Origin of the sequence: Aurantimonas sp. 22II-16-19i (genome assembly GCF_002088275.1) — a bacterium.
Taxonomy (GTDB): domain Bacteria; phylum Pseudomonadota; class Alphaproteobacteria; order Rhizobiales; family Rhizobiaceae; genus Jiella.
In genome coordinates, this window is the sequence record NZ_AQQS01000029.1 from 1 (window position 1) to 56334 (window position 56334).

General features: G+C 68.3%; 52 protein-coding genes, 1 pseudogene and 1 riboswitch (1 of these 54 only partly in view). Of the genes and pseudogenes, 21 read left to right on the forward strand and 32 right to left on the reverse strand.

Going from position 1 to position 56334, the window contains the following annotated elements:
- The first annotated feature begins 162 nt into the window (after positions 1-162).
- The 5 genes from ATO4_RS19515 to ATO4_RS19535 all read left to right on the forward strand — a co-directional run bounded on the left by ATO4_RS19515 (position 163) and on the right by ATO4_RS19535 (position 3829).
- Complete coding sequence (locus ATO4_RS19515; protein WP_083593225.1) at positions 163-564, forward strand: LysR family transcriptional regulator; 402 nt, start codon at positions 163-165, stop codon at positions 562-564.
- 62 nt (positions 565-626) lie between these two features.
- Positions 627-1373 (forward strand): molybdate ABC transporter substrate-binding protein, encoded by a 747-nt coding sequence (gene modA, locus ATO4_RS19520; protein WP_083593226.1) that lies wholly within the window; start codon positions 627-629, stop codon positions 1371-1373.
- Between the two features lie 27 nt (positions 1374-1400).
- The gene (gene modB, locus ATO4_RS19525; RefSeq protein WP_083593227.1) at positions 1401-2075 is read left to right on the forward strand and encodes a molybdate ABC transporter permease subunit; all 675 of its coding nucleotides are present in this window, start codon (positions 1401-1403) and stop codon (positions 2073-2075) included.
- The gene (gene modC, locus ATO4_RS19530; RefSeq protein WP_083593228.1) at positions 2072-3232 is read left to right on the forward strand and encodes a molybdenum ABC transporter ATP-binding protein; all 1161 of its coding nucleotides are present in this window, start codon (positions 2072-2074) and stop codon (positions 3230-3232) included. The genes modB and modC overlap by 4 nt, the downstream gene beginning before the upstream one ends.
- 54 nt (positions 3233-3286) lie before the next feature.
- Positions 3287-3829: a cytochrome b/b6 domain-containing protein gene (locus ATO4_RS19535; RefSeq protein WP_083593229.1), complete on the forward strand. Its 543-nt coding sequence runs from the start codon at positions 3287-3289 to the stop codon at positions 3827-3829.
- 225 nt (positions 3830-4054) lie between these two features.
- Here the strand turns inward: ATO4_RS19535 and ATO4_RS19540 are convergent, their stop codons facing one another.
- The 4 genes from ATO4_RS19540 to ATO4_RS19555 form a co-directional block, all read right to left on the reverse strand.
- On the reverse strand, positions 4055-4864 hold the full coding sequence (locus tag ATO4_RS19540; protein WP_083593230.1) for a class I SAM-dependent methyltransferase: 810 nt from the start codon (positions 4862-4864) through the stop codon (positions 4055-4057).
- Positions 4861-5961, reverse strand: coding sequence for a glycosyltransferase family 4 protein (locus ATO4_RS19545; RefSeq protein WP_245308843.1), 1101 nt, complete (start codon positions 5959-5961; stop codon positions 4861-4863). Before ATO4_RS19545 ends, ATO4_RS19540 begins: the two co-directional genes overlap by 4 nt.
- Positions 5958-6356, reverse strand: a complete 399-nt coding sequence (locus tag ATO4_RS19550) for a 6-carboxytetrahydropterin synthase (protein ID WP_083593231.1) — start codon at positions 6354-6356, stop codon at positions 5958-5960. Before ATO4_RS19550 ends, ATO4_RS19545 begins: the two co-directional genes overlap by 4 nt.
- A gap of 146 nt (positions 6357-6502) precedes the next feature.
- Complete coding sequence (locus ATO4_RS19555; protein WP_083593232.1) at positions 6503-7489, reverse strand: zinc-binding alcohol dehydrogenase; 987 nt, start codon at positions 7487-7489, stop codon at positions 6503-6505.
- A 356-nt stretch (positions 7490-7845) separates the two neighbouring features.
- Here ATO4_RS19555 and ATO4_RS19560 point away from each other — a divergent pair, with 356 nt between their 5' ends.
- Complete coding sequence (locus ATO4_RS19560) at positions 7846-9378, forward strand: YifB family Mg chelatase-like AAA ATPase (protein WP_083593233.1); 1533 nt, start codon at positions 7846-7848, stop codon at positions 9376-9378.
- Positions 9379-9460: 82 nt separating this feature from the next.
- Here ATO4_RS19560 and ATO4_RS19565 read toward each other — a convergent pair whose 3' ends face one another.
- The 3 genes from ATO4_RS19565 to ATO4_RS19575 form a co-directional block, all read right to left on the reverse strand.
- Positions 9461-9919: a GNAT family N-acetyltransferase gene (locus tag ATO4_RS19565; RefSeq protein WP_083593234.1), complete on the reverse strand. Its 459-nt coding sequence runs from the start codon at positions 9917-9919 to the stop codon at positions 9461-9463.
- Between the two features lie 693 nt (positions 9920-10612).
- A complete protein-coding gene (locus tag ATO4_RS19570) occupies positions 10613-10936 on the reverse strand; it encodes a hypothetical protein (protein WP_139802563.1) in 324 nt (107 codons plus the stop codon).
- A gap of 636 nt (positions 10937-11572) precedes the next feature.
- Positions 11573-12118: a hypothetical protein gene (locus tag ATO4_RS19575; RefSeq protein ID WP_083593236.1), complete on the reverse strand. Its 546-nt coding sequence runs from the start codon at positions 12116-12118 to the stop codon at positions 11573-11575.
- 280 nt (positions 12119-12398) lie between these two features.
- On the opposite strand from ATO4_RS19575, the gene ATO4_RS19580 reads away from it, so the two are divergent.
- Positions 12399-13742, forward strand: a complete 1344-nt coding sequence (locus ATO4_RS19580) for a DUF2252 family protein (RefSeq protein WP_083593237.1) — start codon at positions 12399-12401, stop codon at positions 13740-13742.
- A 61-nt stretch (positions 13743-13803) separates the two neighbouring features.
- On the opposite strand, the gene ATO4_RS19585 is transcribed toward ATO4_RS19580, so the two are convergent.
- Together ATO4_RS19585 and ATO4_RS19590 are read right to left on the reverse strand one after the other, a co-directional pair.
- Positions 13804-14838, reverse strand: a complete 1035-nt coding sequence (locus ATO4_RS19585; RefSeq protein ID WP_083593238.1) for a glycosyltransferase family 1 protein — start codon at positions 14836-14838, stop codon at positions 13804-13806.
- Positions 14839-14841: 3 nt separating this feature from the next.
- Positions 14842-15675: a UDP-2,3-diacylglucosamine diphosphatase gene (locus tag ATO4_RS19590; RefSeq protein ID WP_083593239.1), complete on the reverse strand. Its 834-nt coding sequence runs from the start codon at positions 15673-15675 to the stop codon at positions 14842-14844.
- Between the two features lie 203 nt (positions 15676-15878).
- On the opposite strand from ATO4_RS19590, the gene ATO4_RS19595 reads away from it, so the two are divergent.
- The 9 genes and pseudogenes from ATO4_RS19595 (at position 15879) to thiD (ending at position 24999) form a co-directional block, all read left to right on the forward strand.
- Complete coding sequence (locus tag ATO4_RS19595; RefSeq protein ID WP_083593296.1) at positions 15879-18185, forward strand: NADP-dependent malic enzyme; 2307 nt, start codon at positions 15879-15881, stop codon at positions 18183-18185.
- 97 nt (positions 18186-18282) lie between these two features.
- Positions 18283-18549, forward strand: a complete 267-nt coding sequence (locus tag ATO4_RS19600; RefSeq protein ID WP_083593240.1) for a type II toxin-antitoxin system ParD family antitoxin — start codon at positions 18283-18285, stop codon at positions 18547-18549.
- Positions 18546-18845, forward strand: coding sequence for a type II toxin-antitoxin system RelE/ParE family toxin (locus ATO4_RS19605; protein ID WP_083593241.1), 300 nt, complete (start codon positions 18546-18548; stop codon positions 18843-18845). The genes ATO4_RS19600 and ATO4_RS19605 overlap by 4 nt, the downstream gene beginning before the upstream one ends.
- Before the next feature lie 84 nt (positions 18846-18929).
- A riboswitch (TPP riboswitch) is annotated at positions 18930-19041 on the forward strand.
- A gap of 171 nt (positions 19042-19212) precedes the next feature.
- Entirely contained in the window at positions 19213-21048 is a 1836-nt protein-coding gene (gene thiC, locus ATO4_RS19610) for a phosphomethylpyrimidine synthase ThiC (RefSeq protein ID WP_083593299.1), read from the forward strand.
- 272 nt (positions 21049-21320) lie between these two features.
- Positions 21321-22319, forward strand: a complete 999-nt coding sequence (locus ATO4_RS19615) for an FAD-dependent oxidoreductase (RefSeq protein ID WP_083593242.1) — start codon at positions 21321-21323, stop codon at positions 22317-22319.
- Positions 22316-22513, forward strand: coding sequence for a sulfur carrier protein ThiS (gene thiS, locus ATO4_RS19620; RefSeq protein ID WP_083593243.1), 198 nt, complete (start codon positions 22316-22318; stop codon positions 22511-22513). Before ATO4_RS19615 ends, thiS begins: the two co-directional genes overlap by 4 nt.
- Position 22514: 1 nt before the next feature.
- A complete protein-coding gene (locus ATO4_RS19625; RefSeq protein ID WP_083593244.1) occupies positions 22515-23300 on the forward strand; it encodes a thiazole synthase in 786 nt (261 codons plus the stop codon).
- Positions 23297-23890 (forward strand): annotated as a pseudogene (locus tag ATO4_RS19630) (thiamine phosphate synthase); the annotation flags it as partial. The gene ATO4_RS19625 and the pseudogene ATO4_RS19630, both read left to right, overlap by 4 nt.
- Before the next feature lie 275 nt (positions 23891-24165).
- Positions 24166-24999, forward strand: a complete 834-nt coding sequence (gene thiD, locus ATO4_RS19635) for a bifunctional hydroxymethylpyrimidine kinase/phosphomethylpyrimidine kinase (protein ID WP_245308844.1) — start codon at positions 24166-24168, stop codon at positions 24997-24999.
- A gap of 28 nt (positions 25000-25027) precedes the next feature.
- Here the strand turns inward: thiD and xylB are convergent, their stop codons facing one another.
- From xylB to ATO4_RS19665, 6 genes are all read right to left on the reverse strand, one after another.
- The gene (gene xylB / locus ATO4_RS19640; protein ID WP_083593247.1) at positions 25028-26485 is read right to left on the reverse strand and encodes a xylulokinase; all 1458 of its coding nucleotides are present in this window, start codon (positions 26483-26485) and stop codon (positions 25028-25030) included.
- Positions 26486-26501: 16 nt separating this feature from the next.
- Entirely contained in the window at positions 26502-26900 is a 399-nt protein-coding gene (locus tag ATO4_RS19645) for a type II toxin-antitoxin system HicB family antitoxin (RefSeq protein WP_083593248.1), read from the reverse strand.
- Positions 26897-27094, reverse strand: coding sequence for a type II toxin-antitoxin system HicA family toxin (locus tag ATO4_RS19650; RefSeq protein WP_083593249.1), 198 nt, complete (start codon positions 27092-27094; stop codon positions 26897-26899). Before ATO4_RS19650 ends, ATO4_RS19645 begins: the two co-directional genes overlap by 4 nt.
- 40 nt (positions 27095-27134) lie before the next feature.
- Positions 27135-28448 carry a xylose isomerase gene (xylA, locus tag ATO4_RS19655; protein WP_083593250.1) on the reverse strand — a complete coding sequence of 438 codons (1314 nt, stop codon included), beginning with the start codon at positions 28446-28448 and terminating at the stop codon, positions 27135-27137.
- A gap of 183 nt (positions 28449-28631) precedes the next feature.
- Entirely contained in the window at positions 28632-29810 is a 1179-nt protein-coding gene (locus tag ATO4_RS19660; protein WP_083593251.1) for a Gfo/Idh/MocA family oxidoreductase, read from the reverse strand.
- 11 nt (positions 29811-29821) lie between these two features.
- The gene (locus ATO4_RS19665; RefSeq protein ID WP_083593252.1) at positions 29822-30880 is read right to left on the reverse strand and encodes a sugar phosphate isomerase/epimerase; all 1059 of its coding nucleotides are present in this window, start codon (positions 30878-30880) and stop codon (positions 29822-29824) included.
- Positions 30881-31138: 258 nt separating this feature from the next.
- On the opposite strand from ATO4_RS19665, the gene ATO4_RS19670 reads away from it, so the two are divergent.
- Positions 31139-32065: an aldo/keto reductase gene (locus tag ATO4_RS19670; RefSeq protein ID WP_083593253.1), complete on the forward strand. Its 927-nt coding sequence runs from the start codon at positions 31139-31141 to the stop codon at positions 32063-32065.
- Between the two features lie 23 nt (positions 32066-32088).
- On the forward strand, positions 32089-32931 hold the full coding sequence (locus ATO4_RS19675) for a DUF6064 family protein (RefSeq protein WP_083593254.1): 843 nt from the start codon (positions 32089-32091) through the stop codon (positions 32929-32931).
- Here ATO4_RS19675 and ATO4_RS19680 read toward each other — a convergent pair.
- Positions 32925-33737: a hypothetical protein gene (locus ATO4_RS19680; protein ID WP_139802564.1), complete on the reverse strand. Its 813-nt coding sequence runs from the start codon at positions 33735-33737 to the stop codon at positions 32925-32927. The two genes, ATO4_RS19675 and ATO4_RS19680, sit on opposite strands and share 7 nt — an antisense overlap.
- Before the next feature lie 233 nt (positions 33738-33970).
- Here ATO4_RS19680 and mutL point away from each other — a divergent pair, with 233 nt between their 5' ends.
- A complete protein-coding gene (mutL, locus tag ATO4_RS19685; protein WP_083593256.1) occupies positions 33971-35863 on the forward strand; it encodes a DNA mismatch repair endonuclease MutL in 1893 nt (630 codons plus the stop codon).
- A gap of 128 nt (positions 35864-35991) precedes the next feature.
- Positions 35992-36201, forward strand: a complete 210-nt coding sequence (locus ATO4_RS19690) for a DUF2093 domain-containing protein (RefSeq protein WP_083593257.1) — start codon at positions 35992-35994, stop codon at positions 36199-36201.
- Positions 36202-36225: 24 nt separating this feature from the next.
- Here the strand turns inward: ATO4_RS19690 and lpxK are convergent, their stop codons facing one another.
- The 6 genes from lpxK to ATO4_RS19720 all read right to left on the reverse strand — a co-directional run bounded on the left by lpxK (position 36226) and on the right by ATO4_RS19720 (position 41911).
- Positions 36226-37269, reverse strand: a complete 1044-nt coding sequence (gene lpxK, locus ATO4_RS19695) for a tetraacyldisaccharide 4'-kinase (protein WP_083593258.1) — start codon at positions 37267-37269, stop codon at positions 36226-36228.
- 10 nt (positions 37270-37279) lie between these two features.
- Complete coding sequence (gene waaA / locus ATO4_RS19700) at positions 37280-38614, reverse strand: lipid IV(A) 3-deoxy-D-manno-octulosonic acid transferase (protein ID WP_083593259.1); 1335 nt, start codon at positions 38612-38614, stop codon at positions 37280-37282.
- Positions 38615-38622: 8 nt separating this feature from the next.
- Positions 38623-39456, reverse strand: a complete 834-nt coding sequence (locus tag ATO4_RS19705) for a lysophospholipid acyltransferase family protein (RefSeq protein WP_245308845.1) — start codon at positions 39454-39456, stop codon at positions 38623-38625.
- Positions 39453-39683, reverse strand: a complete 231-nt coding sequence (locus ATO4_RS19710; protein WP_083593261.1) for a DUF4170 domain-containing protein — start codon at positions 39681-39683, stop codon at positions 39453-39455. Before ATO4_RS19710 ends, ATO4_RS19705 begins: the two co-directional genes overlap by 4 nt.
- A gap of 85 nt (positions 39684-39768) precedes the next feature.
- Positions 39769-40569 carry a 3'(2'),5'-bisphosphate nucleotidase CysQ gene (locus tag ATO4_RS19715; protein WP_245308846.1) on the reverse strand — a complete coding sequence of 267 codons (801 nt, stop codon included), beginning with the start codon at positions 40567-40569 and terminating at the stop codon, positions 39769-39771.
- A 1-nt stretch (position 40570) separates the two neighbouring features.
- Positions 40571-41911: a TldD/PmbA family protein gene (locus tag ATO4_RS19720; protein WP_083593262.1), complete on the reverse strand. Its 1341-nt coding sequence runs from the start codon at positions 41909-41911 to the stop codon at positions 40571-40573.
- Between the two features lie 171 nt (positions 41912-42082).
- Here ATO4_RS19720 and ATO4_RS19725 point away from each other — a divergent pair, with 171 nt between their 5' ends.
- The gene (locus ATO4_RS19725; protein ID WP_083593263.1) at positions 42083-43975 is read left to right on the forward strand and encodes a monovalent cation:proton antiporter-2 (CPA2) family protein; all 1893 of its coding nucleotides are present in this window, start codon (positions 42083-42085) and stop codon (positions 43973-43975) included.
- Positions 43976-44232: 257 nt separating this feature from the next.
- Here the strand turns inward: ATO4_RS19725 and ATO4_RS19730 are convergent, their stop codons facing one another.
- The 10 genes from ATO4_RS19730 to tolQ form a co-directional block, all read right to left on the reverse strand.
- Positions 44233-45177, reverse strand: coding sequence for an outer membrane protein (locus tag ATO4_RS19730; RefSeq protein ID WP_083593264.1), 945 nt, complete (start codon positions 45175-45177; stop codon positions 44233-44235).
- A gap of 248 nt (positions 45178-45425) precedes the next feature.
- Positions 45426-46772, reverse strand: a complete 1347-nt coding sequence (gene glmM, locus ATO4_RS19735; RefSeq protein ID WP_083593265.1) for a phosphoglucosamine mutase — start codon at positions 46770-46772, stop codon at positions 45426-45428.
- Positions 46773-47019: 247 nt separating this feature from the next.
- Entirely contained in the window at positions 47020-48939 is a 1920-nt protein-coding gene (ftsH, locus tag ATO4_RS19740) for an ATP-dependent zinc metalloprotease FtsH (protein WP_083593266.1), read from the reverse strand.
- A gap of 118 nt (positions 48940-49057) precedes the next feature.
- Positions 49058-50401, reverse strand: a complete 1344-nt coding sequence (gene tilS, locus ATO4_RS19745; RefSeq protein WP_176223065.1) for a tRNA lysidine(34) synthetase TilS — start codon at positions 50399-50401, stop codon at positions 49058-49060.
- Between the two features lie 74 nt (positions 50402-50475).
- Positions 50476-51456 (reverse strand): tol-pal system protein YbgF, encoded by a 981-nt coding sequence (ybgF, locus tag ATO4_RS19750; protein ID WP_210191104.1) that lies wholly within the window; start codon positions 51454-51456, stop codon positions 50476-50478.
- A gap of 327 nt (positions 51457-51783) precedes the next feature.
- Positions 51784-52314 carry a peptidoglycan-associated lipoprotein Pal gene (gene pal / locus ATO4_RS19755; protein ID WP_083593304.1) on the reverse strand — a complete coding sequence of 177 codons (531 nt, stop codon included), beginning with the start codon at positions 52312-52314 and terminating at the stop codon, positions 51784-51786.
- Between the two features lie 346 nt (positions 52315-52660).
- Complete coding sequence (gene tolB / locus ATO4_RS19760) at positions 52661-53971, reverse strand: Tol-Pal system beta propeller repeat protein TolB (RefSeq protein WP_139802565.1); 1311 nt, start codon at positions 53969-53971, stop codon at positions 52661-52663.
- 226 nt (positions 53972-54197) lie between these two features.
- Positions 54198-55313 (reverse strand): hypothetical protein, encoded by a 1116-nt coding sequence (locus tag ATO4_RS19765; RefSeq protein WP_083593270.1) that lies wholly within the window; start codon positions 55311-55313, stop codon positions 54198-54200.
- 16 nt (positions 55314-55329) lie between these two features.
- A complete protein-coding gene (tolR, locus tag ATO4_RS19770) occupies positions 55330-55776 on the reverse strand; it encodes a protein TolR (RefSeq protein ID WP_083593271.1) in 447 nt (148 codons plus the stop codon).
- 77 nt (positions 55777-55853) lie between these two features.
- Positions 55854-56334, reverse strand: the 3' portion of a protein-coding gene (tolQ, locus tag ATO4_RS19775) for a protein TolQ (protein ID WP_139802568.1). The gene runs 227 nt beyond the window's last position; only the last 481 of its 708 coding nucleotides appear in the window; the start codon falls outside the window, past its right edge — the gene reads right to left on this strand; it ends in the stop codon at positions 55854-55856.

Genomic DNA, 56334 nt, shown 5'->3' on the forward strand with positions numbered 1-56334 from the left:
CGACACCTTCGTCGGTGTCTTTGCGGGCGCTTTGGCCGGCGGTGCCTCCAAGGCGGATGCGGCGCGCCGGGCCGCCGTCGCCGCCTCCCTCGCCTGCCGGAACCTCGGGGCGCAAAGCGCCATGCCGCGGGCGGAGGAAATCGACGCGGCGCTCTCCGGTCGATGAGCCCCCGCCCGCGCGCCGTCGCCCATCTGCGGCTTCGCCTCAGCGACGATCTCAGCATCGGCCCCGGCAAGGCACGCCTCCTCGAGGCCATTGCGGAAACCGGCTCGATCGCGGCGGCCGGCCGCAGCCTCGCGATGAGCTACAAGCGCGCATGGTCGTTGGTCGAGGAGATGAACCGCGCCTTCGCCGAGCCGCTCGTCGCCTCGGCACGGGGCGGCAGCAGCGGCGGCGGCGCCAGCCTGACGTCGACGGGTCGCCTGGTGGCAGCCAGCTATCGCCGGGTGGAGGAGCGGGCCGAGGCAGCCGTCGCCGAGGAAATCTCGACGCTGCGGGCCCTGCTGGCACCGCAGGACTCGCCGCTGGAGGAAGCCGGCGACGAAGCCGAGGAGGAAAAGTGAGCGGCCATCGCTTGACGGAGATCGCAAAGCGATATGTTCTTTTGTACATATCGGAGGGCCGCATGACCCGTTTCGCTTCCTTTGCCGCCCTAGCGGCAATCGTCTTTCTGGCGACCCCGGCAGCCGCCGGATCGACCCTTGTCGCCGTCGCCGCCAATTTCACCGACCCTGCCCGGGAGATCGCCGCGGCCTTCGCAGACAAGACCGGAGACATCGCCGAGCTCAGCTTCGGCTCGACGGGCTCGCTCTACGCCCAGATCGGCCAGGGCGCACCCTACGAGGTTCTCCTCGCGGCAGACGACGAGCGACCGGCCCGGGCGATCGAGGAAGGGATCGCGGTCGAGGGCAGCCAGTTCACCTACGCGATCGGGACGCTCGTCCTCTACAGCGCCGATGCGGGACGGGCCACCGGCCCCGAGACCCTGCGGGACCCTGAGATCGGCCGCATCGCCATCGCAAACCCGAAGACGGCGCCCTATGGTGCGGCCGCGGTGGAGACGATGCGCAAGCTCGGCGTCTACGACGCGCTGAAGGGGAAGATCGTCGAAGGCAGCAGCATCGCCCAGGCCTTCCAGTTCGTCTCGACGGGCAACGCCGAGCTCGGCTTCGTCGCGCTGTCGCAGATCACCGGAAACGAATCCGGCTCGCGCTGGGTCGTGCCGGCGGAGGATCACATCCCGATCCGCCAGGACGCCGTGCTGCTCGAAGCCGGTAGCGACAACGAGACGGCCAAGGCTTTCCTCGATTTCCTCAAGAGCCCCGAAGCCGCCGCGATCATCGAGCGCTACGGCTATGCGAGCCAAGGATGAGGCACGGCGGCAAGTGACCGTTCCCAGATGACCATCGACACCGGCGACATCCTGACCGCCCTCGTCCTGACGCTGGAACTGGCCGCCGTCACCACCCTCGTCCTCCTGGTCATCGGCACGCCGCTCGCCTGGTGGCTCGCCCGCTCGCGCTCCCTTAGCTCGGACGTCGTCGGAACGCTGGTGGCGCTGCCCCTCGTCCTGCCGCCGACGGTGCTCGGCTTCTATCTCCTCATCGCCCTCGGCCCGGACGGTCTCGGCGGGCTGGCCGGCGTCCGGTCCCTCGCCTTCTCCTTTCCGGGCCTCGTCGCCGGCTCGGTGGTCTATTCCCTGCCCTTCGTCGTCCAGCCGATCCGCAACGCCTTCGAGGCCATGGGCGAACGGCCCCTGGAGGTCGCGGCGACGCTTCGCGCCTCTCCCCTCGACCGGTTCTTCACCGTCGCCGTTCCTCTCGCCCGGTCCGGGTTCCTGACCGGCGCCGTCCTCGGCTTCGCCCATACCGTCGGCGAGTTCGGCGTCGTCCTGATGATCGGCGGCAACATTCCCGGCGAGACCCGCGTCCTGTCGATCGCCATCTTCGACTATGTGGAACAGCTGCGCTACCGCGAGGCCCATCTGGTCGCAGGCGGGATGCTGGTCTTCTCCTTTCTCGTGATCCTCGCCATGGCGCGGATCGGCCGCAACATCGGTACGGTCCGCCCATGACCGGCGCCCGGCGGGACGACGAGACGGGAAGCGCCCTTGCCGTCGCGCTCTCGGGCCAGCGCGGCGACTTCGCCATCGATGCGGCCTTCTCGGCCCCCGCCCGCGGCGTCACGGCGCTGTTCGGCCCGTCCGGCTCCGGCAAGACCTCGATTCTGCGGGCGATCGCCGGTCTCACCCGCCTTGAGGGCAGCGTTTCGGTGGGCGGTGAGATCTGGCAGGACGGCTCCCGCTTCGTGCCGCCGCATCGCCGGGCGCTCGGCTACGTCTTCCAGGAGGCGAGCCTCTTTACGCATCTCTCGGTGGCCGGCAACCTCGTCTATGGCGCCCGGCGCAGCCCCGGCGGCATCGATGCCGGGTTGCGCCGGCAGGTGATCGATCTTCTGGCGCTGCAGCCCTTCCTCTCCCGGTCCGTCGCCGACCTGTCCGGCGGCGAGCGCCAGCGCGTCGCCGTCGGTCGGGCGATCCTGTCGCGCCCCCGGCTCCTGATGATGGACGAACCGCTCGCCGCCCTCGACGTCCGGGCCAAGGACGAGATCCTTGCCTTCTTCGAGACGCTGTCCGGCGCGCTCGACCTGCCGATCCTCTATGTCAGCCACGACATTGCCGAGATCGAGCGGCTGGCGGACCGGATCATCCTCGTCGAAGCCGGCCGCGTGCGGGCAAGCGGCCCCCTCAACGAGGCCCTCACCGACATCGGCCTCGGCTTCGTGCGCCATCCCCACGCCGCTGCCGTCCTGGCCGCGACGGTCGTCGACTTCGACGGCGAGGACGGTCTCGCCGAGCTCGATCTCTGGGGCCAGCCCGTCTTCGTCGACGGCAGCGGACCGGACGAGATCGGGCTCACCCGCCGGCTGAGGATCGAGGCGAGCGACGTCAGCCTGGCGCGCGAGCCGATCGCCCAGTCGACGATCCTCAACACGCTGCGCGTCGAGATCCTCGCCATCGAGCCGGCGGGCCGCGCCAATCTCGCCGTCCTCCTTCGCCTTGTCGCGGAGAGCCGGCTCGACGCCCCTCCCCCAACCTTCATGGCAAAGGTCACCCGCCGGTCGGCGGCCAGACTGGTGCTCGCCCCCGGCGACAGGCTTTTTGCGCAGATCAAATCGGTATCGCTGGCGACCTCGCCGACGCCAGGATCGGCGGCGGCGTCTTCTACCTGAAAGGAATTCGGGCTATGCGCGGAAGGTGAACGCCGCAACAGGAACGAGATCGCCATGACCATCGCCGATGAAGGCCCCGCCGCGGATGTCGCCGCCTACCATCCGGCGGCGCGCATCCTGCACTGGCTCGTCGCCCTTCTCGTCCTCGTCGTCTGGCCGGTCGGTTTCGTCATCGAATTCGTCAAGGACGACGCCAAGCCCGCCTTCTATCTCGTCCATGAATCCTTCGGCTTCATCATTCTCTGGTTGATGCTCGCGCGGCTGGCCGTCCGGCTGATCCGCACGCCCCCGCCGGAGCCGCCGATGCCGATCTGGCAGAAGCGACTGGCCGGTACGGTCCACTGGCTGCTCTATGCCGCCCTGATCGCCCAGCCGATCGCCGGCTTTCTGGCGACCAACGCCTTCGGCTTTCCCCTCGACTGGTTCGGCCTCGTCACCGTCTGGAGTCCGATCGGCAAGTCCGATTTCGCGCCGACGCTGATGAGCGTCCATGTCTTTCTCGGCTGGTCGATCCTCGTCCTCTTCTGCCTGCATCTCGGCGGCGTCCTGCAGCACCACATCCTGCTCCGGGACCGGACGCTGCACCGCATGCTGTAGGAGCCTGACTCCGGAAAGCGGGAACCCGCCTTCGGAAGAGATCATGCGGCAGCAAGAGGATGGAGCGGAATGCTAAGCGAAGCTGATCTCGTCCCGCTCTCGAAGCGTTGTCGTCCCGCCTCGACGTGAGGAACGGCACGGCCAGCCGGCTCGTCTGGGGGTTCGTGCCGCCGCCTGCGTGACCCAGGCGACGACCACACCGGCCGCAACCGGCTGGGCACGTGCTCAGTCCGGAAGCGCCAGCAGATCCAGATGGCCGACGACGGTCTCGCTCCGTTCGGCGCCGTCCACCCGCATCCGCCGCCAGGCTTCGAGTTCCGCCGGATCGAGAACGCCGAGCTCGGCGACCGCCGTCGCCATGCCCTCCACATGGGCAATCGCAAGCGCGGCATCCTGCGGCCCGAGCCGCCACGGGCTGTCGGCAAGCTCCACAAGGTACCCCCGCCCCTGCAGCTCCCCCGCCAGCGCGCGCGCGGCGCCGGGGCCGAGCGAGGGGCCGGCGCCGAGACCCTTCGGCCGCAGCTGGTGCCGGTTGAAGCCCGCGACGACGATGCCGTCGAGCGGATGGTCCGGCAGAAAGCTCGTCGAGCCGTCGTAGCTGAGGGCCGCATGCAGCCCGGCGCCGCCGGCGACGATGCGTTCCGCAAGCCCCGTGATGAAATCCCGGGAGGCCAGATCGAACAGGGCCGAAGCCGTCACCAGACGGGCCTCGTCCAGCGGGATGTCGTCGACGATCGCCAGATCGACCAGCCGCGTCTCGGCCTCGGCGGCGAGAGTTCGCGCCCGCTCGGCGGCGGCATCGAGCAGCGCCGGGTCGTTGTCGAGGAGGCGCCACCGGTGCGTGGGCCCGCCCCGGTTTCGACAGGCCTCGAAGGCCGAGAGCGTCGAGCCCGTCCCGCAGCCGAGATCGACGACCGTCGCGCCCTGGCCGGCAGCCGCCAGCCACTCCGAGGCGCGCCGCATCAGCCCGGCATCGCGGGCGCGTCGGTCCGCAGGTTCCCGCAGCGCCAGCCAGTCTGCCGCAAAGCCGCTCATGAGGCACCGTCCATTTCAATGCCGGCAAGCATGGCGGCAACGGTTTCGGCCGTCTGCCGCCATGACGGCAAAGACCGTCCGGCGGCGAGGGACGCTGCGGCCGCCCGCGCCAGCGCCTGTCGATCCGTCAGCAGCGCCCGCAACGCGGCGCCGAGTTCGTCCGCATCGCCCGGCGCGAACCTGCGTCCGGCGTCCCCGGGGATGAGGTCGCGCGGCGCGCCCTCGGCGCAGGAGACGATCGGCAGCCCGTTCGCCATCGCCTCGGCGAAGACCATTCCGTAGCCCTCGTACCGGCTGGCGAGTACGAACAGGTCGGCGCCGCGATACTCCGACGAAACGTCGGGCATCGCCCCGGCGAGGTCGATCCGCCCGGCGAGACCCTGCCCCACGATCTGGCGCTCGAGGGCGGCGGATGTCTCGGGATCGGCGCTCTTCGAGCCGATGATCCGGCACTGCCAGGCGAGATCGGCCACCCGAGCAAGGCCATCGACGAGGGTCGCATGATCCTTGCGGGCGATCAGCGTCCCGATCGACAGGATGCGTGGCGCTCCGGTCCGGCCGCTCGGCGAGGGACCGCCACCGCCTTCCGTCCCGGCGCCGTCACGCCGCTCCGGCTTGTCGGTCCCCGGCAAAGCGACGGTCAGCCGCGCTCGCGGCACGGAAAACTCCGCCATCAGCGTTTCCGCCGTCGCCGCACTCGTCACGACGACGGCCAGCGCCGAAGCCAGCGCCTGCCGCTCGCTCGCCTCGAGCTTCGCCCGGACTGCCGCATCGAGCCCGGTCTCCAGGCAGAGCGGATGATGCACGAGCGCGACCAGCCGCAGCCGGTGCCCCTGCCGCGCCGCGACCTGCGGCATCGCCCCGAAGGCGAGGCCGTCGATCAGCACAAGGGCACCGTCCGGCAGCGCCGCGAGGGCGGCTTTGGCCGCCTCCAGATCCGCCGCCGATGGCTGCGGGAACCCGTCCGCCAGCACCAGATGCTCGACCTGCCAGCCCAGTGCCTCCAGCCCCGCCATCAGCCGCCGGTCGTAGCCATAACCGCCGCTCGGCGTATCGATGTCGCCGGGGATCGCGAAGACGAGGCGCCCTGCCGTCACAGGGCGCCCTCGTACCACGCGCGTGCGACATGGGACTCTTCCAGAGACACCTTCAGTCGGCGGATGCGCCCACCGCCGTCGCCGAGCGCCCCGGCCGCGATCTCGTCGGCCAGCCGATCGAACAGGTGCTTGGCCAGGAATTCGGTGGTCGTGACCTTCCCCCGAAAGGCCTCGATCGCATCGAGATTCTGGTAGTTCAAGGGCTCGAGCACCGCCTTCAGCAGCGTGCTCGCGAGCCCGATGTCCACCGCCAGCCCGTCGGCGTCGAGATCCTCGGTGAAAAAGGCGGCATCGACCACGAAGGTCGCCCCATGCATTCCCTGGGCCGGCCCGAAGACCGGGCGGGGCAGGCTGTGGGCGATCATCATGTGGTCGCGAACCTCGACGGCAAACATCGGCTGTATCCTCATGTCGTCTCATATGAGCGGCCCCGGACATCGGCGTGTCCTGCCGCTGAACCAGTCCGGGCTTCGGTGGGAGCCTTGCCGAAGATCCGGATGCGGAACCCGGAGCCGCTGTCGAAGCGTCCCGGTCTCATTCGTCAGTCGTAGCGGATCCGATGACAGAGCGTGTCCGGCTCCGCAAGGATTTCGCCATAGCGCTCGGCGAGTTCGAAAAACCTCGTCTCGCCGGAGAACAACCCGTCGAGCCGCGGATCGGCAAGCAGCGCCAGCGCCGTCTCCAGACGCCGACGGTTCGTCCATCGACCCCGCCTTGCGGCAGGAACGCTGCCGACCTGCGAGGCGACGATCGACAGGCGCCGGCTGTGAAAGGCGCCGCCGAGCGGCACCGTCGGCGCATCTTCGCCATACCAGCTGGCCTCGACGACGCGGCCTTCGAAGCCGGCGGCGGCCATCGCGCTGGCCAGACCCGCCTCGCTCGCCGAGGTGTGGATCACCACGTCGCACTCGCGCGGCAAGTCGCCTGGCAGCGCGAAGTCGGCACCCAGCGCCCGGGCGATGTCGCGCCGCGCCGGGTTGACGTCGACGACCGTCGTCACCGTGCCCGGGATCCCCGCCGCGATGAACGCCACCAGCAACCCGACCACCCCGCCGCCGACCACCGCCACCACATCCCCCGGCATGACACCGGCATCCCAGACGATGTTGAGCGCCGTCTCCATGTTGGCTGCCAACACCGCCCGCGCGGCCGGAACCCCGGGTGGGACCGGAACGCTCGCCTCGGCCGGGACGACGAACCTGTCCTGATGCGGATAAAGGCAGAAGACCCAGTCACCGGACCGCACCGGATCGCCCGCCACAATCCGTCCGACCGTGCCGTAGCCGTATTTCACCGGAAACGGGAACGTGCCCTCCTGAAACGGCGCACGCATCCGCTCCTGCTCGCTCTTCGGCACCGCACCCGCGGCAACCAGCGCCTCGGTCCCCCGGCTGATTGCCCCGAAGGCTGCGACGACGAGAACCTCTCCCTCTCCCGGCGGGCTCAGAACCTGCGATCGCAGCGAGGTGCGGTTCTGCCCGACGATCCACAGCGCCGTCGCCGAAGTCTCCCTGAGGTCGCCGCTCACGGAGACTCCCCCCGTCGTCCCTTCCGAACCTCCTGTCCGAAGCCGAACTTGCCGCCCCACATCATCATCGACACCATCATGTCCCGCCGGCGGCCTGCCGAGATCGAGGCGCGGCGATCTGGCTTGCGTCCCATCCCTCGTCCCGTTCGATCGGCCGCATTTTTCCTGCCGAGAGGCCTCTCGACCCGACAGGGTGACATGATGCAGCGCAGTCAGATTGCCAGCTGCGTTGCGCTCCGGCAAGCGCTTTTTGTTCGTCAAAGGTTCTTGTTTTATCCGCGGACATGTGATGAGCTGCAGAAAGAATTTCGACAACTCTCGAACGTGGCTCCAACGGCCTGATGAGGGGGCAACCCATGGTATCGCGCGTCAAGACGGTCGCCTTCCACGGCATCGAGGCCGTGCCGGTCGACGTTCAGGTCATGGTCGCTCCGGGCAAGGTCGGCATCCAGATCGTCGGATTGCCGGACAAGGCGGTCGCCGAGAGCCGCGAGCGCGTGCAGGCCGCGCTGCATGCGTCCGGGCTGTCGATGCCGCCCAAGAAGGTGACGGTCAATCTCGCCCCCGCGGATCTGCCGAAGGAGGGCAGCCACTACGACCTGCCGATCGCGCTCGGGCTGATGGTGGCCCTCGGCGCGGTCCCCTCCGACACGCTGTCCGGCTACTGCGTTCTCGGCGAGTTGTCGCTCGACGGCATGATCACGGCGGTCGCCGGCGTCCTGCCGGCCGCCATGCGAGCCAACGCCCTCGAGATGGGGCTGATCTGCCCGGCGGAATGCGGCCCGGAGGCAGCCTGGGCCAGCGGCGACATGCCGATCGTCGCCGCCCGCAGCCTGATCCAGATCGCCAACCATTTTCGCGGAACCCAGATCATCGCGAGACCTGAGCCGGCCATCCGCTCTGCCCCCGCCAATCTGCCGGATCTCGCCGACATCAAGGGCCAGATCGTCGCCAAGCGGGCGCTGGAGATCGCGGCCGCCGGAGGGCACAATCTGTTGATGATCGGTCCGCCCGGCTCCGGCAAGTCGATGCTCGCCCAGCGACTGCCGTCGGTCCTGCCTCCCCTCGCCCCGCGGGAGCTGCTCGAGGTCTCGATGATCGCCTCGATCGCCGGTGAGCTGACCGGCGGCAAACTCTCCGACCGCCGCCCGTTTCGCAGCCCCCACCACTCCGCCTCGATGGCGGCGATGGTCGGCGGCGGTCTCAGGGCCCGCCCCGGCGAGGTTTCGCTCGCCCATCGCGGCGTCTTGTTCCTCGACGAGCTGCCGGAGTTTTCACCCGTCGTCCTCGACTCGCTGCGCCAGCCTCTCGAAGGCGGCGAGAGCACCATCGCGCGGGCCAATCACCGCGTCTGCTACCCCGCCAAGTTTCAGCTCATCGCCGCGATGAACCCGTGTCGCTGCGGCATGGCCGGCGAGCCCGGCCATCGCTGCCCGCGCGGGGCACGCTGCGCCAGCGAGTACCAGTCGCGGATCTCGGGTCCGCTGCTCGATCGCATCGATCTGCGTGTGGAGGTTCCGGCGGTCACGGCCAGCGACCTGATCCGGCCCGCATCATCCGAGGCATCCGAGGTGGTGCTCGCGCGCGTCGTCGCGGCCCGCCGTCGTCAGGCGGAGCGCTTTGCCGCCCTCGGCCTGCCGGCCGAGACGCTGAACGCCCATTGCGCCGCCAACCTCATCGAGGAAGTGGCGTCGGTCGATCGGCCGGGGACGCAACTGCTGCATGACGCCGCCGAGCAGATGAAGTTCTCGGCGCGGGCCTATCACCGCATCCTCAAGGTCGCGCGGACGCTTGCGGACCTGGACCAGGCGGGAAACGTCCAGCGCGTCCACCTGGCCGAGGCGATCTCCTACCGCGTCGCGGGCGAGCGGCTCGCGGCGGCGGCATGACGCGGCCGCCGGTCATTGCCTCGATGCCTCCGCGCCGAGATGACGATCCCAGATCCCGGCTCGCGGCGCGACGAGGCCGAGGTTAGACGAAATCGAGGCGCATGGTCGCCATGCCGTTGGAGCGGCCGAGTTCCTCGTAGCCGGCGGCCTCGTAGACCGCGAGCGCCGGCTGGTTGTCGAGTTCGACCTTGAGGGTGATCGAAATGGCCCCGAGGTCTTTCGCCGCAGCTTGCGCATATGCGGCCAGTTCCTTGCCCGTCCCGCCGCGGGAGGCTTCCTCGACGAAGACGTAGACGAGATGGCGCACTTCCGGGCCGATGCCGATCCGAAGCGCGAAGAAGCCGACCTCCCGGCCGCTCGCATCGACCAGGTAGAAGGAGGCGTCGTCGGGCTCGTTCAGCCACTTCTCCTGCCATTCGAGCGGATCGAACGGGTGCTTTGCGCTGGGATTGACGAGCGCGAGGTCGCACTGCTGCGACAAGAGACGCTGGAGGGGCACGAGATCGACCGGAAGATTCCGGCGCAGGGAGAGTTCGGACATGTCGAGGGTTCCACGAGACGGTTGCAATTCCTGCTCATGGTTGCTTCTTCTCGCATGGCGATGCGCCGGTTTTCAACCGCCGAACGCCATTATCGCTCCCGACTTGGCCGAGGCGGCTCGATCTCGCCGGGTCCGTTGAGCGCTGGCGCGCGCGATCCCGGCCACGTCGCAGCCTGTCTCGCGGCTTACGCCGTTTTAGAGGGGGCTCGCGGTCAATTGAACAGGGAGTTGTCGACCATCTCGGCCTGTTTCGCCCATTTGCCGCCCGGATCATTGACCGGTTTCGATGCGCAGGCGGACAGCAGCATGGCGAGAGCCGCGAGCGGAGTCAGGCAAGTCTTGCGGAGCAATGTCGGCGTCTTTCCATGGGGAGGAGGTTTCGGGACTGACCAGCCCGGCAAAGCAGCAAACTTCGGCAGAAGGGAGGCCTATCCCGAATGTCGTGGTGAGACAACGCCGGAACACTCCTGAGAGGCGACCCTGCCGCGCTGGTTTGGTGTCGTCATCGCCCCGCCTTGGGCGCCGTGAATGTTGACCGGTTGGAGACTACGATCGATCGAAGTCGGCGACGGCTGATTGAACCGCATCGGCGTGTTAGTTCCCAGCTGTTGTTCCCCCGCCACGCGCCGTGACGGGCCGTTCATCGGCCCGTCATCCGGTTCGTCGCCATCGGCCGCGGGCCATCGACGCCGGCTATCGCGGATCCTGTCCCGGCACGAGACCGCCGGAGGGCGTCGACGCCAGAACCGACGGTGTCGCGCCATTGACGAGCGGCAGCGCCGACGCGCTTCCATAGACATCGCCGAGGCCGAACAGCCAGGGGATGCCGCCGCTTCCGGCCCGCAGGGCGACGCGTCCGTCCGGGAGCCGGACCGGATAGGCCACCCTCCGCTCCCGGTTGGAGAGGATGACACCCGGCCGCTCCGCCGCCGGTCGGTAGTCCTGGGCCGAAGCCGGGGTGGTGAGCGGCAGTGGAACCGTGGCGACTGCCGCCAGGGCGAGAAGCATGCGTCTCATGAGATCTTCCTCCAACTCTGCAAGTTCGAGTGCGTCGCGGTTCGCGTGCCGTCAGTCGGGGAGTTGCCCGGGAACCAGCCCGCCGGACGGGGTGTCGTTGAAGGTCGGCCCGGATCGGACGCTCTGGGTTCCGGACGGGCCACTGGTGCAACCGGCAAATGCCAAAGCGAACATGCCAACGAGGGCGGCGGATAGGATGGATCTTGCATAGGTCATGGGGCACAAACGACCGATGCCGGGCAGGAGTTGCTACAGGAAATCGTGAACGGCGGACCACCGCCCTCGCTCCAGGAAACCGCACCGGCGGCCCTGGAGAGAGGTGCGGTCAGAGCACGCAGGATGGGCAATGCCAGCCTTCGGCGGCAGCGCTTGCGCGGTGCGAGCTCGGCAGCGCTGGCATTCTGCGGGCAGAAGCCTGTCGGACGGATGATCGAACCGTGCCGGATTCCTTCGACGTCTCAGCCGCTGCGGCGAACGGGCGGCAGGCCGATCTTCCGGAGCCATCCGCGCCGGTGCATCGAGCCGCGCCGCTAGCCCCACGTCTCAGGATGGAGCGCAAATCCCGGCGGCGCCAGCCTGCCAAGGCCAGGCGTGACCGGGCTGCGTGACGGGGCGGGGCTTTGCCGCGTCCTGACGTCAGTCTGTCTCCTTCGGCGGATCGTCCCGGCGCAGATAGGCCAGCAGGTCCTCGACCATCGGCAGCGCCGGCCGCAGCTTCGTACCCGCGGCCGGCTGCAGGCAGAACATGATCCGCAGGCGGCCCTTGATGTTCCACAGATAGGCGTCGAGATCGAGGTTGCGGCGCTTGGCGGCGACGACGTAGCGGCGCAGGACGTATTCGCCGCCGCGCAGATCCACGGCTTGGGGCGGCGTGCGCATGGCGAAGCGATCGCTGCGGACCAGGGGATCATAGGCGAGTTCGGGGCGCAGCGCCTTGGCCTTCTCGACGAACCACACCTCGACATCCGCCCAGGGCATGCGCGTCTCGTCGAGCATGAAGCCGGTATCGATCGGCCAGGAGCCCGGCGGGCGGGTCGGGCCGAGGGCGTAGAGGCACGAGAGTTCTGCAGGACAGCCGGCGCCGGTGCAGTCGAAGCGCTGGCCGACCTCGATCACGGCATCTTCCTCGGGCCCGGCGACCCAGCCCTCGGGCACCGTCTCCTGGGATGCGGCGATCGACATGCCGAAAAGCAGGGCGGCGAGGCACGCCAGCAGCCGTGCTGCAGCCGCGGCTCCAGACGACCCAGACGAAAGTGTGCGTCGAAACGAAGCGGTCATTCTCCCCACCCGAAATGCTGCCCCCTCCGGCCGAAGGGCGGTTGTCAGACGGCGCAGTGCCGATCAGCCGGCACTATCGCGGATCGAGCTTGAGACGGGCTGACCTCCCGGCGGCCTAACCTTGCGCGACGGCGACGGGGACCGATCCCTTGCCTCGCGAGGCTCCGGGGCGTAGCTCTGCGAGATGACCCAGAGTGAGCACTCCCGCACGACGCTGATCGCCGACGAACTCGAGCGCGTGGACGGCCGGCGGCCCGGCCGCGATGCTCCGGAGCGCAAGCACCGCAAGATGGCGTCGAACCCCTTCCATTTCTATCGCGGGTCGGCCCAGATCTTCTACACCGACCTGAAGGATGGCCTTCTGTGCCTGCCGGAGGGTATGACGCAATGGGTCAAGCCCACCGCGGTGGTCGGCGACTGCCACATCGCGAATTTCGGTTTCGTGACGGAGAAGGGCTCGCATGGCGGCCTGGTCGTCTTCGTTCCCAACGACTTCGACGATGCCTGCATCGGCCACGCCGCCTGGGACCTCGCGCGGTTTCTGACGAGCATCTTCCTCGCGTCCCACTACGCCCACGGCATCCTGGACGGGCGCTACGAGACCTCTGAATTCGACGACCTCACCGGCTTGAAGGCACCCTCGGAAAAGGCCGAGGTGAAGGCGGCCCGGGCCTTCCTGAAGACCTATCGCAAGACCGCGGAGGCGATCGCCAGGGATCCCGCGACGCGGCGATCGGTGAAATCCGGCTTTCCCCGCGATCATCTTCTCCACGCCAGCCTGAAGAAGGCCCGCAAGCGCTCGATCGGCGGCAACAACTTCACCACCAAGAGCACCCTCGGCAAGGCCGTCCACGTCGCGCCGGAGGGGCTGCGGTTCCGCGACAGGCCCGGCCGCTATCGCCGCCTCGATGCCGCCAGCGTCGCCACCATCCAGTCCCAGTTCCGCCCCTATGTCGACGACGACATCCTCGACATCGTCGAACGCCTCGGTGCCGGAACCGGCTCGGTGAATGTCGAGCGCTACTATCTCCTGGTCGGCCCGGCTGGCGCCTCCACCGAGGCCGAACTGCCGCTGTGCCACGTGATCGAGGTCAAGCAGCAGCGCACCGCCGCCCCTTTGAGGCACTTCGCCGACATCGATCCGCGCAACCGGCTTTCGCCGGCGCATCTGACCGTCGACCTGCAGCGGCTGATGCAGCGCGAGCCGGACCTGCTTCTCGACGAGGTCGCCTGGAACGGCGCGCAATGGCTGGTCCGTTCACGCCACCACGCGCGCTACAGCCTCGATCCCGAGGCGATCTGCCTCTCCGCCCATCCCGGGAGGAACCTCAGGCAGTATGTCGAGGCATGCGGGGAGGTGCTTGCTCTGGCCCATGGCCGGACGGACCATCGATCCACCGCCTTCGAGACCGCGATCGCCGCCAGGATCGCGGATTCCGGCGAGGCGCTGATCGAGACGGCCCGCGCCTATGCGGGTCAGGTCGTCGCCGATCACGCCGCCCTCTGCTCGCTGATGTCGGGCAAGTGACGGTCGGGGTTCGTCGGCCCCGGAACAAGAACCGCAGGTCGTCCGGCGGTCCGGCCAGGGATCAGGCAGCCATCGAGTCCCGCCGCCCATGGCCGGCTGCAGCCGCGAAGGTGTGATCGAGGAAGATTTCCGCGCAGGCTTCCCAGTTGTAGGCGTAGGAGCGCCGGATCGCGGCCTGCCGGTCGATCGACAGCGCCCCGAGGCAGGCCTCGCGCAGATCCTCGGAGATCACCCCCGCGCCGGAATCGGCGATGACGTCCACGGGCCCCGGCTCCGGAAAGGCCGCGAGCGGCACGCCGCAGGCCAGCGCCTCGATGAGCACGTTGCCGAACGTGTCGGTCTTCGAGGGAAAGACGAAGACGTCGGCGGAGGAATAGTACCGCGCCAGCGCGTCGCCCGTCTGCAACCCGGCGAAATGGACGTCGGGGTATCGCGCGACGAGGCCGGCCATGGACGGGCCGTCGCCGACCACCAGCTTGGAGCCCGGCAGGTCGAGATCGAGGAAACCCTCGATGTTCTTCTCCGGGGCGAGCCGCGACACGGTGACGAAGATCGGACGGGGCAGATCGAGGGCGATCGGCTCGCTCGGCCGGAAGATGTCGCGGTCGATCCCCCGCGTCCATGTGACGAGATTGCGGAAGCCCAGCGGCTCCAGCTGCCGGCGCATCGACTCCGTCGGCACGAGACAGGCGCTCGCGGCGTTGTGGAACCACCGCAGGACGTTATAGGTCAGCCGCTCGGGGATCGGCGCGCGCTTGCGCAGATATTCGGGGAAGCGCGTGTGCAGGCTGGTGGTGAAGCCCATTCCGCGCCGCAGGCACACCCGCCGGGCGGCAAAGCCGAGGGGGCCTTCCGTGGCGATGTGGACGGCATCCGGGCGGAACCCGTCGATGACCCGCGCCATGCCGTCGGCGCCGGTCAGCGCCAGGCGGATCTCCGGATAGGTCGGGCAGGGAATGGTGCGGAAATCCTGGGGCGCGACGACCTTCACCTCGAAGCCGCGGTCGGTGAGTTCCCGCACGAGGCTGGCGAGCGTCCGCACCACGCCGTTGATCTGCGGATGCCAGGCGTCGGTGACAATCAGGATGCGTTGCATGCTTCAGGCTGCCTCGGTGGGACGCACGATCGGCTGCTCGGAGACGATGCGCGGCTGCGACGTCTTCGGTCGTGCGCGGGCCCGAACCACCTCGCTCCAGCGAATGAGCTCGAATGATCCGTCGTGACGCTCGGCGACCGCGGTGCAGCTTTCGACCCAGTCGCCTGTATTCACATAGACGATGTCGGCATGTTCGGCCAGCTGCGCGTGGTGAATGTGCCCGCAGATGACGCCGTCGCAGCCCATCTTCTGGGCTTCCTCGGCCAGCGCCGCCTCGAAGGCGCCGATGAAGTTGACGGCGTTCTTCACCTTCAGCTTGGCCCAGGACGAGAACGACCAGTAGGGAAAGCCGAGCCGGCGCCGGACCGTGTTGAAGATGCCGTTGATCGCGATCGCGGCGTCATAGGCCCAGTCGCCGAGATAGGCGATGATCCGGGCATTGCGCACCACCACGTCGAACTCGTCGCCATGCATCACCAGGAAGCGGCGACCGTCGGCCGTCACATGCACGTCGTTCAGCTTCACCTCGACGCCGCCGAAATGCCTGCCGGTGAAGTCGCGCAGGAACTCGTCGTGATTGCCGGGGATGTAGATGACCGTCGCGCCCTTGCGCGCCTTGCGCAGGAGCTTCTGGACGACGTCGTTGTGGCTCTGCGGCCAGTTCCACGAGCGCTTCAGCCGCCAGCCATCGACGATGTCGCCGACGAGGTAGATCTTCTCGGCGTCGTTGAAGCGCAGAAAGTCGATCAGCATCTCGGCCTGCGACGACTTCGCGCCGAGATGGATGTCGGAGATGAAAAGCGTCCGGAAATGACGCGTTGCCGCCTCGTCCGTCATGATCGCAGCCTCGCGCTACATTTGTCCACCTGTCGGCTGCGACAGCAAATGCCCGATTCGCATTGCAGGCGTGTGACGCGGCTGCGGCAGGAGCCCGCTCCGCCGCGTTCGGCCGCATGGCAGAATGCGGTTTGCCGACGGGTTTGGAGAGGCTAAGAGGACGGCAGACAGGCGACGCGATGCCGGAGAAAGCGGAGATCTTGATGAGCACCAACCAATCGTCCGACGGCGGAGCCAAGCTGAGCGACCTCGACGAACAGGCGCTGTTCTTCCACCGCTATCCCAAGCCCGGCAAGCTCGCGATCCAGGCGACCAAGCCGCTCGGCAACCAGCGCGATCTGGCGCTCGCCTATTCGCCCGGCGTCGCCGCCCCCTGTCTCGAGATCGCCCGCGATCCGGGGCTCGCCGCCGACTATACCAGCCGCGCCAATCTCGTCGCGGTGATTTCCAACGGCACCGCCGTCCTCGGCCTCGGCAATATCGGCCCCCTCGCCTCCAAGCCGGTGATGGAGGGCAAGGCCGTCCTGTTCAAGAAATTCGCCGACATCGACGTCTTCGACATCGAGGTCGACGCCTATGAGATCGACCATTTCTGCACGGTCGTCGCGGCGTTGGAGCCGACCTTCGGCGGCATCAATCTGGAAGACATCAAGTCGCCGGAGTGCTTCGAGATCGAGGCGCGCCTGCGAAAGGAAATGGCGATCCCGGTCTTCCACGACGACCAGCACGGCACCGCGATCATCGCCGCCGCCGCCGTCCGCAACGCCCTGCTTCTCGGCGGCAAGAAGCTGGAAGAGGTGAAGATCGTCGCGTCCGGCGCCGGCGCCGCGGCGCTCGCCTGCCTCAATCTCCTCGTCACCCTCGGCGCCAGGCTCGAGAACATCCTCGTCACCGACAAGGACGGCCTCGTCTACAAGGGCCGCGAGGTCGCCATGGACCGCTGGAAGGACGTCTATGCCCGCGACACGCCGATGCGCACGCTGGAAGAGGCGCTGGACGGCGCCGACATCTTCCTCGGCCTCTCGGCGGCGGGCGTCCTGAAGCCGCAATATCTGGAGAAAATGGCGGCGAAGCCGCTGATCCTGGCGCTCGCCAATCCCGTCCCCGAGATCATGCCGGACCTCGCCCGTGAAGTCCGCCCCGACGCGATGATCTGCACCGGGCGGTCGGACTTTCCCAATCAGGTCAACAACGTCCTCTGCTTCCCCTTCATCTTCCGCGGCGCGCTCGACTGCGGGGCCACCGGAATCACGGAAGGCATGAAGCAGGCCGCGACCGACGCCATCGCCGAACTCGCCCGGGAGGAGGTCTCGGAAGTCGCGGCCAAGGCCTACGGGTCGGAGACGCCGATCTTCGGGCCGGACTACCTGATCCCCTCCCCCTTCGATCCGCGGCTGATTCTGAAGATCGCTCCGGCCGTCGCCAGGGCCGCGGAAAGGGACGGCGTCGCCTCCCGCCCGATCGCCGACATGGACGCCTATGTCGAGCAGCTGAGCCGCTTCGTCTTCCGCTCCGGCATGATCATGAAGCCGATCTTCCAGATCGCCCGCAAATCCGGCAAGCGGGTGATCTTCGCCGATGGCGAGGACGAGCGGGTGCTGCGGGCAGCCCAGGTGCTGATGGAGGACGGCGTCTGCGTGCCGATCCTCATCGGCCGGCCGAGCGTCCTCGAAACCCGGCTCGAGCGCTACGGCCTCAAGATCCGCCCGGGCAGGGATTTCGAGATCATCAACCCGGAAGACGATCCGCGCTATCGCGACTATGTCGACGCCTATTTCCAGAAGGTCGGTCGCAAGGGCGTCAGCCCCGACACCGCCCGCACGGTGGTGCGCACCAACACCACCGTCATCGGCGCCATCGCCGTCGCGCGGGGCGAGGCCGACAGCCTGATCTGCGGGCTCGAAGGGCGCTTTCCCCACCATGTCCGCGACATCAGCCAGGTGATCGGCATGCGCCGCGGGGTGAAGAAGCTCGCGGCCATGAGCCTGCTGATCACCCAGGGCACGACGAAATTCTTCCTCGACACCTATGTCCAGCGCAATCCGAATGCCGAGGAACTCGCCGAGATGACCCGCCTCGCCGCCGCCGAGCTGCGTCGCTTCGGCATCGATCCGAAAGCGGCCTTCGTCTCCCATTCCAATTTCGGCACCGACGATACCGAGGACACCATCAAGCTCCGCAAGGCCCTGAAGCTCGTCCACGCGGAGATGCCGGACCTCGAGATCGACGGCGAGATGCATGGCGATTGCGCGCTGAACGAGGCGATCCGCAAGCGCAACATGACGGATTCGTCGCTGACGGGGGAAGCCAATCTCCTGATCTTCCCGACGCTGGACGCCGCCAACATCACCCTCAACGTGGTCAAGCAGATGACCGACGCCCTGCATGTCGGCCCGATCCTCCTCGGCGCCGCCGCGCCGGCCCATGTGCTCACGCCGTCGGTGACCTCGCGCGGCGTCGTCAACATGGCGGCCATCGCCACGGCCCAGGCGATCGGGCTGGAGGGGTGAAGCTGAGAAACCGTCTGAAGGAGACCGGAGCCGACGTCACGAGTCCCGTTGCTAACTGTTATTGGCGCGTGGCATAAGGAACTGAGGAGAAGCGATCATGGCCAGCAGCGCAAATCTCGGACAGCACCTCGAGAACTACGTCACCGACCTCGTGAAGACCGGCCGTTATCATTCACGCAGCGAGGTCTTGCGGGAAGGCGTTCGCCTGGTGGAAGAACGCGAAAAGCGCCTGGCCGCCCTGGAAGTCGCTCTGGCTCGTGGCTTGGCAGATGTGGAAGCCGGGCGCGTCACTGCGTTGGACGAAGCTTTCGAGAAAATCCGCGCAGATATCGAGGCCGAAGATGGCGAAAGCTCCCGTGCGTGAAGGTCATTCTGACTGACACGGCCATCGCCGATCTCGTCGGTATCGGACGTCATATTCGCATGGACAACCCGGCGCGGGCAGACACCTTCGTTGACGAATTGAAGGACGCCTGCCGCGGTCTCGGAGAAATGCCACGCGCCTATGCATTGGTCCCTGGGTACGAGGATCGAGCCATCCGGCGCCGCCCGTACGGCAATTATCTCATTTTCTATCGGGTCGATGCAGAGGCTGTCTTTATCCTGCATGTCCTCAATGGCGCCCAGGATTTCGAGAGAATTCTGTTCTTCAAACCCTAGCTCAAGCAACCCTGTGACGAAGCCCGCGGCGCCGACCCGCTTCGAACAGGCACCTTGACGCCACCCCCTGCTCTGTTAACCTTCTGATCGTCCAAGGGGAGTTCCGGCAAGGAACTGAGAGGCCGCTATCGATGCGCGGCGACCCGTTGAACCTGATCCAGTTCATACTGGCGTAGGGATGGAAGAAGGCCGCGACACCGGCCGCCAGCGGGGCATCCCGCATCTGGCGGCCAGCCTTCGAAAACGGGACACCGGGCGCGATGCGCGGTGACTGGCCAGGTTTTCGAAGGGACAAGCGCAACGGGCCAATTTTCGATCACCGACCGACAGAAACTGGATCTCCAACGCTCGTCGAAGGAGTTCCATGATGAATCTCGTCACGCCGATCAAGACACCGGTCGTCACCACGGGCCCGCTGCCGGCCTCGCGGAAGATCCACCTCGCCGGCACGGCCCATCCCGCCATCCGCGTGCCGTTGCGCCAGATTTCCGTCCATCCGACGGCGGGCGAGCCGCCGGTCACCGTCTATGATTCCTCCGGCCCCTATACGGATGCGAATGCCGCGATCGACATCGCCAGGGGCCTGCCGCGCCATCGCACCGGCTGGGCGCTCGCCGGCGGCGACGTTGAGGAATATGACGGCCGCACCGTCCGGCCCGAGGACAACGGCAACCTGCCGGCGGACAAGCTCACCCCCGCCTTCCCGGTTGCGAACCGGCCGCTGCGAGCCAGAGCCGGCAGGGCCGTCACCCAGCTCGCCTATGCGCGGGCCGGCATCGTCACGCCGGAGATGGAATTCGTCGCGATCCGCGAGAATCTCGGCCGCAAGGCCGAGGCCCAGGCGCTGAGCCGCGACGGCGAGCCCTTCGAGGCCGAGATTCCGGACTTCATCACCCCCGAATGGGTGCGCGAGGAGATCGCCTCCGGCCGGGCAATCATCCCCGCCAACATCAACCATCCCGAACTCGAGCCGATGGCGATCGGCCGCAACTTCCTCACCAAGATCAACGCCAACATCGGCAACTCGGCCGTAACCTCGTCCATGGCCGAGGAGGTGGAGAAGATGGTCTGGGCGATCCGCTGGGGCGCCGACACGGTGATGGATCTCTCCACCGGGCGCAACATCCACAACATCCGCGACTGGATCATCCGCAACGCCCCCGTCCCGATCGGCACCGTGCCGATCTACCAGGCGCTGGAAAAGGTCGACGGCATCGCCGAGAACCTCACCTGGGAGGTCTATCGCGACACGCTGATCGAGCAGGCCGAACAGGGCGTCGACTATTTCACCATCCATGCCGGCGTTCGGCTGTCGCACATCCCGCTGACCGTCGACCGGGTCACCGGCATCGTCAGCCGAGGCGGCTCGATCATGGCGAAGTGGTGCCTGCACCATCACCGGGAATCGTTTCTCTACGAGCATTTCGACGAGATCTGCGACATCTGCCGCATCTACGACGTCTCGTTCTCGCTGGGCGACGGCCTGCGCCCCGGCTCGATCGCCGACGCCAACGACCGGGCGCAGTTCGCCGAGTTGGAAACCCTCGGCGAACTGACCAAGATCGCCCGGGCCAAGGACTGCCAGGTGATGATCGAAGGCCCCGGCCACGTGCCGATGCACAAGATCAAGGTCAATGTCGAAAAGCAGCAGCAGCTCTGCGGCGACGCGCCCTTCTATACGCTCGGCCCCCTCGTCACCGACATCGCGCCCGGCTACGACCACATCACCTCTGGCATCGGCGCCGCGATGATCGGCTGGTTCGGCACGGCGATGCTCTGCTACGTCACGCCGAAGGAGCATCTGGGGCTGCCCGACCGCGACGACGTCAAGGTCGGCGTCATCACCTACAAGATCGCCGCCCATGCCGCCGATCTCGCCAAGGGCCATCCGGCGGCGCAGCTGCGCGACGACGCCTTGTCCCGGGCGAGGTTCGAGTTCCGTTGGGAGGACCAGTTCAACCTCTCCCTCGATCCGGAGACGGCGCAGCTCTATCACGACGAGACCCTGCCCAAGGAGGCGCACAAGACGGCGCATTTCTGCTCGATGTGCGGGCCGAAATTCTGCTCGATGAAGATCAGTCACGACATCCGCGCCGAGGCCCAGAAGGAGGGCATGGCGGCGATGGCGGAGAAATACCGCGCCGGCGGCGATCTCTACATGACGCCCGAGGAGATCGCGGCAAAGGCCGAGCCGGCGGAGTAGGTGAGATGCGGGACATGCGATCATGCCGATGCTCATTTGAGACCCAGGACGCAGTGAAGGTCGGCGAGGAACTGGCATCGTTGTGCCGCCCCCCCCTGCTTCGACAGGCTCAGCATGAGGGGGTTGATGTTGCGCCGCCAAGCTGGAGAACCGATGCTGCGCCAAGCGACTTGAACGAGGCCCGCCCACCCCAAGGTCCTCATCCTGAGCTTGTCGAAGGGCGAGGACCCGGCACGACGCCAGACGCGCCCTTCAGCACCGCCCGCCCCCACATGCAAGGACGTCAAAATCAGCTCTCCGCCACCGTCATCGGGGCCGGCGTCGCCGGCCTCTGCACCGCCGTCACCCTTGCCGAACGGGGCGCATCAGTCACCGTCCACGAACGCTCGGCAAGGCTCGGCGACGCCGCCGCCTCCTGGCTCGCCGGTGGCATGCTCGCGCCGTTCTGCGAGGCCGAAAGCGCCGATCATTCGATCGTCGAACCGGGGATCGCGGCGATCGAGTGGTGGGAAAGCCGCGTGCCCGACGTCATGCGCAACGGGACGCTGGTCGTGGCATCGGGCCGCGACGCCGGCGAGATCGCGCGATTTGGCCGGCGGACGAGCGGTGCCCAGCCGCTCGACGCAGAGGGCATCGAGGCTCTGGAACCGGACCTCGCTGGACGCTTCCGGCAGGGACTGCACTTCGCTGACGAAGCCCACCTCGACCCGCGCCGGGCACTCGCGGCGCTCGCCGAGCGATTTGCGAGGCTCGGCGGCACGATCCGCTTCGGCTGCGACATCAAGCCGGAGACAGCCGAGGGGGACGTCGTCCTCGACTGCCGGGGGATCGCCGGCGACGACCCGGAGCTCCGCAGCCTCCGCGGCGAGATGCTGGTCCTGCGCAGCCATGACGTTCGCCTGTCCCGGCCCGTCCGCCTCCTCCATCCGCGCTGGCCGATCTATGTCGTGCCGCGCGGCGACGGCCACTTCATGGTCGGCGCGACGATGATCGAGAGCGAGGCCTCCGGCGGCCCGACGCTGCGCTCGGCCGTCGAACTGATGAACGCCGCCTATGCCCTCCACCCGGCCTTCGCCGAGGCCGAGGTGATCGAAATGAAGGCCGGCCGCCGGCCGGCCTTTCCCGACAACCTGCCGAAAGTGACGCGGAGGGGCCGGATCGTCTCGGTCAACGGCCTTTATCGCCACGGATTCCTGCTGGCGCCGGACTGCGCGGCGAAAGCCGCCGACCTCGCTCTCGGCACGAACACCCGAGAGGAGATCGCCGCATGAGGATCATCCTGAATGGCGAACCCGCCGAGGTGAGCGCCGCGACGCTCGCCGCGGCCCTCGTCGAGCTCGGCTATGACGAGGGGCCCTTCGCCACGGCCCTCAACCGCGACTTCGTGCCGGCGAGCGAGCGGCCGGAAACGAGGCTCACCGAAGGCGACGCGATCGAGATCATCGCGCCGATGCAGGGAGGCTGACATGAACATCTACGACGAGATCCTCTCCAGCCGGCTGATGCTCGGCACGGCGCGCTATCCCTCGCCGCAGATCCTGCGCCAGGCGATCGCCGCCTCCGGCGCGGAGATCGTCACCGTCTCGCTGCGCCGCGAGGCCGCCGGCGAGCGGGCCGGGCAGAAGTTCTGGGACATCATCCGCGAGAGCGGCGTGAAGGTCCTGCCCAACACCGCCGGCTGCCATTCGGTGCGCGAGGCGGTGACGACGGCTGAGATGGCCCGCGAGGTCTTCGGCACGAACTGGATCAAGCTCGAGGTGATCGGCGACGCCGACACGCTGCAGCCCGACCTCTTCGGCCTCGTCGAGGCGACACGCATTCTGTCGGACGAAGGCTTCCAGGTGCTCGCCTATACGACCGAGGACCTCGTCGCCGCCGACAGGCTGGTCGAGGCCGGCTGCCGGGTACTGATGCCCTGGGGCTCGCCCATCGGCTCGGCGCGGGGGCTCAACAACGTCTATGGCCTCAGGGCCATGCGGGCGCGCTTTCCGGATCTGACGCTGATCGTCGATGCCGGGATCGGCGTTCCGTCCCATGCGGCCCAGGCGATGGAACTCGGCTATGACGGCGTTCTCCTGTCCTCGGCGGTGGCACTCGCCGGCGATCCGGTGGCGATGGCGCGGGCTTTCAGCCTCTCGGTCGAGGCGGGGAGACTGGCCTTCGAGGCCGATCCCCTCTTGCCCCGCGACATGGCCGAGCCGTCGACCCCGGTCCTCGGCCGGGCGATGCTGGGCGCGGCGGTGTCGTCATGACCCGGCTCGACCCGTTCTATCTGATCGTTCCCGACGCCGACTGGATCGACCGGCTGGTGCCGCTGGGCGTCAAGCTCGTGCAGCTGCGGGTCAAGGACACGCCCGAAGCTGTCTTGCGCTCAGAGATCCGCCGCGCCCGCGACACCTGCCACCGCCATGGCTGCCAGCTGATCGTCAACGACCACTGGCAGCTGGCGATCGCGGAGGGCTGCGACTTCGTCCATCTCGGCCAGGAGGATCTCGCCGAAGCCGATGTCGGCGCCATCCGCCGCGCCGGCCTGCGGCTCGGCGTCTCGACCCATGACGAGACGGAACTGGCGACGGCGCTCGCCGCCAAGCCCGACTATGTCGCGCTCGGCCCGATCTGGCCGACGATCCTGAAGAAGATGCCCTGGGCGCCCCAGACGCCGGCCCGGATCGCTGCGTGGAAGCAGGCGATCGGCGAAACGCCGCTGGTCGCCATCGGCGGGGTTACCGTCGAGCGGCTGCCGGAGGTGTTCGGGCAAGGAGCGGAAGTTGCCGCCGTCGTCACCGACATCACGCTGAACGCCGATCCGGAGGAGCGCACGCGGCAATGGATCGCGGCGACGCGGCGGTATGGCGGCGGCTTGGGCGACCTCCCCTCGAACGCAGGGAGCCCGGCGGCCGCCCCCCTCTGTCCTGCCGGACATCTCCCCCACAAGGGGGGAGATCGGCCGGGACCGACGGACGAGGCTCTTGGTTCGACCGCCTCGGCGCCCTCCGAAGACGGGGGTCACAGATGGACTGCAACAGGCTCGCCCGAGACAGAGCCGGAAAGGATGGGGCACCCGAAGTCGACGCAGGCGCCGGTCGATCTCCCCCCTTGTGGGGGAGATGTCACGAAGTGACAGAGGGGGGTGCCTCGCCGGGCGCGACGCCGGAAACGCAGAAAGCCACCGATGCCGTCCCGTCGCGAGCGGCACGCCCGGCCATCCTCGTCATCGCCGGCACGGACTCCTCCGGCGGCGCGGGCCTTGCGGCCGACATCCGCACCGCTTCCGCCCATGATGTCGACGCCCGGCTCGCCGTTACCGCCGTTACCGCCCAGACGGACGGCAAAGTCGGCCGCGTTGACGTCATGCCGCCAGCCCTCGTCGCGGAACAGATCGCCATGGCACTCGAAGACGGGCACGTCGCCGCGGTCAAGATCGGCATGCTCGGCAACGAGCCGATCGTCGCCACAGTGGCCGATGCGCTGGCCCGGTTCGACGGTCCGATCGTCCTCGATCCCGTCATCGCGGCGAGCTCCGGCGGGCTGCTCCTGAGCGAAAGCGGCATCGCCACCCTGATCGAGCGACTGCTGCCGAACACCCGCCTCGTCACGCCGAACCTGCCGGAACTGGCGATCCTCTCCGCCCGCCTCGGCGTTCCGGCGGGAGCGGATACCGACGGCAAGGCCGATGCCCTTCTCGATGCCGGCGCCCGCGCGGTGCTGGTGAAGGGCGGCCATGGCGAGGGCCGGGACGCCGTCGACATCCTCTACCGCCCCGATCGACCGCCCCTCCGGCTCGCCTCGCCCCGCCTCGTGGCGACCCTGCGCGGCACGGGCTGCGCGCTGGCGACGGCGATCGCGTGCAGGCTGGCTTGCGGCGACACGGCGGAAGACGCCTGCAGAAGGGCGAAGGCCTTCGTGCGGCGCCTGTTGCGAGACCGTGCCGACCTCACGAAGAGCGAATGAAGGATCGCCCTCGTGACCCAAGTCGCTCCTACCCCGCCATTGCCGCCTTCACCGCCGGATAGAGCGCCTTGTAGCGCCGATGCCCCTCGCGATAGGCGTCGATCTTGTCCGCCACCGGCTCGAAGCTGCGGGCGACCGGCGGCTGGGTCATCACGCTCTTCGGATCGGCACCGGTCGCTGCCGTGATGCCGAGCCTTGCCGCACCGAAGGCGGCGCCGAAATCGCCGGCCGCCGGGAGAGCGATCTCGGTCTCGAGCACCGTCGCCATGAGCTGCAGCCAATAGGCCGAGCGCGAGCCGGCGCCGACGGCGATCAGGCGCTGCGGCTTCGGCTTGTCGCCAGCGGCGTCGAGGCAGTCGCGCATCGAATAGGCGACGCCTTCCAGCACGGCCCGCGTCATCGCCTCGCGCGAAGTATCGCTCTCGATCCCGGCCAGGACTCCGCGGATGTCGGCGTCGTTGTGGGGCGTGCGTTCGCCGGACAGATACGGCAGGAACATCAGCCGGCCCGGCTCGGCAATCGCCTCGCCGAGGGCGCCGGTGAGATCGCCCGGCTCCTCCTGCAAGAGCTTCGACAGCCAGTCCATGCAGCCGGCGGCCGAGAGCGTCACGCCCATCTGGTGCCAGAGGCCGGGAATGGCGTGGCAGAAGGTGTGCAGCGCCGTTTCGGGAACGGGATCGTATCCGGCCGTCGCGGTGAAGAGGACGCCGGAGGTGCCGAGAGAGAGGAAGCCGGTGCCGGGCTCCGCCACGCCGACGCCGCAGGCCGAGGCGGCGTTGTCGCCGCCGCCGCCGGCAACGATCACGCCCGGCTTCAGGCCGAACTTGTCGGCGAGGATCGGCCGCACCTCACCCGCGGCCTCGGTTCCCTCGACCAGGCGGGACATGTTGGCGCGGGTCATGCCGGTGCGTTCGAGCATCCGGTCGGACCAGTCGCGCAGGCCGGTGTCGAGCCAGGCGGTGCCCGCCGCGTCGGACATCTCGGCGACCCGCTCGCCGGTCAGCCACAGCCGCAGATAGTCCTTCGGCAAGAGCACGAAGGCCATCCGGTCGAACAGCACGGGCTCATGTTTGCGCATCCACATCAGCTTGGGCGCCGTAAAGCCGGGGAACACGATGTTGCCGGTGATCGCCCGCGCCTCCGCATCGTCGAGGGCCCTCGCCTCCTCGTGGCTGCGGGTGTCGTTCCACAAAATGCAGGGTCTCAGCGGCGCGCCGTCGACGCCGAGCACCGTTGCGCCATGCATGTGGCCGGAGAGGCCGATGCCGGCGATCTCGGAGAATTCCCGCCCGTGCTTCGCCCGCAGCTCCTGCATCGCCGCCTCGCAGGCGACGATCCAGCTCTGGGGATTCTGCTCCGACCAGCCGAAACGCGGCCGCTCGACCGTCAGCGGCACCGAGGCGGAGCCGATCACCGCCTGATCGTCCCCGATCAGAAGCGCCTTCAGCGATGAGGTGCCGAGGTCGAGCCCGAGATAGGTAGACATGATCGATCGAGGCCTTTCAGGCTGGTTCTTGCAGTTTCGTCCGGACCGCTGCCGCGAGGAAGCTTGAACGGGTCATGCCATGGTCCCGGGCATAGGCGTCGATCGCGCGAAGATCGTCAAGGCTGAGCGTCATGCGAACGCTCGTCGACTCGGACCCCGCAGCCTGAGCCGGCACAAGCAGCGCGATGCCGTCACGGTTTTGCGGGTCGGCCATGATCGCTTCCAGGTCAGAGGGGAGCGGCAATACGTGCCCATCCTCCAGCAATCCTTCGATGTGAAGCGCCAGCGCCTCTTCGGCCATGCCCCTTGCTTCATCAAGATCACGACCCGCCGTGATGCATCCCGGGAAATCCGGAAACGAGACGCCGAAATCGCTGCCCGCGTCCTTATGAATCAGAGCGACGTATTCTGTCATGGCTCGCGCCTCAACTTCAGACCCGACTGTTTTTCAATGGCGCGCAACGTGCCGAGCGGCACGTCGCGCTTTGGGTGCGGCAGCGTCACCAGACCGGGCTTTCTCGGATGGCGAAGCTGAAGATGGCTGCCGCGCTGGCGAACCTCGACCCAACCATCCTCCAACAGACGAGCGAGAATGCGGCGGCTATCCACCGCAAGAGATACACATCACCGCGCCCCTTGTTCAAGCCGCTCAGACGTAGCGGTTGACGATCCCCTCGAGCAGTTCCTGCCGGCCCGAACGCGGCTGCGGGTTGAGCGAAAGCGCCCGCTCGGCGATCTGCTGGAAGCCGGTCTCGCCGGACAGCATCGCCTTGTTCTCGGCGCTCTCCCAGCCGGCATAGCGCTCCTCGAGCGGGCCGGTCAGCGCATTGTCGGTCAGCATCGCCTCGGCGGCGAGAAGGCCCCTGGCACAGGCGTCCATCGAGGCGACATGGGCGATCAGGAGGTCGTCCGGGTCGATCGACTGGCGGCGGATCTTGGCGTCGAAGTTCAATCCGCCGGTGGTGAAGCCGCCATGCTTCAGCATCTCGTGGAAGACCAGGGCGATCTCCTTGACGTCCATCGCGAACTGGTCGGTGTCCCAGCCGAGCAGGTCGTCGCCGCGATTGATGTCGAGCGAGCCGAAGATGCCGTTGGCGAAGGCGAGCTTGACCTCGTGGTCGAAGGAATGGCCGGCGAGGATCGCGTGGTTCTGCTCGATGTTCACCTTCACGTCGGCGACGAGATCGTATTTCTGCAGGAAGGCGTAGACCGTCGCGACGTCGTAGTCGTACTGGTGCTTGGTCGGCTCCTTCGGCTTCGGCTCGATCAGGATCGGGCCGGCAAAGCCGATCTTGTGCTTGTAATCGACGAGCATCGACATGAACCGGCCGAGCTGGTCGAGCTCACGCTTCATGTCGGTGTTGAGCAGCGTCTCGTAGCCTTCGCGGCCACCCCAGCAGACGTAGTTCGCGCCGCCGAGACGGTGCGTGGCGTCGATCGCCGCCTTCACCTGGCCGACGGCATAGGCGAACACGTCCGGATCCGGATTGGTCGCGGCGCCCGCCATGTAGCGGCGGTTGGAGAAGAGGTTCGCAGTGCCCCAGAGGAGCCGCACCTTGTCGGTCGCCATCTTCGCCTCGAAGATGTCGGTGATGGCCTTCAGATTGTCGTTCGACTCCTGAAGGCTGTCGCCCTCCGGCGCGACGTCGACGTCGTGGAAGGCGAAGAACGGCGCGTCGAGGAGGCGGAACATCTCGAAGGCGATCTCGGCCTTCTGCTTGGCCAGATCCAGCGCGCTGCCGCCGTGCATCCACGGCCGGTTGAAGGTCTCGCCGCCGAACGGGTCGCCGCCCGGCCAGGTGAAGGAATGCCAATAGGCGACGGAGAATCGGAGGTGATCCTCCATCCGCTTGCCCATCACCATCCGGTCCTTGTCGTAGAACCGGAACGCCAGCGGATCGCGGCTCTCCGGGCCTTCGAAGGCGATGGGGGTCTTGCGGTCGAAAAAGCTCTGCGCCGACATCGGGCGGCCTCCCTGCTAACCTGAAACGAGGTATACGTTGTCGCGATCTGGCCTAGGCGAGCGCTTCGGCAAAGGCAAGCGGCTGCGACGAAAGTCGATGCTCAGCGCCCGAAGAGGGAGGGCACCGCGACCGATCCCGGCTAGCCCGGACCGGCCGCGACGCCGAAGGTCCGCCCGCCGCAATCAGCCCCGATCGAGGCTGACCCAGGCGCCGTCCTGTTTCGACGAGGCGACGCAGGCCTCGATGAAGGCGAGGCCGTCCACCCCGTCGGCGATCGTCGGCAGGGCGATGCCGGCCGGTGGCGCGCTTGCGTCCCGCGCGGCCCGGATCAGCTCGGCGGCCTCCGCATAGATCGTCGCGAAGGCTTCGAGATATCCCTCGGGATGGCCGGGGGGGATGCGGCTGACGGCGGCGGCGGCCTGGTTGGCGCCGGCGCCGCCCCGGGTGAGCAGCCGCTTCGGCTCGCCCAGCGGCGTATACCAGAGCTTGTTCGGCTCTTCCTGGGCCCATTCGAGCCCGCCCTTCTCGCCATAGATCCGCAGCGTCAGGCCGTTCTCGTTGCCGACCGCCACCTGGCTCGCCCACAGCATGCCCTTGGCGCCGCCTTCGAATCGCAGCAGCATCGAGGCGTTGTCGTCGAGCTGGCGGCCTGGCACGAAGGCGGTGAGATCGGCGGACAGCTTCTCCACCCTCAGCCCGGTGACGTAGCAGGCGAGGTTGTGGGCGTGGGTGCCGATGTCGCCGATCGCACCGCCGGCCCCGGCCTTGGTGGGATCGACCCGCCATCCGGCCTGCTTGGAGCCGGCATCCTCGGCCCGTGTCGCCAGCCAGTCCTGGGCGTATTCGGCGACGACCATCCGGATCGGCCCGAGATCCCCCGCCGCGATCATCGCCCGCGCCTGACGGATCATCGGATAGCCGGTGTAATTGTGGGTCAGCACGAAGACCTTGCCGGAATTCTCGGCGATCGCGGCAAGCTCCTTCGCCTCGGCCAGCGTCGTGGTCATCGGCTTGTCGCAGATCACGTGAAAGCCCGCCTCGAGGAAGGTCTTGGCCACGGGAAAATGCATGTGGTTCGGCGTGACGATCGCCACGGCCTCGATGCCGTCGTCGCGGGCGAGTTCGGCCGTCGCCATCTCCTGGTAGGTGCCGTAGCTGCGCGCCGGGTCGAGGCCGATCTCCGCTGCCGACGCCCGCGCCTTCTCCGGCGTCGAGGACAGCGCACCGGCGACCAGCGCGAACCTGTCGTCGATGCGGCTGGCGATCCGGTGCACCGCGCCGATGAAGGCCCCCTGCCCGCCGCCGACCATGCCGAGCCGGATGCGCCCGGCATGGGTGTCGTTGCGTCCTTCGATAGCCATCCTCGCCTCCCTCAGCCTTCGATGCCCAGCATGCGCTTGTTCGCCGCCTCGTCGGTCCCGCCCGAGGCGAAGTCGTCGAAGGCTTTTTCGGTCACGGTAATGATGTGGTTCGCGATGAAGGGCGCGCCCTCGGCGGCGCCCTGTTCGGCGTCCTTGATGGCGCATTCCCATTCGAGGACGGCCCAGGAATCATAGTCGTATTCGGCGAGCTTGGAGAAGATTGCGGCGAAATCCACCTGCCCGTCACCCAGCGACCGGAATCGGCCCGCCCGCTTCAGCCACGGCTGGTAGCCGGAATAGACGCCCTGCCGGCCGGTCGGGTTGAACTCGGCGTCCTTGACGTGGAAGGCGCAGATCCGCTCGTGATAGATATCGATGAACTCGACATAATCGAGCATCTGCAGGGCGAAGTGCGACGGATCGTAGTTGATCTGGCAGCGCGGATGGTCGTTGCACGCTTCGAGGAACATCTCGAAGGTCGCACCGTCGAAGACGTCCTCGCCCGGATGGATCTCGTAGCCGACGTCGCAGCCCACCGCGTCGAAGGCGTCGAGGATCGGCACCCAGCGCTTCGCCAGTTCCTCGAAGGCCGTGTCGATCAGGCCGGCCGGGCGCTGCGGCCAGGGATAGAGGAACGGCCAGGCGAGCGCGCCGGGAAAGGTGACGTGGCTCTTGAAGCCGAAATGGCCGGAGGCCTTCGCCGCCATCTTCAGCTGCTCGACCGCCCATTCCTGCCGGGCCTTGGGATTGCCGCGGACTTCCGGTGCGGCGAAGCCGTCGAAGGCCTCGTCGAAGGCCGGATGCACGGCCACCAGTTGGCCCTGCAGATGCGTCGACAGGTCGGTGATCTCGACGCCGGCTTCTTGGGCGATGCCGGCGACCTCGTCGCAATAGTCCTTCGATTCGGCGGCCTTTGTCAGGTCGAAGAGCCGCGCGTCCCAGCTGGGGATCTGCACGCCCTTGTAGCCGTGGCCCGCCGCCCATCCGGCGATCGACTTCAGGTCGTTGAACGGCGCGTCGTCGCCGGCGAACTGGGCGAGGAAGATCCCTGGCCCCTTCATCGTCTTCATGCTGTTCCTCCCGTCGGCGCATCGCCTCGGATGCGCGATATCCCCGCCGCGATTCTGCCGCCGCGTTTGCGAGTTCGGGGGGAACTTGGCACGGCAAGCGTGCAATTTGAAGGGGCATGGCGCCCGAGCCCCGGCGGTTTCTGACGCGCTGCTGACGCGAGAGTGATGGCCGCAGCCCGCCCCCGCGGCGGCTGCGGCGCAACCACTTGGCAGTGCCGGAATTGCTCATTTCGGATCAACCGACAGGGAAGGACGACCATGGCGACCATCGAACGCCGCACGCTGCTGAAGGGGTCTGCCGTCGCCGCTGCGCTCGCCTCGCTCGGCATGCCAGCTCTGGCCCAGGCTCCCGCCCCGCGCCCGCTGAACCGCGCCGTGCCCTCCTCGGGGGTGGAACTGCCGGTCATCGGCATGGGCACCTGGATCACCTTCAACGTCGGCGACAATGCGGACGCCCTCGCCGAACGGACGGCGGTGACGCGGGCCTTCTTCGAAGCCGGCGGCGCGGTGATCGATTCCTCGCCGATGTACGGCTCCTCGCAGGCGACCATCGGCCATGGCCTTTCCGAACTCGGCATCCCCGACCAGCTGTTCGCCGCCGACAAGGTCTGGACCTCGGACGTCTCGGACGGGCCGACCCAGATCGCCGAGACCCGGCGGTACTGGGGCGTCCCGCGCTTCGGGCTCATGCAGGTGCACAATCTCCTCGGCTGGGAAGGTCATCTCGACACGCTGCAGGCGATGAAGGAGGAAGGCGCGATCGGCCACATCGGCATCACCACCTCCCACGGCCGCCGGCACGCGGATGTCGAGGCGATCATGGCGAGCCGGCCGATCGATTTCGTGCAGCTGACCTACAACATCGCCGACCGGGAACCGGAAGCGCGGCTCCTTCCGCTGGCGCGGGAACGCGGCATCGCCGTCATCGCCAACCGGCCGTTCCGGCGCGGCGCCCTGATCGACGCGACGCGCGGCGCGCCGCTGCCGGGCTTCGCCGCCGAAATCGGCGCCGAGACCTGGCCGAAGTTCCTCCTCAAATTCATCGTCTCGCATCCCGCGCTGACCGTCGCGATCCCGGCGACGCGGCGGGTCGACCATGTGCGCGAGAACATGGCCGCCGCCCTCGGGCCGCTGCCGGACGATGCGATGCGCCAGCGGATGGCGGCGCATTTCGACGATCTTTGACGACGACCTGTGACGGACCCCCGATGCTCGCCGACCTCTCGACCTATTCCCTCCGGGACTTCCTGCTCTTCGACGCCGCCATCTACCGCGACCTCTTCGGCCAGGTGAACGGCGACCACTGGCCGCTCGCCGCGATCGGCATCGCGCTGGCCGTGGCGCTCCTCGCCGTCCGGCACAGGACATCGATCGCCGGGCTCGGCCTGTTTGTCCTCCTGGCCGGCGCCTTCGTCTCGTCGTCCATGGTCTTCTTCTTCGGACCCTACGAGACGATCAACTGGGCGTCCGTCTATCCGGGCTGGGCCTTCGTCGCCGAGGCCGTCCTGTTCGTGCTGGCGGCCGTCACTCTTGTAGCTTTCGGGCGGCGCGCGCCGATGCGGGCACAGCTTCGTCCGGGCGGCGGCTGGCCGGCGATCGCGGTCGTCCTCTACGCCCTTTTCGGCCATCCGCTCGCCGGCCTCGCCTTCGGGCGCAGTCCCGCCGCCCTCGAATGGTTCGCCCTCGCGCCGAGCCCGACGGCGCTGGCGGCCCTCGGCATTCTCGCCCTCTGGCCGAGCCCCTGGCGGTTCCCGCTCGCCGTCGTCCCCGTCGCATGGCTGCTTCTCGACGCGGCGACGCTTGCCGGGCTCGACGTGACCGGCGAGGCCTCGCTGCTTCTCCTGGCCACGGTTCTTTCAGCCGGCGTCCTCGTGATGCCGAAGCGCAAGCCCGGCGCGGCCGCGCCCGCGGCGGGAGCGGACACGGCACCTCTGCCGGCGGCGAACCCCGCGCCCGATGCAGCGACTGGTCCACGCGGCAGACAGGGCAGACGCGGATCCGGACCCCGTCCGACCGCCTCCGGCCTGCTGCCGACGGACCGGGTTCAGTAGCGGTACCAGATGGCCGAGACGACGCCGCGCTCCTTCAGTGCGGTCTCGCCGGCAATCGTTGCAAAGATCCCGGCCTGGACCGACCAGCGATCGTTGATGTCGTAGACGACCGAGCCCTGCGCCTTGTGATGGGAATAGCGCTCGCCGCCGACGGACATCGTCGAGAAGACCTGGGCGAGAAGCAGCCAGTCCGCGAAGGGCCGTATGCCGGCGGAAAGGTCGAGCTTCACCTCGTCCGCGCCGCCCGCTCGCCAGCGATAGCCGGCCTGGCCATCGACGAAGGCCGGCATTCCCTGCACGCTGAAGCCGTAGCCCGCGAGGAGCCGCGGTTCGATCGCCGGGCTGTCCAGCCCCTCGCCCGCGTCCTCCAGCCGCCCCGTCAGCTGCGCCGAGGCGACGAAGCCCGCCGCCTTGAACAGCCGCAACCGCGCCCCGGCGGCAAAATGCGACGGGCCGGAGCGGGCATAGCCGGACGTCGCCTCGCTTTCGCTGCCGATCTCGAGATCGCCGATGACCGTCAGCCGGTCGGTCCAGCCATGCTCGAAGAACAGGCTGGCCGATGTCTTGGCGAAGCCGACAACGGCCGGATCGCCGCCGGCTGCGGGAAAGCTCTCGCTGGCGGTGGAATGGAGGCCGGAGGCGATCACCTGGCCCTTGCCCGCATCGAGGGTCCAGGCGCCGGCGAAAACCCGGCCGCCCGGCACGACAACGGCGATGCCAAGGGCAAGGGCAAGGGCAAGGGTCGCGGCCCGCCACGATCGCCGCAGGAACCTGGCCATCCCTCCAGACGTGGCTGTCCCGGCCATCCGCCCTCCGTCATCTCTCCTTACGTCAATCTTAGTCTGAAGTTGCAAGATCGCGCGAGACAATTCTGGCGGATGGTGCCTCGCATCGGCCGCGCGTTGCCGGTCAGGAGTCTTCGCTGGTGGAAAACCGACGCTCGGCCCGGGGCTTGAGCGTCCTGCGATTTGCCGGTCGCCGCCGGCTTGCGTAGAAGGACGGTGGTGACCGCAACCCCGCGCGCATCGGAGAGCCTGTCTTGCCCATCGTCCAGCTCGACGAGCATCTGATCGACCAGATCGCCGCCGGCGAGGTGGTCGAGCGACCGGCGAGCGTCGTCAAGGAACTGGTGGAGAACGCCATCGACGCCGGTGCGAGCCGGATCGAGATCGCCACCGCCAGCGGCGGCAAGACGCTGCTGCGCGTCACCGACGACGGCTGCGGCATTCCCGATGTCGAGCTGGCGCTCGCCGTCCGCCGCCACTGTACCTCAAAGCTGGCCGGCGGCCTCGACGAGATCGCGACGCTGGGTTTCCGCGGCGAGGCGCTGCCTTCCATCGGATCCATCGCCCGGCTGTCGCTGCGCTCGCGCGTCAGGGGAGCCGGCGAGGCCTACGAGATCGTCGTCGACCACGGCCACTGCGACGGCCCGCGGCCGACGGCCCTGTCGCGCGGCACCGTCGTCGAGGTGCGCGACCTCTTCCAGCGGGTGCCGGCGCGGCTGAAGTTCCTGAAGAGCGACCGGGCCGAATCCTCGGCCATCACCGACGTCGTCAGGCGCCTGGCGCTCGCCGAGCCCGAGATCCGCTTCGAGATCTCCGGGCCGGACCGCACGACCACCGTCTTCGATGCCGCCCGCGACATGGGCGAGCGGATCGCCCAGGTCCTCGGCGAGGAGCTCGCGGACAACGCCGTGGCGATCGACGCCGAGCGCGAGGGAATACGGCTTTCCGGCTTTGCCGGGCTGCCGACCTTCTCGAGGGGCAATTCCCTCCAGCAGTTCCTCTTCGTCAATGGCCGGCCGGTGCGCGACAAGATGCTCGTCTCGGCGCTGCGCGGCGGCTATGCCGACGTGATGGCGCGGGACCGCCATCCGGTAGCGGTGCTCTTCCTCACCCTCGATCCCGCCTTCGTCGACGTCAACGTCCACCCGGCCAAGGCCGACGTGCGCTTCCGCGACCCCGGGCTCGTGCGCGGCCTCATCGTCGGCGCGCTGCGGCAGGCCTTTGCCGACAGTGGCCTCAGGTCATCCTCGGAGGGCACCGCCGGGATCCTCGCACGGATGCGCGCCAAGGCCGATACCGTCACGCCGGCGCCCCGGCGCTTCGACGGCTTTGCGCCCGGCGGCTTCGCGGCGCCGCGCCAGACGCCCTATGACCCCGGCGCTTCGCCCTTCCGGACCTTGGCCGAGACCGGCGACGCCGGCACCCCGGTCTTCGAAGCGCCGCCGCCGGCCGCGCCACGGCACGGGGCCTCCCCCGCCGCCTTCGCCGGGCTGGCAGACCATGGGACGGCCGATGACGCGGCCGCAGCCCCCGCGCCGTACCCTTCGCAACCGGCGACCCCTGATGACTTCCCGCTCGGCGCAGCAAGGGCACAGCTCCACGGCAACTACATCGTCGCCGAGACGGACACCGGCCTCGTCATCGTCGACCAGCATGCCGCCCATGAGCGGCTCGTCTACGAGGCGCTGAAGGCGGCGATCCACGGCAAGGCCCTCGCCTCGCAGATGCTGCTGATCCCCGAGATCGTCGATCTTCCCGCCGACGACTGCGACCGCCTCTGCGACAATGCCGAGGATCTCGCCGCCCTCGGCCTGCGCCTCGAACGCTTCGGCCCCGCCGCCATCGCCGTCCGCGAGACGCCGGCGATCCTCGGCCAGGCCGACACCGCCCGGCTGGTACGCGATCTCGCCGACGAGCTCGCCGAGTTCGGCACCAGGGATACGGTGCTGAGCCGCATCGACCACGTCGCGGCGACCATCGCCTGTCACGGCTCGGTGCGCTCCGGCCGCATCCTCAAGCTCGACGAGATGAACGCCCTGCTGCGCCAGATGGAACGCACGCCCTCGGCCAGCCAGTGCAACCACGGGCGCCCGACCTTCATCGAACTCGGCCTCGCCGACATCGAGAAGCTGTTCGGCCGCAGGTGACGGCCGCCCGCCAGGCGCTGTCCGGTTTGATTTCGGCGCGCGAAGGGCGTAGTTCCGCTGGAAAATCGACGATCCTTGCCCGATGCGGGCGAGGCCGAACCTCCTGCAGACGCGATCCGAGGACGCCCATGAACCGTTTCGAGAATTCCGGCGAGGCGAAGCTGCGCTACGGCACCCCGGATTTCCAGGTGATCCGACCCGGGTCCTATGTGCGCTGCGCGGTCACCGGCGAGGCGATCCCGCTCGACCTCCTGAAATACTGGAGCGTCGAGCGCCAGGAAGCCTATGTCGACGCCGCCGCCTCGTTCCGGCGCGAGAGCGAGACGCCCGGCGCCTGACATCCGCCGCCGGACCGCGAGGCCTCAGCGCCTCCAGCGCCGCCGCTCGAATCCGGCGAGGGTCTCCGTGACGATCCGCTGGGCGTGAAACGGCGAGGCGAACTCCAGCGCGACGTCGAGGACGGCGCAGCCTTTTGCAAATTTCCGCGCCGCCTCGCTGCCGGTCGCCAGCCGGACAGCGTCCTTGGCGGTGGTGGCGAGGATGAGCGTCTGCCTCGCCGCAATCTCGGTCAACTCGTAGAGTTCGTCGTCAGTGAAGACGTGATGATCGGGAAAGTCCCGCCGCACCGCGACCTCCGCCCCGAGCTCTTCCAGCGACGCGTAGAACTTGTTCGGATCGGCGATTCCGGCAAAGGCGAGGAGCCGTTCGCCGAACAGGATCTGGCGCGACTTCGGCACCAGCCGCGCCGCGTGGATCGCCCGCCCGGCCCGGGCCATCATCCGCACCGGGCCGCCCGGTCCCTCACTCTGGCCGTCGCCCGCACCGATGACGAGCAGCGCGTCGGCGGCGCGGACCTGATCAATCAGCGGCGCCCGCAGCGGGCCGGCCGGAATGACCCGCCCGTTGCCGATGCCCCGCCGGGCGTCGAGGGCGATCAGGGTGTAGTCGATCAACAGCCGCTGGCTCTGGAAACCGTCGTCCATGATGACGAAGTCGACGTCCCGCTGGTCGAGGAGCAGCCGCAGCGCCGCCGCCCGGTTCGCCGCCACCGCCGTCGGCGCGACCCTGGCAAGGAGCAGCGGCTCGTCGCCGACGTCGCGAACGGTGTGGTGATCGGGTTCGACGATCAGAGGATCGCGGCGCCGTCGCCCATGCCCGCGCGAGACGTAGCCCGGCCGCCGGCCGAGCGCCAGCGCCGCCCGACCGAGCGCCAGCGCCGTCGGCGTCTTGCCGCCGCCGCCCGCGGTGAAGTTGCCGATGCACAGCACCGGCACGTCGAAGGCGGCGCGCTCGCCATGGAGGAGGTTGCGGCGCGCGGCGGCTCCATAGGCCATGGCGAGCGGTTCGAGCAGCCGCGATCTCGTCGAGCGCGGCTGCCACCAGAAGGACGGCGCGCGCCCGGCCATCAGCGATCCCTCATCGCTCGTTGCCGGCGCGGCCCTGGCCGAACCGGCCGCCGCGTTCGAGGCTGAGCGACAGGCGCAGGGGATGCAGGAAGGGTTCGAGGGCGACCTGCGTGCGCTCCAGCGCGCCGCGCATCTCGTCGACCGACTTCAGCGCCCCCCGCGACATCGCCATCCGCTGGATCGGGTCGAGGAGAAGCCCGTCGACCTGCGCGGCGAGACCGTCCGCGTCGCGCACGATCCGGGCGCCGCCGTTCTTCAGCAGCCGCTGATAGGTGTCGCGGAAGTTCTGGACGTAGCGGCCGGTCAGGATGCCGGTGCCCAAAATCGCCGCCTCCAGCGGGTTCTGGCCGCCCTGTCCGGTGATCGACTTGCCGACGAAGGCGATGTCGGTCAATCGAAGATAGATGCCGAGTTCGCCCATCGTGTCGCCGAGGAAGATGTCGGTGCCGGGCTCGGGCATTTCACCGAGGCTGCGGCGCCTGACCACGAGCCCTTTTGCAGAAAGGGCCTTGGCGATCGCCGCGCCGCGGTCGGCGTGCCGCGGCACCAGGATCGTCACCAGCCCCTCGTGGCGCGACTTGAGGGTCAGATGCGCCGCGGCGACGATCTCCTCCTCGCCGAGATGGGTCGAGATCGCCGCGAAGCGGGGGCGCGCGCCGAGCGCGGCTGCGAAGGCATCGAACGCCTCGGCATCGACGGGGAGCGGCTCGGCGTCGGCCTTGAGATTGCCCGCCACCGTCACCGCCGGCGCGCCGAGCAGGCGGAACCGCTCGCCGTCGACATCCGACTGGGCGACGACATGGGCGAAGGTCTCGAACAGCGCCTCCGCGAGCCGCGGGCGGCCCTTCCAGCGCTGGAACGAACGGTCGGACAGGCGCGCATTGACGAGGATCTGCGGAATTCGCCGCGCCGCCAGTTCATGGATCGTCAGCGGCCAGATCTCGCTCTCGGCGACGAGGGCGAGATCGGGATGCCAGTGATCGAGGAAGCGACGCACGGCCGGCCTGACGTCGAGCGGCACATATTGGTGGATGACGCAGTCGGACAGCCGCTCCTCGACGAGCTTGGCCGAGGTCATGGTGCCGGTCGTCATCACCACCGAGACCCCGTCGGCCGCGATATTTCGCACCATCTGCATGACAGCGATGCTCTCGCCGACGCTCGCCGCATGCACCCAGACCAGCGGCACCCCGGCAGGTCTCTCGCGTCCGGCGACACCGTAGCGCTCCTTCAGCCGGCGCCGGTCCTCCTTGCCCCTCGTTGCGCGCCAGCCGACATAGGGGCGCAGGAACGGATAGGCGAGGAGACCCGCGAGCCGGTACGCCGCAAAGGCCGTGCGGGTCATCGGATCGCTCACGACGGGCTCCCGACCAGGCGCTCGGCGGCCCGGTTGGCCGCCTCGATCGCCAGCGTGACCTCGCGGCGCTTGGCTTCGAGCAGCGCGTCGTCGGCATCGGCTGGAACGCTGATGGCCTCGCCCATCACCACGGCGATCCGTCCGAAGGGAAGCGGGATGCGCGTCCTGTCCCAGGCGCTCTCGACCACGTGGTGCCGGCTCGTCGCGGCGGCGGCCGGGACGATCGGGCGTCCGGAGATCTTGGCCAGGGTGACGATGCCGAGGCCGGCCTGGCGCGCCGTGCCCTTCGGAACGTCGGCGATCATGCAGATGCCGCTTCCCGCCGCGAGCAGACGGCGCATGGCGACGAGCGCCCTCGCACCGCCCTTCTTCTTGGTCCGCTTGTCGACGCCCCGCCCGCCGGAACCGCGCACCGTCGCAATGCCGAAGGCCTCGACGACCCGGGCGTTGATCTCCGCGTCGGCATTGCGCGACAGGAGCGCCGCATAAGGCAGGTCGCGGGGCCGGAAGAACGGCGCCAGCAGATGCTGCCCATGCCAGAGGCCGACGATCGCCGGGTGCCTGTCATGCAGGATCCGCGAAAAATCCGCCGAGCCGGTCACCGGCTTCTGGGTCGCATGGACGAAGCGCAGGAGCCCGTAGACGACCCGGCCGATCGCCGACACGACGACCGGCGAGCGCCCCAAGCGCCGCCAGACGCTCAGCTTCCTGCGGCGCGGTTTCGTCGACCGGAAGTTTCGGCCGATGTCGGATCCGTGGGACTGGCCCGGTGCGGGATACTCGTCATCCGACATGGTACGCGACACGTCGATCCCTTCACGTTCATTCACGTCTGCGGGTCGAGCAGCCTGTGCATGTGCACGATGAAATAGCGCATCGCGGCGTTGTCGACCGTCTGCTGCGCCTTCCCCCGCCAGGCGGCGAGCGCCGAGGCGTAATCGGGGAAAATTCCGACGATATCAAGGCTTTCGAGGTCCTTGAACTGGACGTTGGAAAGATCGGAGAGCTCGCCGCCGAAAACCAGGTGAAGGAGTTGCTTGGGTGTCTGTTCCGCCATGGCCTCTAGTCCTGTCCTGCAACGTGAAGAGTGACGCTCGTGCGCCCGGGCCGGCCGTGCGGCGAAGGGGAATCGGTTCTTCGTCTCACGGCACGATTGCTCCCGCGATATCGCGCAGACGCTGCGACGAGCCAAGGGGGCCCGCGACCATGATACCATGGGAGGCCACATCCTCGGCGTAGCGCCAGCGCTGGCCGCCGACATCCGAGAACAATCCACCGGCCCGCTCGAGGATGAGATCGGCGGCGGCGACATCCCAGTCGTTCGCCCGCGGTCGTACGAAGGTTCCGTCGAGACGCCCGCTGGCGACGAGCGCCAGGCGGTAGGCGAGCGAAGGCACCGCCGGCAGCGCCGTCACCCGCGGGCGATCGCCGGCGGCGATCTTGCTGGCGATCGATTCCGGCAGCGAAAGCCGCATCGCCTCGCCTTCGGGCGGCGCGCTCACCTGGCACGGCACGCCGTTGAGAAGCGCCGTTCCCCCGGCCGTCGCCTGGAAGACCTCGCCCCGCGCCGGCACGTTCACCACTCCGGCCACCGGAACGCCCGCCTCGAGCACCGCCACCGAAACGCACCACACGTCCTCGCCGCGCAGGAACGCCCGGGTGCCGTCGATCGGATCGACGACGAAGGTCCGGTGCCGGGCGCCGACCGTGTGCTGCGAGGCATCCATCTCCTCCGACACCCAGCCATAGTCCGGCCGGGCGCCGTGGAGCAGTTCCTTCAGACAGCGGTCGGCGGCGAAATCGGCTTCGCTGACGGGGCTGTTGCCGTGTTTGTACCAGACCTGCGGATCGCGCCGGAAATAGCCCATGGCGACTTCGCCCGCCCGCTCGGCAGCGTCGAGCAGCAGGTCCAGATCGTCGGAGAGGCTGGCGGCGGCCTCCAAGTCAGTGTCCCGCGACGGTCATGCGCTCGACGCGCAAGGTCGGGGCCACCAGCGAGAAGCGGGTGTCGAGGTCGTTGGCGAGGGTCAGGCCGAGCAGCATGTCCTTCAGGTTGCCGGCGATGGTGAATTCCGACACCGGCCGCGTCAGCCTGCCGTTCTCGATCATGTAGCCGGTGGCGCCGCGGCTGTAGTCGCCGGTGACGAGGTTGGTGCCCTGCCCGATCAGCTCGTGGACATAGATGCCGTTGCCGGTCTCGGCGATCAGTTCCTCCGGCGTCATCGCGCCGGGGCTGACGGAGACGTTGGTGGAGGACGGGGAGACCCCGCCCGACGAGCGCGCCGCCCGGCCGTTGGTGGTCAGGCCGAGTTCCTTCGCCGTCGCCGTGTCGAGGATCCAGTTCTTCAGGATGCCGTTCTTGACCAGCGCCATGGTCTCGCCCCGCACGCCCTCGCCGTCGAAGGGCCGCGATCCCGGCCGCCTCGTCAGGAGCGGCTCGTCGAGGATGGTGACGGAGGCCGGCAGCACCGGCTCGCCCATCCTGTTCATGAGAAAGCTGGTCTTGCGCGCGATCGCCGCGCCGTTGATCGCGCCGACGAGGCTGCCGATCAGGCCCCGTGCGACCCGCGGATCGAAGACGATCGGATAGCTGCCGGTGGCGACCTTGCCGGCGTTCAGCCGGCGAACCACGCGTTCGCCGGCGCTGCGGCCGATCTGCTCCGCCGGGTCGAGATCGCCGTAGTGGATGCGCGAATCGAAATCGTAGTCGCGCTCCATCGCCGTGCCCGCGCCGGCGATCACGCTGACCGAGCGGGAAAAGCCCGATCGCATCTTCTCGCCGACGAATCCTTCCGACGTCACCAGCACGAGACCGCTCGCCCCGGCCGAAACCGAGGCGCCGCCGGAATTCGTGACGCCGGACACCGCCCGCGCCGCATCCTCCAGCGCCAGGGCCTCCTCGACCATCCGTTCGCTCGGCAGCGCCGTCGGGTCGTAGAGGTCGAGATCGAGCCCGTCGTCCGGCGCCAGCCGCTCGCGTTCGGCCAGCGAGGCGTAGCGATCCTCGGGCGAGACCTTGGCCATCGCCACCGCGCGCTCGGCGAGGCGGTCGATGTCGGCGTGAACGTCGGCGGAGACCGTCGCGACCCGTTGTCCGACGAACACCCGCAGCGCCAGATCCTCGCTCTCGGAGCTCTCGGTATCCTCGACCTTGCCGAGCCGGACATCCACCGAACGCCCCAGCGAGCGAACCACCGCCGCGTCGGCGGCATCGGCCCCGGCCTTCTTTGCCGCCGCGATCAGCCGCGCGGCAGTGTCGGTCAGCCGCCTCGTGTCATCGTTCATCGCTTCGCCTACTGGTCTGGTTCGTGAAACTATTTATGCTGCAGCGCACCGACGCAAGCCAGACGGCAGCGTGGCGCATCCTCGCAAAATGCGTGACGGCGCTTGGCGCGGGCGCACCGGTGCGGCATGACAGTGGCCGTCCCGCCATGAGATAGGAACGAGTGCCCGGAAGTGGAACACGGATCAAGCGCCATTTTCCTCGAAGTCGTCCTGCTGCTCGGTGGCGGGATCGTCGCCGGCACGCTGTTCAAGCGGATCGGGCTCGGGACGGTTCTCGGCTATCTGGCCGCCGGCATCGTCATGGGCCCGGTGCTTCGGCTGATCGGCGACGGCGAGGAGATCCTCTCCATCGGCGAACTCGGCGTCGTCTTCCTCCTCTTCATCATCGGGCTGGAGCTGCGGATCGACCGGCTGTGGGCACTGAGGCGGCAGATTTTCGGCATCGGCCTTGCCCAGGTGATGGTCAGCGGCGTGGTCCTGGCGGCGGTCGCCTATTTCCTCGTCGGTCTCGCCATCGCGCCGGCGCTCGTCGTCGGCTTCGGTCTCGCCCTCTCCTCCACCGCCTTCGGCATGCAGCTGCTCGACGAGGCCGGCGAGACCAACACCCGCCATGGCCAGGCGGCGTTCTCGATCCTGCTCTTCCAGGATCTCGCCGTGGTGCCTCTGCTCGCCATCCTGCCGTTCCTCTCTCCCGGTGGCGAGGGAACGACGATCGACCCGCTGCAGGTCGCCATCTCGCTCGGGGCGGTGGCAGCCCTGGTGCTCGCCGGGCGATACCTGCTCAACCCGCTGTTCCGGCTGATGGCCTCGGCCGGAGCGCGGGAGGTGATGCTGGGCGCGGCGCTGTTCGTCGTGCTGGGGTCGGCCATGCTGATGCAGGCGGCGGGCTTCTCCATGGCGATGGGCGCCTTCATCGCCGGCATCTTTCTCGCCGACAGCTCCTACCGCCACGAACTCGAGGCCAATATCGAGCCGTTCCGCGGCCTTCTCCTCGGCCTGTTCTTCATCGGCGTCGGCCTGTCGATCGACCTTGCCGTGCTGCAGCAGTTCTGGCCGATCATCCTCTTGGCCGCGCCCTTGATGATGGCGGTGAAGGCCGGCCTGATCTACGGCCTCTGCCGGCTGTTCGGCGAAACCCACGGGCTCTCGCTGAGGGTCGCGACGCTGCTCTCACAGGCCGGCGAATTCGGCTTCGTGCTGTTCTCCGCGGCGGCGGCAGAGCGCATCTTCTCCGCCGAGACGTCGTCCATCCTGGTGGCCATCGTCTCCCTCTCCATGGTGCTGACGCCGCTCTCCACCTGGCTGGGGCGGCTCCTCGACCGGCCGGACGAAGCCGAGGAGATGGAGGAGAGCTTCGACGGAGCGGGTTCGGAGGTGTTGCTGGTCGGCTTCTCGCGCTTCGGCCAGATCGTCGCGCAGGTGCTCCTGTCGAGCGGCATCGACGTGACCATCCTCGACTCCTCCGTCGACCGCATCCGCACCGCAGAGCGCTTCGGCTTCCGCATCTATTTCGGGTCGGGCGTTCGAAAGGACGTGCTGGAGGCCGCCGGCATCCGCAAGGCCGGCCTCGTCGCCGTCTGCACCAACAAACGCGAGACCACCGACCGGGTGGTCGACATGATCCGCTCGGAGTTTCCCAACGTCCGGCTCTTCGTGCGCTCCTACGACCGGGCCCATGCCCTGTCGCTCCGGGCCCGCGGCGTCGACTACGAGATCCGCGAGACGGTGGAATCGGCGCTGTCCTTCGGCGGCGCGACGATCTCGGCCCTCGGCGTCGAGGAGGAGCTCGCCTCGCGCATTGTCTCGGACGTGCGGAACCGCGACAATGCCCGGCTGAAGCTGCAGGAAGCCGAGGGCATCTATGCCGGCAACGACATGGTGACGACGCACGCCGTGACGCCGGAACCGCTGGTCAAGCCGCGCCCCGGTCTGCATGCGGTGGAGAAGATGCCGGACGGGGACGATACCGGGACGATCATCGACGACGACGCCCCGAAGCGGCGACGGCGCGGCCGTCTCTTCGCCGGACGCCGGCGGCACCCGGATCGCGTCGCCTCCCGCTGAGGCTGGGCCACGAGGCGGTGCGCGCCTTTCGCATCGCCGCCGAGGTCGTGGTCGAGGCCATCGACATCATCCGACGCGACGACACGCGACCGAGTCCATTCCGGCCCGAGCGGTCCGGTTCCCTCGGTGCTCCGACCAAACGCCATCGCCCGCCGCGGCATTAGCCGGGCGGGCGATGGGATCCGTCACGGCAGCGTCTCGAGGGCTGCCGGAAGTCGGTGCGGGCGGCGGGTGTGCCGCCTGCAGACCTTGCTTACTTATTTGTAGATCGGGGCCGGCTCGGCATAGACCGTGTCCTGCGCGGTGTAGAGCGGCGCCGGCTCCTTGCCCTTGCCGAAGCTCGATCCGCCAAACTCGTAGCGCAGGCCGGCGCGGACGGTGTGGATGTTGAAGCCGTTGTCTTCCATCTGGGTGCCGCTGGCGCCGTAAGCGGTGTCCTCGCTGTCGTAGCCGAATGCCTTGCCGCCGGAAATGCGGGTGTACTTGTAGCCGGCGTCGATCTTCAGCTGCTCGGTGATGTCGACGCTGGCGCCGGCCATGAGCGAGGAGGCGAAGCGCCAGGACGACAGGCCCGGATGGGTGCCTTCGTACGGCACCCACGTCGGCACGCATTCGGGGCAGTTTTCGGTGGTGCTGGAGTCGGAATAGCTGACATGCGCCGCGCCGATGCCGGCGCCGATATAAGGCGTGATGCGGCCGTAGGTGCCGACGTCGACATAGGCGTTGGCCATGATCGTCCAGATCGACGCCTTGGACGTGTCGTCATAGTTGCACACCGCGTCCGGATCGCCGCCGAGACCGTGGTTGGGATCGTTCTTGATCTGGTAGGGGCACTCGGTCCGACCTTCGGCGTTGGCGCGGAAATAGTCCGCTGTCGCGTCGAGGCGGAAGTAGTCGTTGACCCGGTAGCCGACGCCGGCGCCGAAATTGGCGGAGTTCTTGAGGTTCAGCTCATCGTAGCGATGGGAATCGTCCACGCCGGGATAGAAGATGTTGTAGAAGTCCCAGTGGCCGTCGCTCTTCGACTTGAAGTTATAGCCGATGTCGCCGCGCAGGTACCAGCCCGACGTCTGCACGACGGGGACCGGGGCCGGCGGGGTCACATAGACCGGCTCTTCGATGATGTCGGCAGCCATGGCTGCCGGTGCGAACGCCGACCATGCACCGATTGCGGCGACGGTCGTCAAAAGCAGCGTCTTCATTGTTGTCGTCTCCGTTGAGGTCGGTGCGAAGGGCGTCACCGAATTGGGTGACCTCGACGAAGACGGTAAACGGAGATGGTTAACGGATCGTTTATGGTCACGATCTGCTTACTATAAATGCTTGAGCGTTCGACCGGTTTCCGCTGCGGCGCAGCCAGTGTGGCAAACTCGACGCAGTAAGGGTTTGCATCGGCTTGCGACCTTGCGGGACCTCCCCCGCGCGAGGCGCGCGCGGCCGCGGCCCGCGGTCAGCCGGCGGCGGCGTGCAAGGCGCCGACGATGTCATCCACCACGGCATTGACGAGACCGGCGTCGTCACCCTCGGCCATGACCCGGATCAGCGGCTCGGTTCCCGAGGGCCGGATCACCAGCCGCCCGGCATTGCCGAGGCGGTCGCGCCCCTTGGCGATGGCGTCCTGCACGAGATCCTGCTGCAGCGGCTCGCCGTTGCGGAAGCGCACGTTCTTCAACACCTGGGGCACCGGCTCGAAGCGCCGGCAGATCTCGGAGACCGGCCCGCCCTTGCGACGCACCACCGCGAGGATCTGCAGGGCGGAGACGAGGCCGTCGCCGGTCGTCGCGAAATCCGACAGGATGATGTGGCCCGACTGCTCGCCGCCGACATTGTAGCCGTGCTGGCGCATGTGCTCGACGACGTAGCGGTCGCCGACCTTGGTTCGGGCGAGCTGCAACTGCTTGGACTCGAGAAAGCGCTCGAGGCCGAGATTGGACATGATCGTCGCGACGATACCGCCGGCGGCCAGACGTCCGTCCTCCGCCCAGCTCTCGGCGATGACGGCCATCAGCTGGTCGCCGTCGACGATGTCGCCCCTTTCGTCGACGATCAGCACCCGGTCGGCGTCGCCGTCGAGGGCGATGCCGATGTCGGCCCGCACCTCCCGCACCTTGGCGATCAGCGCGCCGGGAGCGGTCGAGCCGCAATCGCGATTGATGTTGACGCCATCCGGCTCGACGCCGATCTTGACGATCTCGGCCCCGAGCTCCCACAGGACCTCCGGCGCGACGCGGTAGCCGGCGCCGTTGGCGCAGTCGATGGCGATCCGCATCCCGTCGAGGGAGAGTTCCCGCGGCAGGGTGCGCTTGGCGAATTCGATGTAGCGGTAGATGTCGCCGTCGACGCGCTTGGCCCGGCCGATCTCCGCGCCCGTGGGCATGCGGGAGGCAAGGTCCTCGTCGATCAGCCCGGCGATCGCCGCCTCGATGTCGTCGGACAGCTTGTAGCCGTCGGGGCCGAACAGCTTGATGCCGTTGTCCTCGAACGGATTGTGGGAGGCCGAGATCATCACGCCGATGTCGGCCCGCAGGGAGCGGGTGAGCATGGCGACGGCGGGAGTCGGCATCGGGCCGAGCAGGAAGACATCGACGCCGGCGGCGGTGAAGCCCGCGACCATGGCGTTCTCGATCATGTAGCTCGACCGCCTCGTATCCTTGCCGATGACCACCCGGTGCCGGTGATTGCCGCGCCGGAAGACGATGCCGGCCGCCATGCCGACCTTCATGGCGACCTCGGCGGTCATCGGATGGCGGTTGGCGGTGCCGCGGATGCCGTCGGTCCCGAAATAGCTCTTGGCCATCAGTTCCCCACTCGTTCGATCGATGCGCCGGCCGGGCGCCCGGCATGCCCATGCCCCAGTCCACGCCCCTGCTCGCGGCGAACATCTCCGGTTCTCGTTCAGGGCGTGTGCCTGCCGATCCTTCCATGACGCCATGGGGCGATCGGATCAACGGAGTATCCGGGGATTGCTGATGGCAGGGTTAAGCCGCCGGCAAAGAAAAGGCGACCCTTGGGCCGCCCTTTCGATGTTCATGGAAGCTGTCGGCTCAGGTCGGCTGGGGCTCGAGCCCGTCGCCGCGCGCCGGCCGCTGCGATCCGGCCTTCGGCACCGCCGAGCCCCGCGACGGCGGCGTGTCGTCGCCCATGTCGCGGGTGAGCGGCCGGCCGGCCAGAAGATCGTGGACCTCGTCGCCGGAGAGCGTCTCGTATTCCAGCAGCGCCTTGGCGACCAGATGCAGCTCGTCGATGTGATCGGTCAGGATCTTGCGCGCCTTGTTCTCGGCGGTCTCGATGATCTGCCGCACCTCGGAATCGATCAGCCGCGCCGTCTCCTCCGACATGTTCTGCTGCTGGGCGACCGAGTGGCCGAGGAACACCTCGTCCTGGTTCTGCTTGTAGCGCAGGCGGCCGAGCTTGTCGCTCATGCCGTATTCCATGACCATCGCCCGGGCCATGTTGGTGGCCTGCTGGATGTCGTTGGAGGCGCCGGTGGTGACGTTGTCGAGGCCGTAGATGATCTCCTCGGCGGCTCTGCCGCCGAAGATCATGGCGAGGCGGGCCTCCATCTCGTTCTTGCGCATGCCGTAGCGGTCGCGCTCCGGCAGGTTCATGGTCACGCCGAGGGCGCGGCCGCGCGGAATGATCGTGACCTTGTGGAGCGGGTCGTTGAACGGCTCGTGGATACCGACGAGGGCGTGGCCGGCCTCGTGATAGGCCGTCAGCTTCTTCTCTTCCTCGGTCATGGCCATGGACCGGCGCTCGGCGCCCATCATGACCTTGTCCTTGGCATCCTCGAATTCCAGCATGGTGACCAGGCGCTTGGACCGCCGCGCCGCCATCAGCGCCGCCTCGTTGACGAGATTGGCGAGATCCGCGCCGGAGAAGCCGGGGGTGCCGCGGGCGATCGTTTTCAGGTCGACATTCGGCGCCAGCGGCACGTTGCGCACATGCACCTTGAGGATCTTCTCGCGGCCGGTGAAGTCCGGGTTCGGCACCACGACCTGGCGGTCGAAGCGGCCGGGACGCAGCAGCGCCGGGTCCAGCACGTCCGGGCGGTTGGTGGCGGCGATGAGGATGATGCCCTCGTTCGCCTCGAAGCCGTCCATCTCCACGAGCAGCTGGTTCAGCGTCTGCTCGCGCTCGTCGTTGCCGCCGCCGAGGCCGGCGCCGCGGTGGCGACCGACCGCGTCGATCTCGTCGATGAAGATGATGCAGGGCGCGTTCTTCTTGGCCTGTTCGAACATGTCGCGCACGCGGCTGGCGCCGACGCCGACGAACATCTCGACGAAGTCCGAACCCGAAATGGTGAAGAACGGCACGTTGGCCTCGCCGGCGACCGAGCGCGCCAGCAGCGTCTTGCCGGTGCCCGGAGGGCCGACGAGCAGCACGCCGCGCGGGATCTTGCCGCCGAGGCGCTGGAACTTCTGCGGCTCGCGCAGGAACTCGACGATCTCCTCGAGGTCTTCCTTCGCCTCGTCGACGCCGGCAACATCGCCGAAGGTGACGCGGCCATGGGCCTCGGTCAGGAGCTTGGCCTTGGACTTGCCGAAGCCCATCGCCTTCCCGCCTGCCCCGCCCTGCATCTGGCGCATCAGGAAGATCCAGACGGCGAGGATCAGGAGGATCGGACCGAAGGAGAGCAGCATCGACCAGATCGGGTTCGAGTTGTCGCCCGGCGGGCTCGCGTTGATCTGGACGTTCTTGTTCTCCAGCCGCGAGACCAGCTGCGGGTCTTCCGGTGCGTAGGTCTGGAAGGTGGTCGCGCTGTCGCCGTACTTGCCGGAGATCCGCTGGCCCTGGATGTTGACCGACTGGATCCGCCCGCTCTCGACGTCCGAAAGGAAGAGCGAATAGGGGATCTCGCGCGCATTGCCGGTCTGCGTGCCGTTCGAAAACAGCTGGAAGAGCGCGATCAGCAGCAGGGCGATGATCGCCCACAGCGCGAAGTTTCGAAAGTTCTGGTTCATCACTCTTCCTGAGTCGGCGGACGGGCCCGCGTCGCGAACCCCGTGAAGATAAGTGTTGCTGCACCCAATGCCAACACACTGACGGGAATTTGCGGCAAAAAGCGGGGCGAGCCTTCGATCATGGTTGTGGAGGGGTTAGGCACTTCGGTGGCGGCAGGTCACGTTTCAGAAGATGGGGCGCGAGGAGCTTGAAATCGAGGGCTGCGACGTCGCGTCCGAGCCGTATCGCGGCGGCGCCCATCGCGGCATGCGGGCGACCGGCGGCATCGAGGAGCACCGGCAGGCATCGGGTGCGGTGCCCGCCCAGCCCCAGCGCACCGAGCGGCACGAGCTTCGGCCCGGTGAGCGTCCGCCAGGGGCCGAGATCGAGCACGACGCGGCCGTCGAAGACGGCGGGCCATGTCATGCCGTGTTCCCCCCGCTTGCGCGTAGCTTCCGCCAGGGACAAGGCGGCGATGCCGGAGCGCCCGTATTCGCGCATGAAGACGGCTTGCGTCGATGTGATGGCGACGAGCGCGCCGCCGAGGGAGTGCACGCCCTGCTCCGCTCCGCCGGACCGCAGCCGGGCGAGCACCTCGCGCACGGCCTCGCCCGAGGGCGGCGTCGCAGTTCCGGCCGCCGCCACGACGGCACGCGACACCAGATGGCCTGCGCAGCGTTCGGACATCTCGGCGAAGACCGAGCGCTCGACAACGATGGCGCCGTCCTCGGCGAACCGCAGGCGTCCGGTTCCCTCGAGATCCGCGATGGCATCGGCGAGCACCTGCTCCCCCCTGTCTCTCGCCATCTTGCAGCGGGCAAGATCGCGCAGCGCCCGCTCGCCGCGCCTTGGCTCCGCCGTCAGCGCGATGCGGATGCGGGCGCGCTGGTAGCGCGGGTCGCGATTGGCCGGGTCGTCGACCGGTGTCATCCCCTCGGCTGCGACCGCCCTGGCCAGCCGCACGCGGGCGATCCCGAGGAAGGGGCGTCCGAGAAGAACGTCGGGTGCGAGCCAGCGCAGCCGGCGCATCCCCGCCGCGACCACGAGGTCGGCGCCGTTGCTTCGGCGAATGAGATGGGTTTCGACATCGTCGTCACGGTGATGGGCGACGAGCACCAGGCCGAGATCGTGCTGTCTCGCATGGGAGAGCAGCAGCCCGTAGCGCGCCTCGCGGGCCCGGGCCGAAAGATTGCCGCGGCCGTCCGGCCCGGCCCATGGGAGCGTCGCATGGGGAAAGCCGTGTTGCGCCGAAAGCGCCGCGACGAACCGCGCCTCTCCGGCGGATTCCGGCCGCAGCCGATGATCGACGGTGGCAACGTGGATGGGCAGGTGGAAAGAGCCGGCGGAGCGTCGCCAGGCGGCGGACGCCAGCAGCAGCGCCAGGGAATCCGGGCCACCGGAGACGGCGAGGAGGATGCCGCCGGGCGGGTCGAGCCGGCGCGCGGCCTCGTCGATCGTGGCGCCGAATGCACCGCAAAGCACCGGGTCGAACGCGTGCTCGCCTTCGGCGGCGCGCGCCTTGCCGGGATCCGTCCCGGATCCGGGCGGCGAGGCGATCAGCAGTTCGCCGCCTTCTCCTCGTCCTTCAGCTTGCGCCGGACGTTGTCGCTCATCTGGGGATAGCGACGGGCGACTTCCTTGTAGGTGACGCAGGCCGTATCGCGGTTGTTCAGCTTGGCGAGCGACATCCCGAGCTTCAGCATCATGTCCGGCGCCTTGCCGCTCTTGGGATGCGACTTCTGGGCGTCGAGAAAGACCTCCGCGGCATCGGCGAACTTCTTCTGCTGGTAGAGGCTCTCGCCGAGCCAGTACTCGGCGTCAGGCGCGTCCTCGGCGCTCGGATAGGTCTGCGAATACTGGCGAAACGACTGCTCGGCCTTCTGGTAGTCGCCGGCGAGGAGATGGTTGTAGGCGAGGTTGTACATGTCGCGCGGCCCCTCCGCCTTGATGCTCGCGACCGTCGAAGAGTCGGAACTCGCTCCGGCGTCCTGCGCCGGCGAGGAGCCGCCGAGGGACGAGGTATCGAGCCCGTCGGTGAGGAGACTGCCGATCGTGTCGTCGCCGCTGCCAGTGGCCGATGCGGTTCCCGAAGTCCCGGAGGAGCCGGAAGGCGCCGCGTCACCGCGCCGTTCGCCGGAGCGCGACGAAGCGGGAGCCGCGCCACCGCCGCCCTCGATCTCCTGGAACCGGAATTCGGAATCCTCGCGGTACTTGCGCATGTCCTCCTGCGCCTGGAGAAGCTGGAAGCTCAGCTCCTCGACGCGGCCGTTGAGGCGCCGGATCTCTTCCTCGAGCTGGTTGATCCGCACGACGACGTCGCCGGACTGGGCCATCACGATCGGGCGCGGGTCATGCTCGCCTGCCGCATCCTGCGTCACTGCGGCAGGAAGTCCGCCCCCGGGTGCAGCCAAGGCGGGTCTCGCGTCGGAACTGCCGAAGATGCCTGGCAGTTCGAAGGCGGAAGCCGCCGGCGGCATCGCCATGGCCAGCATTCCGGCTGCCGCAAGGCTGCAGCGGAGCATCTTCACTGTCGTCACCATTCGTTCCCCTCGCCCGCTCCATCGAAGCGTGTCGTCACCATCGCGAACGACTGCCGCTTCCCGAGGCGGTCGCCCGGCGAGAAGGACAGTTTGATGCGGCTGGATTTCGCAGAGCAAGCTTGGATCGAGCGAGTTCGGCCAAATTTTGACGGCTCGCTGATCGTCCAAAGGAATTCCGCCCGGCAAGACCGGGCGGAACGCTGGACGGGAACTTCGGGCACCCGATCGAACCGCCAAGGCGATCCGGTCCCGAGCTTCGTCGCGGCGAAAGGCCTGCCGGCGGAGCAATCACCCCGCCGGGACGACCGGCCGCGACGCGAACCGTCAGCTCGACGGACCGCCGAGGACGGTGACGGCGCGGCGGTTCTGCGACCAGCAGGAAATGTCGTCGCAGACTGCGACCGGCCGCTCCTTGCCGTAGGAGATGGTGCGCATGCGGTTCGCCGGAACCCCCAGCGACGCCAGGTAGTCGCGGGTCGCCGAGGCGCGGCGTGCCCCGAGGGCGAGGTTGTACTCGCGGGTGCCGCGCTCGTCGGCATGGCCCTCGATGGTGATCGCGTACTGGCCGTTCTGGTTCAGCCACTGCGCCTGGCGCTGCAGCGTCTGCTGTGACTGGGCGTTGATGTCGGACGAATCCGTCGTGAAGAAGATCCGGTCGCCGACATTGACCGTGAAGTCCTGGGGCGAACCCGGCGTGACGTTGCCGGCCCCGCCGATGCCGTTGGCGCCGCCGAGGCCAAGGCCTGCCGCACTGTCGGGCAGCCCGTCCTTCTTGCTCGCACAACCGGCGACGAGGAGGCCCGCCAGAAGCGCGATGGCGATGTGGCCCTTGCCGTGAGAGACCATGCTCGGCATGGCGAACTCCTTCAAATTAAAGGTATTCTCGTTACCGACGGACTACCATGTCCAAGCTTAACGACCGGTAAAAGCGGACGGTAAAAGCGGACTGTCTCGCACAGCCGCGGCAACGGTTTGGCAGATCCGGCGGAAGCTGAGAATTTCGGCCGACTGGCGGCGGTTTCCAGGAAGGCTGAGGCGTTCCTGCAACATGCAATAGACTTATGCCCCCAGCCTTGCGCCGGGCTGAGGGCATCAAAGTCACAGTGGTGGAATCGCTTCGATCCGGGGAACGGGGCGTCGTCTTGTCGAGCAGCGGCACCGATGCCGCCGCCTCCCCCAACCTGCGGCCCGGGCCGGCGCCTCAGTCGAGCAGCGGCGACCAGGCCGGATCGGAAGCGTAGCCGGGCGTCGGGACGACTTGCTCGTTGTAGCCGGTGAGGTCGATCGAGCGGAGCTGCGGGCCACCGGAGCCCTTCTGGTCGCCGAAATACATCAGCACCCGGCCGTTCGGCGCCCAGGTCGGGCCCTCGTTGTGGAAGCCCGAGGTCAGGATCCGCTCGCCCGAACCGTCCGGCCGCATCACGCCGATCTGGAACTGGCCACCGGTCTGCTTGGTGAAGGCGATGAGATCGCCGCGGGGCGACCAGACCGGCGTCGAATAGGTGCCGTCGCCGAAGGAGATGCGCTGCTGGCTCGAGCCGTCGGCGGCCATCGTGTAGAGCTGCTGGCGCCCGCCGCGATCGGACTCGAAGACGATGCGCGTCCCGTCCGGCGAAAAGGACGGGGAGGTGTCGATGGCATTGGTGGAGGTCAGCCGCGTCGTCGCCCGCGAGCGCAGGTCCATCGCGTAGATGTTGGCGTTGCCGTTCTGCTGCAGGCTCATGATCACCTTCTGGCCGTCCGGCGAGAAGCGCGGCGAGAAGGTCATGCCGGGAAAGTTGCCGACGATCTCGCGCTGGCCTGTCTCGAGCTGCAGGAGATAGACCCGCGGCTCGCCGTTGCCGAAGGACATGTAGGTCACCTCCTGGCGGTTCGGCGAAAACCGCGGCGTCAGGACGAGGTCGCTGCCGTCGGTGAGGTAGCGGACATTCGCCCCGTCCTGATCCATGATGGCGAGGCGCTTGACCCGATTGACCTTGTCGCCGCTCTCCGCGACGAAGACGACGCGGCTGTCGAAATAACCCTTCTCGCCGGTGACGCGCTCGTAGATCGCGTCGGCGATGATGTGGCCGACCCGGCGCCAGTTGTCGGGATTGGTGTAGAACTGCTGGCCGTCGAGCTGCTGGCCGGCGACGGTGTCCCAAAGGCGGAATTCGACGCGCAGGCGGCCGTCCGCCTCCGGCGAGACCCGGCCGACGACGAGGGCCTGGGCGTTGATCACCGTCCAGTCCTGGAAGTTCGGGCTGACATCCGGGCCGAGGCCCTTCTGGATGAAGGCCGCCGGGCTGATCGGGGCGAACAGGCCGGAGCGCTTGAGGTCCGCCGACACCACGTCGGAGATCTTCTTGCCGAGGCCGTCCTGCGACTGGAAGTCGGTGATGGCGATGGGCAGCGGCTGGACATTGCCCTGGGTGATGTCGAGCTCGACGACGGCCGAGGCCGGCGTCGCCGCGGCGAAGACGCCGGCGAACACCAGAACGGCCGCGCAGAGGCGCCTGAGATTCATATGCATGGGCGGAACTTCCCCTCTTGAGCGGCAGCGTCGCCGCCTCTCCGGCGGCCTTGATGTTCGATGTCGGACAGGCCTGCCGCACGATGCGGCGGGCCGTTCTTCCCGCCGGCCCTCGCATCCGAACCGGTCCCCCGGGTCCGGGTCACGAGCCGGCCTGTCCATTCCCAGTCGCCCTTAGTAGGTTTCTTTCGGGAAATTTCATGGCGATGTCTCGTGCCGGCCCGGATCAGAGCATCTGGCTGGGATCGAAGTTCAACAGGACTTCCGACCACGTGTCGTATTTCTCCGCCGGCAGCGTGTAGGGTGCGCAGCGCATCACCGCGCGCAGCGCCGCCTCGGCCGCGGCCCGCTCGATCGCCGAGCCGCTGCCGCCGTCGATGATCTCGGGCCGCCCTTCGAGGCCGCCCGACGGATCGAGGCGCATGCGGATCGTCACCCGCAGCGAGCCCGCCTCGGAAACACCGGCAGGCGGCGACCAGCACTGGCTGACCTGACCTCGCAGCGCGTCGAGCTCGCTCTGGGAAAGCTTGGCGCCGGTCCTTCTGTCGCCGCCGAGCGAGGCCTGCTGCTGCGAACGCCGCGCCCCGCCGCCCGCCGACTTCTCCTTGTTGAGGAGGGCGGCGATCTTGTCGGGGTCGAACTCGCTGTCCTGCTCGGCCGTCTCGCGCGGTCTTTCGACCGGCTTCTCCGGCCGTCTCGTTTCGCTCGGCTGCGGCCGCGGCGGCGACGGGCGCGCCTGGGGCACCGGCCCGGCATCGGGCAGCGAGGCGACCTGCGGCTCGGCCGGTTGCGGCGCGGGCGTCTCCTGCGGCGCGGGATCTGGCTGCGGCTCCGGCTCCGCCGTCTCGATGGCCTCCTCGATGGGATCGACCTCCTGCGGCGCGGGCTCGGCCGGTGCCGCCTCTGCCGGCTGCGCGGTCTCCTGCGGCTCTGGCGCCGGCTCGGGCCGCGGCGTCGGCACGGTCTCCGGAGCCGGCTCGGGCTCGGGCGTCGGTTCGGGCGCCGGCGGCGGTTCCGAGGCGGCGGGCGCGGCCGTCTGTTCCACGGCCCGCTCGCGGTCGGTCGGCGTCGGCGGCGTCTCCAGATCGGTCGAATTGTCGCCGACGTTCTGCGCCGGCTCCTCGTTCTCGGGCCGGCTGGTCGGCTCGGGCGCCGGCGTCTCGGTGACGGGAGCGTCCTTCTTGCCGATCAGGGACTGCGAGTATTCCTCCACCGGCACGAGTTCGACCGGCAGCGAATCGACGGCCGCCACCTGCAGCGGTTCGGGCGCGCTCAACGCCCACAGTCCCCAGGTGAGGACCGCGGTGTGCAGGACTGCAGAGACGACGATGCCGGATTTCATCTGGGGCTCGCGCAGCTCACGCCTGGGGTTCCTGGTCGGTCACGAGACCGATGTTCTTGAATCCGGCCGCCGAGATGCGGCCCATCACCCGCATCACCGTGCCGTAGTCGGCCGACCGGTCGCCCTTGACGAAGATCCGCTCCTGGTAGCCCGTCGCGGCGATCTGCTCGAGTTTCGGCACGACTTCCTCGACGGCGATCTCGGTCTCGTTGATGAAGACCTGACCGTTGGAATTGACCGAAATGGTGATCGGCTGCGATTCCGAATTCAGCGCTTTCGCCTGCGTCTTCGGCAGCTCGATCGGCACGCCGACAGTCAGCATCGGCGCTGCCACCATGAAGATGATCAGGAGCACGAGCATCACGTCGACCATCGGCGTGACGTTGATCTCGCTCATCGGGGCCCTTCGCGAGCGTCCCCGCCGCGTGCGCCTGGCGCCGGAACTGCCGACCGACATTCCCATGGCTCAATCCCTCGAATGCGGGCCCCTCGCGAAAGCGACCCTCGTGTCCAATGCGGCGACGACGCGGCGGCCGAGCCTCAGCGCTGCTGCGTGAGCTTCTCGTCGATCTGCCGCGACAGGATGGCGGAAAACTCGTCGGCGAAGGCTTCCAGCCGCATGCCCAGCTTGCCGGCATCCGCCGAGAGCTTGTTGTAGGCGATGACCGCGGGAATCGCCGCGACGAGGCCGATAGCCGTCGCCAGCAGCGCCTCGGCGATGCCGGGGGCGACGACGGCGAGGCTGGTCTGCTGGGATCCGGCGATCGCCTGGAACGAGGTCATGATGCCGACCACCGTGCCGAACAGGCCGACGAAGGGCGCTGCCGAGCCGACCGTCGCCAGGAAGCCGAGCCGCGACTCCAGGCTATCCATCTCGCGGGCGAGCGTCACGTCCATCGCCTTCTCGATGCGCGCCTGCAGGCCGATCGGCGACCGGGCGCCCTTTTCGAACGACTTCTTCCACTCGCGCATGGCCGCCACGAACAGCGCTCCCATGCCGGAGGTCCGGCGCTCGGACAGC

What these genes read in the sequence shown, in the direction of transcription:
- ATO4_RS19720 (WP_083593262.1), bottom strand. Translation starts at nt 41,911, where the DNA reads ATGAACGATGACACGAGGCGGCTGACCGACACTGCCGCGCGGCTGATC.
- lpxK (WP_083593258.1), bottom strand. Translation starts at nt 37,269, where the DNA reads ATGGCCGGGCGCGCGCCGTCCTTCTGGTGGCAGCCGCGCTCGACGAGA.
- ATO4_RS19570 (WP_139802563.1), bottom strand. Translation starts at nt 10,936, where the DNA reads ATGAGACGCATGCTTCTCGCCCTGGCGGCAGTCGCCACGGTTCCACTG.
- ATO4_RS19765 (WP_083593270.1), bottom strand. Translation starts at nt 55,313, where the DNA reads ATGAAATCCGGCATCGTCGTCTCTGCAGTCCTGCACACCGCGGTCCTC.
- ATO4_RS19585 (WP_083593238.1), bottom strand. Translation starts at nt 14,838, where the DNA reads ATGCAACGCATCCTGATTGTCACCGACGCCTGGCATCCGCAGATCAAC.
- ATO4_RS19515 (WP_083593225.1), top strand. Translation starts at nt 163, where the DNA reads ATGAGCCCCCGCCCGCGCGCCGTCGCCCATCTGCGGCTTCGCCTCAGC.
- ftsH (WP_083593266.1), bottom strand. Translation starts at nt 48,939, where the DNA reads ATGAACCAGAACTTTCGAAACTTCGCGCTGTGGGCGATCATCGCCCTG.
- thiC (WP_083593299.1), top strand. Translation starts at nt 19,213, where the DNA reads ATGAATCTCGTCACGCCGATCAAGACACCGGTCGTCACCACGGGCCCG.
- ATO4_RS19665 (WP_083593252.1), bottom strand. Translation starts at nt 30,880, where the DNA reads ATGAAGACGATGAAGGGGCCAGGGATCTTCCTCGCCCAGTTCGCCGGC.
- ATO4_RS19670 (WP_083593253.1), top strand. Translation starts at nt 31,139, where the DNA reads ATGGCGACCATCGAACGCCGCACGCTGCTGAAGGGGTCTGCCGTCGCC.
- xylA (WP_083593250.1), bottom strand. Translation starts at nt 28,448, where the DNA reads ATGTCGGCGCAGAGCTTTTTCGACCGCAAGACCCCCATCGCCTTCGAA.
- ATO4_RS19730 (WP_083593264.1), bottom strand. Translation starts at nt 45,177, where the DNA reads ATGAAGACGCTGCTTTTGACGACCGTCGCCGCAATCGGTGCATGGTCG.
- tolR (WP_083593271.1), bottom strand. Translation starts at nt 55,776, where the DNA reads ATGGGAATGTCGGTCGGCAGTTCCGGCGCCAGGCGCACGCGGCGGGGA.
- ATO4_RS19565 (WP_083593234.1), bottom strand. Translation starts at nt 9,919, where the DNA reads ATGTCCGAACTCTCCCTGCGCCGGAATCTTCCGGTCGATCTCGTGCCC.
- ATO4_RS19615 (WP_083593242.1), top strand. Translation starts at nt 21,321, where the DNA reads ATGCAAGGACGTCAAAATCAGCTCTCCGCCACCGTCATCGGGGCCGGC.
- ATO4_RS19675 (WP_083593254.1), top strand. Translation starts at nt 32,089, where the DNA reads ATGCTCGCCGACCTCTCGACCTATTCCCTCCGGGACTTCCTGCTCTTC.
- waaA (WP_083593259.1), bottom strand. Translation starts at nt 38,614, where the DNA reads ATGACCCGCACGGCCTTTGCGGCGTACCGGCTCGCGGGTCTCCTCGCC.
- ATO4_RS19600 (WP_083593240.1), top strand. Translation starts at nt 18,283, where the DNA reads ATGGCCAGCAGCGCAAATCTCGGACAGCACCTCGAGAACTACGTCACC.
- modA (WP_083593226.1), top strand. Translation starts at nt 627, where the DNA reads ATGACCCGTTTCGCTTCCTTTGCCGCCCTAGCGGCAATCGTCTTTCTG.
- modB (WP_083593227.1), top strand. Translation starts at nt 1,401, where the DNA reads ATGACCATCGACACCGGCGACATCCTGACCGCCCTCGTCCTGACGCTG.
- ATO4_RS19550 (WP_083593231.1), bottom strand. Translation starts at nt 6,356, where the DNA reads ATGTTTGCCGTCGAGGTTCGCGACCACATGATGATCGCCCACAGCCTG.
- ATO4_RS19645 (WP_083593248.1), bottom strand. Translation starts at nt 26,900, where the DNA reads ATGACAGAATACGTCGCTCTGATTCATAAGGACGCGGGCAGCGATTTC.
- ATO4_RS19680 (WP_139802564.1), bottom strand. Translation starts at nt 33,737, where the DNA reads ATGGCCGGGACAGCCACGTCTGGAGGGATGGCCAGGTTCCTGCGGCGA.
- ATO4_RS19625 (WP_083593244.1), top strand. Translation starts at nt 22,515, where the DNA reads ATGAACATCTACGACGAGATCCTCTCCAGCCGGCTGATGCTCGGCACG.
- ATO4_RS19540 (WP_083593230.1), bottom strand. Translation starts at nt 4,864, where the DNA reads ATGAGCGGCTTTGCGGCAGACTGGCTGGCGCTGCGGGAACCTGCGGAC.
- ATO4_RS19690 (WP_083593257.1), top strand. Translation starts at nt 35,992, where the DNA reads ATGAACCGTTTCGAGAATTCCGGCGAGGCGAAGCTGCGCTACGGCACC.
- pal (WP_083593304.1), bottom strand. Translation starts at nt 52,314, where the DNA reads ATGCCGAGCATGGTCTCTCACGGCAAGGGCCACATCGCCATCGCGCTT.
- ATO4_RS19580 (WP_083593237.1), top strand. Translation starts at nt 12,399, where the DNA reads ATGACCCAGAGTGAGCACTCCCGCACGACGCTGATCGCCGACGAACTC.
- ATO4_RS19575 (WP_083593236.1), bottom strand. Translation starts at nt 12,118, where the DNA reads ATGTCGATCGCCGCATCCCAGGAGACGGTGCCCGAGGGCTGGGTCGCC.
- ATO4_RS19710 (WP_083593261.1), bottom strand. Translation starts at nt 39,683, where the DNA reads ATGGCGGAACAGACACCCAAGCAACTCCTTCACCTGGTTTTCGGCGGC.
- xylB (WP_083593247.1), bottom strand. Translation starts at nt 26,485, where the DNA reads ATGTCTACCTATCTCGGGCTCGACCTCGGCACCTCATCGCTGAAGGCG.
- ATO4_RS19535 (WP_083593229.1), top strand. Translation starts at nt 3,287, where the DNA reads ATGACCATCGCCGATGAAGGCCCCGCCGCGGATGTCGCCGCCTACCAT.
- ATO4_RS19590 (WP_083593239.1), bottom strand. Translation starts at nt 15,675, where the DNA reads ATGACGGACGAGGCGGCAACGCGTCATTTCCGGACGCTTTTCATCTCC.
- ATO4_RS19560 (WP_083593233.1), top strand. Translation starts at nt 7,846, where the DNA reads ATGGTATCGCGCGTCAAGACGGTCGCCTTCCACGGCATCGAGGCCGTG.
- thiS (WP_083593243.1), top strand. Translation starts at nt 22,316, where the DNA reads ATGAGGATCATCCTGAATGGCGAACCCGCCGAGGTGAGCGCCGCGACG.
- ATO4_RS19660 (WP_083593251.1), bottom strand. Translation starts at nt 29,810, where the DNA reads ATGGCTATCGAAGGACGCAACGACACCCATGCCGGGCGCATCCGGCTC.
- modC (WP_083593228.1), top strand. Translation starts at nt 2,072, where the DNA reads ATGACCGGCGCCCGGCGGGACGACGAGACGGGAAGCGCCCTTGCCGTC.
- ATO4_RS19595 (WP_083593296.1), top strand. Translation starts at nt 15,879, where the DNA reads ATGAGCACCAACCAATCGTCCGACGGCGGAGCCAAGCTGAGCGACCTC.
- glmM (WP_083593265.1), bottom strand. Translation starts at nt 46,772, where the DNA reads ATGGCCAAGAGCTATTTCGGGACCGACGGCATCCGCGGCACCGCCAAC.
- tolB (WP_139802565.1), bottom strand. Translation starts at nt 53,971, where the DNA reads ATGCATATGAATCTCAGGCGCCTCTGCGCGGCCGTTCTGGTGTTCGCC.